Origin of the sequence: Robbsia andropogonis (assembly GCF_000970345.1) — a bacterium.
GTDB lineage: Bacteria > Pseudomonadota > Gammaproteobacteria > Burkholderiales > Burkholderiaceae > Robbsia > Robbsia andropogonis.
Genome location: NZ_LAQU01000012.1, coordinates 1 through 57,671 on the forward strand (window position 1 = coordinate 1; position 57,671 = coordinate 57,671).

38 protein-coding genes, 2 tRNA genes and 4 pseudogenes (1 of these 44 running past the window's edge) are annotated in these 57,671 nt (G+C 60.8%); 22 read left to right on the plus strand and 22 right to left on the minus strand.

Going from position 1 to position 57,671, the window contains the following annotated elements:
* A pseudogene (gene tmk / locus WM40_RS12715) lies at positions 1-129 on the minus strand (dTMP kinase); the annotation flags it as partial.
* A gap of 285 nt (positions 130-414) precedes the next feature.
* Positions 415-1,413, minus strand: a pseudogene (gene mltG, locus WM40_RS12720) (endolytic transglycosylase MltG); the annotation flags it as partial.
* 157 nt (positions 1,414-1,570) lie between these two features.
* Between mltG and ygfZ the strand changes: the two are divergent.
* Complete coding sequence (ygfZ, locus tag WM40_RS12725) at positions 1,571-2,965, plus strand: CAF17-like 4Fe-4S cluster assembly/insertion protein YgfZ (protein ID WP_024902980.1); 1,395 nt, start codon at positions 1,571-1,573, stop codon at positions 2,963-2,965.
* A gap of 49 nt (positions 2,966-3,014) precedes the next feature.
* On the opposite strand, the gene WM40_RS12730 is transcribed toward ygfZ, so the two are convergent.
* Both WM40_RS12730 and WM40_RS12735 read right to left on the minus strand, forming a co-directional pair.
* Positions 3,015-3,518, minus strand: a complete 504-nt coding sequence (locus WM40_RS12730; RefSeq protein WP_024902981.1) for a PaaI family thioesterase — start codon at positions 3,516-3,518, stop codon at positions 3,015-3,017.
* A gap of 111 nt (positions 3,519-3,629) precedes the next feature.
* The gene (locus WM40_RS12735; protein ID WP_046153064.1) at positions 3,630-3,941 is read right to left on the minus strand and encodes a Dabb family protein; all 312 of its coding nucleotides are present in this window, start codon (positions 3,939-3,941) and stop codon (positions 3,630-3,632) included.
* A gap of 105 nt (positions 3,942-4,046) precedes the next feature.
* Here WM40_RS12735 and WM40_RS12740 point away from each other — a divergent pair, with 105 nt between their 5' ends.
* Genes WM40_RS12740 through WM40_RS12760 form a run of 5 tightly spaced genes read left to right on the plus strand, consistent with a single transcriptional unit; the run spans position 4,047 to position 7,885 of the window.
* On the plus strand, positions 4,047-5,663 hold the full coding sequence (locus WM40_RS12740; protein WP_046153036.1) for a protein adenylyltransferase SelO: 1,617 nt from the start codon (positions 4,047-4,049) through the stop codon (positions 5,661-5,663).
* Between the two features lie 54 nt (positions 5,664-5,717).
* Positions 5,718-6,188 (plus strand): peptide-methionine (R)-S-oxide reductase MsrB, encoded by a 471-nt coding sequence (gene msrB, locus WM40_RS12745; protein WP_024902984.1) that lies wholly within the window; start codon positions 5,718-5,720, stop codon positions 6,186-6,188.
* A complete protein-coding gene (locus WM40_RS12750; RefSeq protein ID WP_024902985.1) occupies positions 6,185-6,712 on the plus strand; it encodes a septation protein A in 528 nt (175 codons plus the stop codon). Before msrB ends, WM40_RS12750 begins: the two co-directional genes overlap by 4 nt.
* A 7-nt stretch (positions 6,713-6,719) precedes the next feature.
* On the plus strand, positions 6,720-7,079 hold the full coding sequence (locus WM40_RS12755; protein ID WP_024902986.1) for a BolA family protein: 360 nt from the start codon (positions 6,720-6,722) through the stop codon (positions 7,077-7,079).
* Positions 7,076-7,885 (plus strand): peptidylprolyl isomerase, encoded by an 810-nt coding sequence (locus tag WM40_RS12760; protein WP_046153037.1) that lies wholly within the window; start codon positions 7,076-7,078, stop codon positions 7,883-7,885. The genes WM40_RS12755 and WM40_RS12760 overlap by 4 nt, the downstream gene beginning before the upstream one ends.
* 135 nt (positions 7,886-8,020) lie before the next feature.
* Here the strand turns inward: WM40_RS12760 and WM40_RS12765 are convergent, their stop codons facing one another.
* Together WM40_RS12765 and purL are read right to left on the minus strand one after the other, a co-directional pair.
* Complete coding sequence (locus WM40_RS12765) at positions 8,021-9,496, minus strand: hypothetical protein (protein ID WP_024902988.1); 1,476 nt, start codon at positions 9,494-9,496, stop codon at positions 8,021-8,023.
* Positions 9,497-9,892: 396 nt separating this feature from the next.
* A pseudogene (gene purL, locus WM40_RS12770) lies at positions 9,893-14,019 on the minus strand (phosphoribosylformylglycinamidine synthase).
* Between the two features lie 209 nt (positions 14,020-14,228).
* Here purL and WM40_RS12775 point away from each other — a divergent pair.
* The 4 genes from WM40_RS12775 (at position 14,229) to pgi (ending at position 19,775) form a co-directional block, all read left to right on the plus strand.
* Entirely contained in the window at positions 14,229-15,176 is a 948-nt protein-coding gene (locus WM40_RS12775; protein ID WP_157685789.1) for an FAD-dependent oxidoreductase, read from the plus strand.
* A gap of 2 nt (positions 15,177-15,178) precedes the next feature.
* Positions 15,179-15,946: an FAD-dependent oxidoreductase gene (locus WM40_RS12780; RefSeq protein WP_046153039.1), complete on the plus strand. Its 768-nt coding sequence runs from the start codon at positions 15,179-15,181 to the stop codon at positions 15,944-15,946.
* 102 nt (positions 15,947-16,048) lie between these two features.
* Positions 16,049-17,971: an NAD(P)H-hydrate dehydratase gene (locus tag WM40_RS12785; RefSeq protein ID WP_052738308.1), complete on the plus strand. Its 1,923-nt coding sequence runs from the start codon at positions 16,049-16,051 to the stop codon at positions 17,969-17,971.
* A gap of 160 nt (positions 17,972-18,131) precedes the next feature.
* On the plus strand, positions 18,132-19,775 hold the full coding sequence (gene pgi, locus WM40_RS12790) for a glucose-6-phosphate isomerase (RefSeq protein ID WP_024902993.1): 1,644 nt from the start codon (positions 18,132-18,134) through the stop codon (positions 19,773-19,775).
* Positions 19,776-19,832: 57 nt separating this feature from the next.
* Here the strand turns inward: pgi and WM40_RS12795 are convergent, their stop codons facing one another.
* A complete protein-coding gene (locus tag WM40_RS12795; RefSeq protein ID WP_024902994.1) occupies positions 19,833-20,525 on the minus strand; it encodes an ABC transporter ATP-binding protein in 693 nt (230 codons plus the stop codon).
* A gap of 100 nt (positions 20,526-20,625) precedes the next feature.
* Between WM40_RS12795 and WM40_RS12800 the strand changes: the two genes are divergently transcribed.
* Together WM40_RS12800 and WM40_RS12805 are read left to right on the plus strand one after the other, a co-directional pair.
* Positions 20,626-21,327, plus strand: a complete 702-nt coding sequence (locus tag WM40_RS12800) for an arylesterase (protein ID WP_390174000.1) — start codon at positions 20,626-20,628, stop codon at positions 21,325-21,327.
* A gap of 76 nt (positions 21,328-21,403) precedes the next feature.
* Positions 21,404-21,754 carry a hypothetical protein gene (locus WM40_RS12805; RefSeq protein ID WP_024902995.1) on the plus strand — a complete coding sequence of 117 codons (351 nt, stop codon included), beginning with the start codon at positions 21,404-21,406 and terminating at the stop codon, positions 21,752-21,754.
* A gap of 137 nt (positions 21,755-21,891) precedes the next feature.
* Here WM40_RS12805 and WM40_RS12810 read toward each other — a convergent pair whose 3' ends face one another.
* The 8 genes from WM40_RS12810 to WM40_RS12850 all read right to left on the minus strand — a co-directional run bounded on the left by WM40_RS12810 (position 21,892) and on the right by WM40_RS12850 (position 36,864).
* A complete protein-coding gene (locus tag WM40_RS12810; RefSeq protein WP_024902996.1) occupies positions 21,892-23,841 on the minus strand; it encodes a SurA N-terminal domain-containing protein in 1,950 nt (649 codons plus the stop codon).
* Positions 23,842-24,095: 254 nt separating this feature from the next.
* Positions 24,096-24,171, minus strand: a tRNA-Val gene (locus WM40_RS12815).
* Between the two features lie 127 nt (positions 24,172-24,298).
* Positions 24,299-26,158, minus strand: a complete 1,860-nt coding sequence (ilvD, locus tag WM40_RS12820; protein ID WP_046153040.1) for a dihydroxy-acid dehydratase — start codon at positions 26,156-26,158, stop codon at positions 24,299-24,301.
* A gap of 315 nt (positions 26,159-26,473) precedes the next feature.
* On the minus strand, positions 26,474-28,894 hold the full coding sequence (lon, locus tag WM40_RS12825; RefSeq protein WP_024902998.1) for an endopeptidase La: 2,421 nt from the start codon (positions 28,892-28,894) through the stop codon (positions 26,474-26,476).
* Positions 28,895-29,237: 343 nt separating this feature from the next.
* Complete coding sequence (gene clpX / locus WM40_RS12830) at positions 29,238-30,512, minus strand: ATP-dependent Clp protease ATP-binding subunit ClpX (protein WP_046153041.1); 1,275 nt, start codon at positions 30,510-30,512, stop codon at positions 29,238-29,240.
* A gap of 613 nt (positions 30,513-31,125) precedes the next feature.
* Complete coding sequence (gene clpP / locus WM40_RS12840) at positions 31,126-31,803, minus strand: ATP-dependent Clp endopeptidase proteolytic subunit ClpP (protein WP_046153042.1); 678 nt, start codon at positions 31,801-31,803, stop codon at positions 31,126-31,128.
* Between the two features lie 338 nt (positions 31,804-32,141).
* The gene (gene tig, locus WM40_RS12845; RefSeq protein ID WP_036009241.1) at positions 32,142-33,464 is read right to left on the minus strand and encodes a trigger factor; all 1,323 of its coding nucleotides are present in this window, start codon (positions 33,462-33,464) and stop codon (positions 32,142-32,144) included.
* A gap of 190 nt (positions 33,465-33,654) precedes the next feature.
* Positions 33,655-36,864, minus strand: a complete 3,210-nt coding sequence (locus WM40_RS12850; RefSeq protein ID WP_157685790.1) for a mechanosensitive ion channel domain-containing protein — start codon at positions 36,862-36,864, stop codon at positions 33,655-33,657.
* A gap of 592 nt (positions 36,865-37,456) precedes the next feature.
* Between WM40_RS12850 and WM40_RS12860 the strand changes: the two genes are divergently transcribed.
* From WM40_RS12860 to WM40_RS12880, 5 genes are all read left to right on the plus strand, one after another.
* The gene (locus WM40_RS12860) at positions 37,457-38,848 is read left to right on the plus strand and encodes a sugar porter family MFS transporter (protein WP_024903004.1); all 1,392 of its coding nucleotides are present in this window, start codon (positions 37,457-37,459) and stop codon (positions 38,846-38,848) included.
* A 176-nt stretch (positions 38,849-39,024) separates the two neighbouring features.
* Positions 39,025-39,111 (plus strand) — tRNA-Leu (locus tag WM40_RS12865).
* A 160-nt stretch (positions 39,112-39,271) separates the two neighbouring features.
* A complete protein-coding gene (locus WM40_RS12870) occupies positions 39,272-40,243 on the plus strand; it encodes a squalene/phytoene synthase family protein (RefSeq protein ID WP_046153044.1) in 972 nt (323 codons plus the stop codon).
* A 294-nt stretch (positions 40,244-40,537) separates the two neighbouring features.
* Positions 40,538-41,263 (plus strand): osmolarity response regulator transcription factor OmpR, encoded by a 726-nt coding sequence (ompR, locus tag WM40_RS12875; RefSeq protein WP_024903006.1) that lies wholly within the window; start codon positions 40,538-40,540, stop codon positions 41,261-41,263.
* 3 nt (positions 41,264-41,266) lie between these two features.
* The gene (locus tag WM40_RS12880; RefSeq protein ID WP_046153045.1) at positions 41,267-42,667 is read left to right on the plus strand and encodes an ATP-binding protein; all 1,401 of its coding nucleotides are present in this window, start codon (positions 41,267-41,269) and stop codon (positions 42,665-42,667) included.
* Positions 42,668-42,677: 10 nt separating this feature from the next.
* On the opposite strand, the gene ispF is transcribed toward WM40_RS12880, so the two are convergent.
* Positions 42,678-43,157: a 2-C-methyl-D-erythritol 2,4-cyclodiphosphate synthase gene (ispF, locus tag WM40_RS12885; protein WP_024903008.1), complete on the minus strand. Its 480-nt coding sequence runs from the start codon at positions 43,155-43,157 to the stop codon at positions 42,678-42,680.
* 13 nt (positions 43,158-43,170) lie between these two features.
* Positions 43,171-44,022, minus strand: a complete 852-nt coding sequence (gene ispD, locus WM40_RS12890) for a 2-C-methyl-D-erythritol 4-phosphate cytidylyltransferase (RefSeq protein ID WP_082102662.1) — start codon at positions 44,020-44,022, stop codon at positions 43,171-43,173.
* A 348-nt stretch (positions 44,023-44,370) separates the two neighbouring features.
* Between ispD and mfd the strand changes: the two are divergent.
* Both mfd and WM40_RS12900 read left to right on the plus strand, forming a co-directional pair.
* Positions 44,371-48,006 (plus strand): annotated as a pseudogene (gene mfd, locus WM40_RS12895) (transcription-repair coupling factor); the annotation flags it as partial.
* A gap of 145 nt (positions 48,007-48,151) precedes the next feature.
* A complete protein-coding gene (locus WM40_RS12900; RefSeq protein ID WP_024903011.1) occupies positions 48,152-49,231 on the plus strand; it encodes a threonine/serine dehydratase in 1,080 nt (359 codons plus the stop codon).
* 5 nt (positions 49,232-49,236) lie between these two features.
* Here the strand turns inward: WM40_RS12900 and WM40_RS12905 are convergent, their stop codons facing one another.
* The 4 genes from WM40_RS12905 to WM40_RS12920 all read right to left on the minus strand — a co-directional run bounded on the left by WM40_RS12905 (position 49,237) and on the right by WM40_RS12920 (position 53,436).
* A complete protein-coding gene (locus WM40_RS12905) occupies positions 49,237-50,046 on the minus strand; it encodes an ABC transporter permease subunit (protein ID WP_036009297.1) in 810 nt (269 codons plus the stop codon).
* 47 nt (positions 50,047-50,093) lie between these two features.
* Entirely contained in the window at positions 50,094-51,107 is a 1,014-nt protein-coding gene (locus WM40_RS12910) for an ABC transporter permease subunit (RefSeq protein WP_082102667.1), read from the minus strand.
* Positions 51,104-52,243, minus strand: a complete 1,140-nt coding sequence (locus WM40_RS12915) for an ABC transporter ATP-binding protein (RefSeq protein ID WP_024903014.1) — start codon at positions 52,241-52,243, stop codon at positions 51,104-51,106. The genes WM40_RS12910 and WM40_RS12915 overlap by 4 nt, the downstream gene beginning before the upstream one ends.
* A gap of 98 nt (positions 52,244-52,341) precedes the next feature.
* On the minus strand, positions 52,342-53,436 hold the full coding sequence (locus WM40_RS12920; protein WP_096349176.1) for a polyamine ABC transporter substrate-binding protein: 1,095 nt from the start codon (positions 53,434-53,436) through the stop codon (positions 52,342-52,344).
* 598 nt (positions 53,437-54,034) lie between these two features.
* Here WM40_RS12920 and WM40_RS12925 point away from each other — a divergent pair.
* The 3 genes from WM40_RS12925 to WM40_RS12935 all read left to right on the plus strand — a co-directional run bounded on the left by WM40_RS12925 (position 54,035) and on the right by WM40_RS12935 (position 57,407).
* Entirely contained in the window at positions 54,035-55,462 is a 1,428-nt protein-coding gene (locus WM40_RS12925) for an Nramp family divalent metal transporter (protein ID WP_046153072.1), read from the plus strand.
* 92 nt (positions 55,463-55,554) lie between these two features.
* Positions 55,555-57,093, plus strand: a complete 1,539-nt coding sequence (locus WM40_RS12930; RefSeq protein WP_024903017.1) for a phospholipase A — start codon at positions 55,555-55,557, stop codon at positions 57,091-57,093.
* A gap of 65 nt (positions 57,094-57,158) precedes the next feature.
* Positions 57,159-57,407 carry a DUF1289 domain-containing protein gene (locus tag WM40_RS12935; protein WP_024903018.1) on the plus strand — a complete coding sequence of 83 codons (249 nt, stop codon included), beginning with the start codon at positions 57,159-57,161 and terminating at the stop codon, positions 57,405-57,407.
* Between the two features lie 163 nt (positions 57,408-57,570).
* Here WM40_RS12935 and WM40_RS12940 read toward each other — a convergent pair whose 3' ends face one another.
* On the minus strand, positions 57,571-57,671 hold the 3' end of the coding sequence (locus tag WM40_RS12940; protein WP_046153074.1) for an ABC-F family ATPase. It continues 1,492 nt past the right edge of the window; the window shows 101 of its 1,593 coding nt (coding positions 1,493-1,593); its start codon lies beyond the right edge, outside the window; the stop codon is at positions 57,571-57,573.

Consider the following 57,671-nt stretch of genomic DNA (forward strand, 5'->3'; position numbering starts at 1 on the left):
GGTCTGAACCACGCGCCGCCCCTCACCCCTCAAGCGCGCTTCGAGCTGCGTGCGGAACCAGGACAGATGCGTGGTCTTACCTGCCCCATCGATTCCCTCGAACGTAATGAATTTTCCTGGCGCCCGCATTTACTGCCTCCCCGGTACATTGATGCGCTGTTGACTGATTTTCGACCCGGCGCTTACCACCGGGCTCGCCGCAACCGCGTTCTTCACCGCGCTGGCCGGTGGGCTTACCGCCGCACGGCCGATCGGCGCACGATGTTCCGCGTCACTTGCCGCTGCACCTGCCGCGTCGCTTGCGACACCGTCTGCCGCTTCCCCCACCGGGTTCGTCGCCGAGGCCGATGCCGGAACGGCCAGTCCATTCATCGCCGGCGCTCCGACGTCCGTGCGTCCGGCCATCCCGAGGTTGCGCTGATACAAGTTGACCGCGCGATTGTGATCGACGAGCGAATCCGAAAAGACGCTGGTGCCGTCGCCCTTCGCCACGAAGTACAACGCCTTAGAGCTGGCCGGATGCGTCGCCGCCTTTAAAGCCGCCATCCCCGGCAGCGCGATCGGCGTGGGCGGCAAGCCGCGTCGCGTGTACGTATTGTACGGGGTGTCAGTCTGCAAGTCCTTTTTGGTCAAGCGCCCGCCATACCCCGCTCCAAGGCCATAGATAACGCTCGGGTCGGTCTGCAAGGGCATGCCGATCTTCAGCCGGTTTATGAAGACGCCCGCCACTTCCGCGCGCTCCACCGCCTTGCCGGTTTCCTTCTCTACCAGCGATGCCAGCGTGAGCGCCTGATAGGGCGTTGTCAGCGACAAATCGGGGGCGCGCTCGGCCCACACCTGTGCCAGGCGCTGCTCCGCGACGTCATGGGCGCGACGATAGACGCTGATATCGCTCACACCTTTCGAGAACAAATACGTATCAGGAAAGAACATGCCTTCCGCGGCGATACCGGGTGCTCCGATCGCGGCCATCAACTGCGCGTCGCTCATACCGGCCGTATCATGGCGCAAAGCCGGATTGGCATCGATCTCGGCGCGCATATGCGCCACGGTCCAGCCCTCGATCACCGTAACCGACGACTGGTTGACGTCACCGCGCGCCAGCTTCAATAGCACTTGGTAAGGCGTGATGCCGGTCTCGAACGCGTAATTGCCCGACTTCAATGACGTCGACAGATCGAGGAAGCGCGCGATCAGCTCGAAGCCACGCGGGTTCATCGGCAATCCGTTCTGCCGCAACTGCGCGGCGACGGCGCGCAGAGACCCTCGCGCCACCGAGATATCGATTTCAGGCTGGGCAAGCCGCATGGGCGTATTTGCCCACCAATAGGCCACGGCGGCGGCTCCGGCCATGACGATGACAGCGGTTGCGATCGATCTCCGGACCCATCGACCAAAGTTTCCAAGGGACATACGTTTCCAACAGTTGTCTGGAACCCAATATAATACTGTGATTCGGTGTGACTCTCGCTACCTTCCGGACGGTGGATCGTCCGGTGGCGATCAAGGCCGCACGCCCCTCATACACGGTCGTTCCCCTACCCTGCACGGCGAGGCACCCAGCCAGATCATGTCCGATACGTCCGAACCCCTTTCCCCCACGTCGTCGACCGATGCCGCGACGGTGAATTTTCACGCATCCGCCACCACGATGCAAACCAAGGCGGCGCAGGCATCCCGCCTGGTTCCCCCCGGTGGCGGGTTCGCTCCGCTTGCGACCGATAGTCACTGGGCGGTCATCGACGCGCGCGGTGCCGATGCGCGCAGCTTCCTCCACAACCAGTTGACGAACGACGTCACGCACTTGTCACCGGCCCACGCAGCTCGGGGTGCCTTCTGCTCGCCAAAAGGACGGATGCTCGCCTCGCTACTGTATTGGCCTTTACCGCCGATAAATGCTGCCGGCGCAAACAATGCCGTGCCGACGACAGCACCGCATGCGGTCCCAAGTCCGACCCATCACGACGACCTTGCCCACTGGCCCGATATCCGGCTGCTGATCAGCGCCGACATCGCCGACGCGATTCGAAAGCGGTTGCATATGTTCGTGTTACGGGCCAAGGTAAAGCTTGTCGATCATAGCAACGACGTTGCCCTGTTCGGCCTGAGCGGTGGTCATGACGACGCGGCATTCGATGCCGCATTGTCCGCGTTACTGCTTCATAAGGGGGTCTGCGTGCCCTCGGAGCCGAATCCTCCTGACTACGCGGTCGCGTTTCCCGGGGTACGTAACGGCTCCACGCCGCTAGCCAATGTGCTGGGCACGACGGCAGGCGAGGCAACCAGCATGACCGGGGGCTCGTTGCCACTGATCCGGCAGGATAGCGACAACGGCGATACCGTCACACTGTTACGTCTGGCCGATGCGGCCGGACAACGTCGCTTTCTGCTTTGCGTGCCTGCCCCTACACGTGATGCGTGGCTGGCCGCGCTGGCCGACAGGTTCAGTACCATTGACCCGGCGCACTGGGATTGGCTGGCGATACAAGCGGCCCAGCCTGAGATCACCGCGCCGACACAGGATGCGTTCGTGCCGCAGATGGTGAATTACGAAGCGATAGGCGGCGTCAATTTTCGCAAAGGATGCTATCCAGGCCAGGAAGTGGTAGCGCGCAGCCAATATCGCGGCACCGTGAAGCGGCGCGCGACCTTGGCCCACGCCGAACAAGCGCGGGCCGGTGACGAAATCATCGACCTCCATGATCCGGTCAACCTTGGATCGGCGGAGCAATGGCAGCCATGTGGCCGCGTGGTCAATGCCGCCCCCGCGCCGGAGGGAGGCGTCGATTGCCTGATCGAACTGAAGACGGCGACGCCCGCGGACGCCGCATTGCGTGTGGTGCTTCGTGCAACGGCGGTCGACGCCTCGGCATCCGCGCCGCAACATGACGTGTCGGCAACACCGTCGACGGCAACGGCAGCCTTGACGGTCTACGGCCTACCATACGCCTTGCCGACAGCGTAAATCAAGGCGTGCGTCACGCGCGCGCATGACAACCGGTCGTTGGATCCGCTCAACTGTCAGCGGCCGACGGCGGTACATGCGTGACCTCGGCCCTGACTTTCCGGCCCAGCGGCAGCTTACGCAGATATTTAAACGTACCCAACGCCTTCGCGACCAGGCCGCCATCAGCGTCCCGTACTTCGCCTTCACAGAACGCCATGGTCGTCGAGCGGTGCAGCACACGCCCGTACGCAGTCAAGATCCCCTGTCCCGGCTGGATGAACGTCACGCTCATATCAACGGTGACCACGCCACGCGAGCGATCCACCGCCATGTCGCCTGGCGGCCGTTCGACTTCACGGGCGGCATGTCCGAGTGCGGCGTCGAGCAGCGTCATCGTGACACCACCATGCGCAATCGCCCATCGATTCATATGCCGACCTGACAGCGCCAGCACGACTTCGCTACCCGACGCGTCGGCGCGCACCGTGCGCACCCCCAATTCCCGTAGGAAAGGGTTGGCGGCGTCCGGATGAATAGCGTCGGATTCCATTGGCTGATCTGCCGTTACCATGCCCGGTCTCCCTTTCAGGGTTGCCGCGGGGTCGCTTTTCTCGCTGAAAGCGACCCTGCCATGCATCTCGTTATCGTTATGGTATTGATGGGAAGGACGACCACACGCGTTTTAGTGCGCGTAGTCGACGCATTGGCGTCCTTCCGTGACTTTGCGGACAAAGGCCACCAGCGCCTGATGCTGCGGGTGCACTTGATAAGCCTGCAGCGCGTCCGCATCGGCAAAGACGGAATATAAAACGATATCGAACGTCGAAGCCACGCCCGGCCCAGCCGGAGCGGCAATACCCACTTCGAGCTTATGGATACCTGGCACGATTGTCGCGCATGCCAGCATCAACTCGCGCATCTTCTCCAGGTTGTGCACCTTCGACGCGCCCTCGGCCTCGTCTTTCACTTTCCACATCACAATGTGTGTCAACATCAGGGCTTCCTCCTTTGTACGGCCTTCCTCGAGACCATGCGATGCGCAAGCTGGCGCACCACGTTCTAAAATAGAAATTTCCATCCGCGCGAGCCGCCATTGTTCATGAAGCCCACTTCCCCGCTGTCCGCGCTCGGCAGCACGCAACGGCCTGGCGGCGGGTTCGCATCGCTTGGCGAGCGATTCTACACCCGCTTGCCCCCGCAACCCCTCCCCATGCCTTATCTGGTTGCCGCTTCCACCGATGCGTTGCACGACCTGGCTTTGCCCGCGGACTGCGTCGATGATCATGGCCTGGTCTTGCAATTGTCCGGGCACCCACCCGGCGCTGCCCCCGGTAATACCGACGCGCGTCCATGGCCCGCAGAGATCCCGCACGCGCAGTTGCCGCTGGCGAGCGTGTACTCGGGTCATCAATTCGGGCAATGGGCCGGGCAGCTGGGCGATGGGCGTGCCTTGCTGCTGGGCGAGCTTGCCGATCGTGACGGCGTCTGGCAAGAAGTGCAACTGAAAGGCGGCGGCCTGACGCCCTACTCGCGCATGGGGGACGGTCGTGCCGTATTGCGGTCCTCGATCCGGGAGTTCCTGTGCTCGGAGGCCATGCATGCGTTGGGAATTCCCACCACACGCGCCCTGGCGGTCACGGGCTCCGCGCTGCCGGTGCGACGTGAAACGCTGGAGAGCGCCGCCGTCGTGACCCGGTTCGCACCAAGTTTTATCCGCTTTGGTCACTTCGAGCATTTCTGGTCAATAAATGACTTCGATGCACTGCGCCAGCTCGCAGACCATGTGATTGCAGCCCACTATCCGGCGCTGCGGGAGACCGAGAACCCCTATCTTGGCTTATTGGAGCAGGTGGCATCGCGCACCGCGGATTTGATGGCGCAATGGCAAAGTGTCGGGTTCTGTCACGGGGTCATGAATACGGACAACATGTCCATTATTGGACTGACGATCGATTACGGTCCCTTCGGGTTTCTCGATGGCTTCGATGCACGGCACATTTGCAATCACACGGACACCCACGGGCGCTATGCGTATCATCGCCAACCGGAAATCGGACGCTGGAACCTGTTCGCCCTGGCCCAGGCGCTGCTCCCCTTGATTGCCACGCCGGATGCCGCCAGCGCGATGCCTGAAGCCGGTACGACCGAGGCCGATGCGGCGATCGCGCTGACGAAATCCGCATTGACGCCCTACGGCGAGCAATTCAACCGATATTATCAGGCGCGTATGACCGCCAAGCTTGGCCTGTTGCAGCCCACGCCGGAAGACGGTGCGCTACTCGACAGGCTGCTGCAATTGATGGACGCCAATCACGCCGACTTCACGTTGACGTTTCGCGCACTGGCCCAGGTTTCGCAGCACGAGGAAACGCACACGGCGAACATCACGGCGAATGGCGCGCCGAAGCTTGCCGATTATTTTCTCGATCGTCCCGCCATTGATGCCTGGTTGGTCGACTATCGAGCGCGTCTGCGCCAGCAAGGGCAGGACGATGCCAGCCGCCGGGTGCGGATGTCCCGCGTCAATCCACGATACGTGCTGCGCAACCATTTAGCCGAGTTGGCCATTCGCGCGGCACAAGACGGCGATTTTTCCGAAACCCGACAACTGGCCGCCGTACTGCGTCGCCCATTTGACGAACAACCGGAGCACGCGGCCTATGCCGCGCAGCCGCCCGACTGGGCCGCTGGGCTGGAAGTCAGCTGCTCCTCCTGACCTCTCTCGGCGGCGCCGACGACTGCCGCCTGTCGCTCTTAATGGAGACAGACCATGAATGACCCGCAAAACCCGAACGTCCCTCAGAAGCCGCTTGACAGCGACGTCAGCCCTACCGCTGGAGCGCCTGGCCACGCCGGCAAACCACCCAAGACCGACGCCGAATATCGTGCGGAATTGACGCCGGTGCAATATAGCGTGGCGCGTCAGTCGGCAACGGAACGCCCTTTTACGGGCGATTACTGGGATCACTGGGAAAAAGGCACGTATTATTGCGTCTGCTGCGGCACGCCATTATTCGAGTCCTCGACCAAATTCGATGCCGGATGTGGTTGGCCTAGCTACTTCAAACCCATCAACGGCGAAGTGATTGCCGAACACACGGACCGCTCGCATGGCATGCTTCGCATCGAAGTCAAATGCAAGACATGCGATGCGCACCTGGGCCACGTGTTCGAAGACGGTCCGGCGCCGACGGGCCTGCGCTACTGCATCAACTCCGCGTCAATGACATTCGGACAATGAAATTTCTTTTCGACCTATTCCCCGTCATCCTGTTCTTCGTCGCGTTCAAGATATGGGGAATTTATACGGCGACAGCCGTGACCATCGCGGCCACCGTCTGCCAGATCGTCTGGGTGGCGGTCCGACACCGTCGTGTGGAACCGATGCTGTGGGTCAGTTTCGCGATCGTCGTCGTTTTCGGGGGCGCCACGCTGGTACTGCATGACGAGAATTTCATCAAATGGAAACCGACGGTCCTGTACTGGGCCTTTGCGGTCGCGCTGGGTATTGCACATCTGCTGAAGAAAAATCCAATTGAAGCGATGATGGGCAAACAGATGACGCTGCCCGCCGCGGTCTGGCGCCAGTTGAATCTCGCGTGGGCCATGTTTTTTGTCTTCTTGGGCATCCTGAACCTGATCATCGCGTTTCACTTCTCGACCGATACCTGGGTCAATTACAAATTGTTCGGCGGGACTGCGCTGATGATCCTCTTCGTGATCGCTCAGAGCATTTGGCTCGCCCGTTACTTGAAGAGCGAGTGAGCACATCATGATCGACACGACATCCGCTTCACCGTCTGACAGTTTGTCACACGTGGTTCCTGCGGGCGCTGCACGCCGTGACTGGATCGAGAGCCGTTTACGCGCTACGTTTACCCCCGACTGGCTCGACGTCGAGGACGACAGTGACCGCCATGCCGGGCACGCGGGAGCACGCAACCAGGACGGCAGCATTGGCGGCTCGCATTTCAACGTGACGATCGTCAGCACCGCGTTCGCCGGCAAGTCCCGGGTGACGCGCCATCGGCTGGTGTATGATGCCCTCGCTGAGGCGATCCGGGCCGGACTGCACGCGCTCGCGATCGTGGCATTCACCCCCGAAGAATACGCAAACAGGACTGATCGATGATTTTCAGCAAGACCCGCGTTGCCACGGCGGCAGCCTTTACCCTTGTTGCCGTGAGCATGCCCGCGTTCGCGCAGAACGCCGCCATCGTCAACGGCACGGCAATACCGTCTGCTCGCGTGGACGCCATGATCCAGACCTTGCCCGAAGGCAGCCAGAGCGCCTCTCCGCAATTGCGCGAACTCATTCGCGACGAGCTGATCAATCGGGAAGTGCTGATGCAGGCGGCAACGAAAGACGGCCTGACGAAGGATCCGGTGGTCCAGCAGCAAATGGCGATCGCCGCGCAAACCGTCGTGATCCGTGCCTATCTGGAGAAGTACGTCGCGACGCACCCGGCTTCGGACGCGGAATTGCACGCGCTGTACGACAGTATCGCTGCCAAGATGAAGGCGCAGAGCGCTGGCAAGGAATACCATCTGCACCATATCCTCGTGGATAACGAGCAGCAGGCAAAGGACTTGATCGCAAAGATCAAGGGCGGCGCAAATTTCGAAGACTTGGCCAAGCAATTCTCGAAAGATACGGGGTCGGCGAAGAACGGCGGCGACCTGCCGTGGTCGCCGGCAAACGCGTATGTCCCGGAATTCGCGAAGGCCGCGGAAGCCCTGAAGGACGGCCAAGTCACCGATACGCCGGTGCATACGCAATTCGGATGGCATATCATCCGCCTCGATGGAGAGCGTGATGCGCAAGCTCCCGCCCTGCCGCCGTTCGATAGCGTGAAGAGCCAGTTGGCCCAGCAAGCGCAGAAGCAGCAGATCGAGGACCTGGAATCGAAGCTACGCGGCCAGGCGAAGATCCAGTAACGGCGAGCCACATCACCCGTAACCGAACCGATCCGACGAAAATAGGCGACGGGTGAGTGGCGCAATGGCCTTCGCATGACGCGCATATTCGGCAGTCGGCCCGGCGTCTCATACCCGCTGCGGATGACCGAAATGTCATGCCGCATTTATTTCGAGCGCGTTCAGTGCCGTCTGTAGCTTCTCTGTATTGCCCAACACCCACGTCTCCCCGATCGCTACCAGATTGGACAGCAATTGCGACACTGTGGAGTCGGACCATTGCGCCGAAAGCAGCAAAGCGATGCACTGTGCCCCCACCTCGGCTTTGCTTTCTTCCAACGCTGCCATGATCACGCGGAAATGCGTCAAGAACCACTGGGCACGGTGCTCCGAGATCGTGTTATCCAGCAATAGCCTGTCGAAAAGCGGTGATATCGACAAGTAGTGATGTGTTTCAACCTGCATCGGTGCAATGCCAGATACCTTCGCAAGAGGTGCGGCCTGTTGCAGCAGGTCTGCCACGAACTGCGGTGTGCGTCGTCCGGTACGCACCCATTCGAACGGGACATTCTCTAGACTATAAGCCTCAGGTAAGACCCGTTCGGCAATTGCTATCAAACTGGATGCATAGGGCGCGATCACGGGATCAAACAGTACGGTTTCAAACCACTCCGTACGTAACGCCCTGCCGAAATGACTGGGTAATGCCGTATTGTCCAGATCATTCAAACGCTCGAGGGTCAATGCGTCGTCATGCTCACGCTCGACGATATTGCGCCAGATTTGGTACTCAAGGCGCGAGCTTTGCCTACCTCTCCTGTCTTCAGGAGCACAAAGCCAATCAAACCATCTGTTCGCATCGTGCATGGAAATGTTTCTATCTTCCAGTACACGGCGATAGCCTTCAGGCCAATTGCTATGGCCTACCAGTGCAAAATAGTCTTGTTCTTCGTCTTCCTCGTCGTTTTCAGGTTCGGAATCCGTGTCGCATTCAATCGCGGCCAAACGAAGAGCGGCATCCATCTCCTCGCGTGGAATACGATTGAAAAATAAAAAATCGCTCAGCCCCGCCACCGCGTGGGAACTCAGCAAACCATCCGCAATCCATGCGTCGATCACCTTCTGAAAAAATGCCTTTGCGGTCGCTTTATCTCCGTCTATCACTGTCGTGATGTCAACAAACGCGGCTATCGCCGCGTCCCGCTCGGCTGGAACCACCCGCCCCTGATCGTCTCGCATCTTGGCCACAGCTGCACGCAACTGTTTCATGGCATTTGACCGCTGTTCTTTCAACACCGCGATCGAGGTGCCGATCCCATTGCCCCCCAACGATGCCAACTCGGCCGCCTGGCGTTGCGGTAGCGGTGCCGCCAGCAAATAATTCGCAATCCGTTCGGTCACATGCGGTATGACATCCAATCGCTCAAGCAAGCTATCGTGCGCGCCCGCGGGCGATATGCCTGCCTCGATATTCTCTCGATACGGATTTTCTCTGTGTTGGATCGGATTTGGCAATGCGCGCAATGTCGGTTCGACGTCGTCGCGGCTATCGCTGTCGTAATCGACGAGTGCGTTGGCAAGCGCGCGGTGATCTACCGGAGCACGTCCCGTATCGTGGGAAGGTCCCGCCACAGCGGCAGCCTCCGTCCGCTGCCGCGTACGTAGCGGTGCAGTGACCGAATCGGAAAGCGAATCGCAAGAGGCCGGTGACGGGGATCTAGGACGTTTCGCTTGGGGCATTGCAGGGTCTCGCTAGTCAGGTGATGTACAAACAATCACGATCATGATATTTATTTCGTACTACCAATTTATTTACGAAATATCGAATAGAAAATCATACGGGACACGAAAATATCATTCAATACTCCCGTTTGGGTAGACCGTTTTGCCTCACTCCGCCTCAAGCGTTTCACCACGATAAAAAGACCTGTACGGCACCAAGCCCTACAGGTCTTTTTTATGCTTAATCGCCGCGACCGTTGCGCAGGAGTGCCGACATCGCGGCTACTTCGCACCTCAACGGCGGTGTTAGCCCACTCGCTTACGTGCGTTCTGGAAAATACGCATCCACGGGCTGTCGCCCTCACCAGCAGCCCATCCCTCCGGATGCCAACTCATCGTCACCGAACGGGCGACCCGTTCCGGATGCGGCATCAACACCGTGAAACGGCCATCTGCGGTAGTCACCGAAGTCAGGCCACCCGGTGAACCGTTCGGGTTCAATGGGTACTGCTCCGTCTTCTGGCCACGGTTATCGACATAGCGCAGCGCACCCAATACCTTTGCAGCATCGCCTTGCTTCGAAAAATCCGCAAACCCTTCGCCATGTGACACTGCAACAGGAATCCGCGAACCCGCCATGCCCTCAAAGAAGATCGACGGCGATTGCGTCACTTCCACCGTCGCAAACCGCGCTTCGAACTGTTCGGATTTGTTGCGTGTGAAGTTCGGCCAGTGCTCCGCACCCGGGATCATCGACGCCAGGCTAGACATCATCTGGCAGCCGTTACACACACCCAGGGCGAACGTATCCTGACGGCCGAAGAAAGCCGCGAACATGTCGGCCAGTACTGGATTGAAACGGATCGTCTTGGCCCAGCCTTCGCCAGCGCCCAGCACATCGCCGTAGGCAAAGCCGCCGCAGGCCACCGCGCCGGCAAAATCTGCCAGGGTCGCACGCCCTTCGATCAGGTCGCTCATGTGGACGTCCCGCGCCTCGAATCCGGCCCGGTCGAACGCATGCGCCATCTCAAGATGCGAGTTCACGCCCTGCTCGCGCAGAATCGCGACGCGCGGACGGGCGGCGCCAGCCTGAATGAACGGGGCGGCAACGTTTTCTGCGATGTCGAACGTCAAGACCGGCGAGATACCGGGATCCGCCACATCGGCAATCGCCTCGAGTTCCGCATCGGCACATGCCGGGTTGTCACGCAGGCGCGCGATGCGCCAGCTGACATCGGTCCAGAGGCGTTGCAAGTCCGTACGCGCGGCATGATAGACGCGCTTCGCATCGCGGTAGATCTCAATATCGCCGCGGTCGTTCAGTTTGCCGATCTGGTGACTGCACGCGGCAAGCCCCTGCTCGCGCAGGACCGCGAACACGGCATCGCGCTCGCTTGCGCGGATCTGCACCACGGCTCCCAGTTCTTCGTTGAACAAGGCGCGCAGCGTGCGGTCGTGACGCCGACCCGACGTCTGCTTCGCCCAATCCTTGGCATCGCCGAAATCGGATTCGTGATCCGGGTCCAGTGTCAACATGTCGACATTCAACGACACGCCAACGTGGCCGGCAAAGGCCATTTCCGCGACGGTCGTGAACAGGCCACCATCCGAGCGGTCGTGATACGCGAGCAACTTGCCGTCGGCGTTTAATTGCTGCACGGCGGTGAAGAAGCGCTTCAGGTCTTCACTGTCGTCCAGATCCGGTGCCTTGTCGCCCATCTGCTGCGCGACCTGGGCCAGGATGCTACCGGCCATCCGGTTCTGCGCGCGACCGATGTCGATCAAGACCAGCAACGTCTCACCCACGGTCTCGCCACGGAACGTGTCGTCCGCGCGACGCAGTTGCGGGGTCAGGTGCTGACGCACATCAGCCACCGGCGCAAAGGCCGAAACGATCAACGTCACCGGCGCCACCACTTCCTTGGCCGTCTCGCCGTCTCGCCACTGCGTGCGCATCGACAGCGAATCCTTGCCGACCGGAATCGACAGGCCGAGCGCCGGGCATAGCTCCATGCCAACGGTACGCACGGTATCGTACAACGCCGCGTCTTCGCCCGGCGTGCCGCACGCCGCCATCCAGTTCGCCGACAGCTTGATCGATGTCAAGGCATCGATCGGTGCCGCCGCAATATTCGTAATCGCCTCGCCAATCGCCATCCGGCCCGACGCCGGGGCATCGATCACCGCCAGCGGCGCGCGCTCGGCCATGGTCATGGCCTCACCCGCGAAACCACGATAGTCCATCGTGGTAATGGCGCAGTCCGCAACCGGCACCTGCCACGGGCCTACCATCTGGTCACGCGCACTCATGGCGCCCACGGTCCGGTCGCCAATGGTGATCAGGAAAGATTTGCTGGCAACCGTCGGATGCGCCAACACACCTTCCACCGCCTGCTCCAGCGTCATGTCGTCCAATACCAGCGGCGGACAGCGTCGGGCCTCCCGGCGCACGTCGCGGTGCATCCTCGGGGCCTTGCCGAACAACACATCCATCGGCATGTCCACGGCCACATCGCCATCGACCCTGGCATCAGCGCCCTGGGCGAGCTGCGTTGCCCTGGCCAGTTTCAGTACCTGCTCATCGGTTGCAATACCGACGATTGCCATCGGACAGCGCTCACGCCGGCAAATGCCTTCGAACCGTTCCGCGCTTTGCGGCGCGATGGCCAATACATACCGTTCCTGTGCCTCGTTGCTCCAGATCTCGCGCGGCGCGAGGCCGGACTCCTCAAGCTGGATCGCATCGATCGCGAAGCGGGCGCCGCGGTTGGCACCTTCCACCAATTCAGGAAACGCGTTCGACAGCCCCCCCGCACCCACATCATGAATACTCAGGATCGGATTGTCCGCGCCCAGTTGCCAGCAACTGTTGATCACTTCCTGCGCCCGACGCTGGATTTCGGGGTTGCCGCGCTGCACCGAGTCGAAGTCCAGTTCAGCCGTGTTGGCACCGGTCGCCATGGAACTCGCCGCTCCGCCGCCCATGCCAATCCGCATGCCGGGCCCCCCAATCTGAATCAGCAACGTGCCGGCGGGAAGGTCGTTCTTATGCGTATGGCTATCGTCGATATTGCCGATACCGCCGGCGATCATCACCGGCTTGTGATAGCCCCGCACGGTGCCGCCAACGTTCTGCTCATAGACGCGGAAATAACCGGCGAGATTGGGTCGGCCGAATTCATTGTTGAAGGCGGCGCCACCCAACGGACCATCGGTCATGATCTGCAACGGCGAGGCGATTCGGTCCGGGCGACCATAGCCATCATCCACCAATGCGGCATTGCCCGCGCCATCGGCGAGCGCTTGCGTGCGTTGGGCGAATGGCGTCGCGGCATCGGCTGCCGTCTCCCACGGTCGCGCGGCATCCGGCAAGCGCAAGTTCGAAACGGAAAACCGGCCATCCCGGCCTTCGGCCGCGCACCACGGCCTGTCGCGCCTTCGTCGCGGATTTCGCCGCCCGCGCCGGTGGACGCGCCCGGGAACGGCGAGATCGCCGTTGGGTGATTGTGTGTTTCCACCTTCATCAGCGTGTGCGTCAGCGCTTCGCTGGCCGCATAGACCTGGCCCTCACCGCGCGGGAACCAGCGCTGTACCGTCGTGCCCCGCATCACGGCCGCATTGTCCGAATAGGCGACGATGGTGCCTTCCGGATGCAACTTGTGCGTATTGCGGATCATGGCGAAGAGCGACAACTCCTGCGCTTCGCCATCCACCGTCCAATTCGCATTAAAGATCTTGTGGCGACAGTGTTCACTGTTGGCCTGGGCGAACATCATCAATTCGACGTCGCTAGGATTGCGGCCCAATTGCGTGAATGCGTCGACCAGATAGTCGATTTCGTCATCCGCGAGCGCCAGGCCCAGCGTCGCGTTGGCCTCTGCCAGCGCCGCGCGACCGACACCGATGACATCAACTCGCGTCAGCGGTGCGGACGGCAGTTCGTCGAACAGGCGATATGCCTGCTCGCGATCCGCCGCGATAGACTCGGTCATGCGGTCGTGCAACGCCGCGTGAACGGCGTCGAGCGAGGCGGCGTCCAGCGCCTTGCGGCCGCCGAGCAAACCGGTCTTCAGGAAAATCGTGAATTCGACGCCACGTTCGATCCGGCGCACATGTTGCAAACCACAGTTGTGCGCGATATCGGTCGCCTTGCTCGCCCATGGCGAGATCGTGCCGAAGCGCGGCAATACCAGCACCGGCAACGCAGTGCCTTTGGGCGCATCGGTGGCAACGGCCGGTTGGCCGTACTCCAGCAACGCATCCACGACGCGGACCTGTTCCGGCGTGAGCACGGCGTCACTGTGCACGAAATGCAGATAGACCGCGCTGACATCGACGATATTCGCGTCGATCGCCTTCAGCGTCGCGAGCAAACGGGTCTTGCGGAAATCGGAGAGGGCCGAAGCGCCGGGAAAGCACGAGAAATGGGCCATTGAGCGGAAATGGATGCACCGCGCGGGCGCGGCGGGAAACGAAAGGAAGACAAGGATTATACCGCGCCTGACGCCCCGGACGGCCGGGTTCTTGCTACGCTGCAACACTGGCCGGACAACGAATGTCGGACGTGCACAACTTATCTGATGGTTCGTCAGGGGCGGAGACGTTATCATGGCGCCCCGGTGGCCAAGGGAAAAATCTTGAAATGAAGCAATTCGACCTGATCGTGATTGGGGCCGGCATCGGCGGCATGGCCGTCGCGATGCGGGCCATCGAGGCCGGCATGCGCGTCGCCGTCATCGACGAACATGCGACCGTCGGCGAAGGTGCGTCCTTTTTCCACAGCGGGGTCGCGTTGCCCTCTCCGCTGGACCCATGGTATGGGCCGGATGCGCCGATGCCGACGCCCGGCGGCGTGCCGTGGCGCCGCGCCGCGCGCGAACGGGCCAGCAATGCACTGCGCCACGCGAGACTGGCACCGTGGGAAGCGCTGATCGCGCAATCCGCGGCACGGCTCGATACGCTGGCGCAGGTCCACGGTATCGAACACGAGCGACGTGACGGCGCGCTGTACGTCTGGCGTAACGCGGTGGAATTCGAGCGGGCCCAGGCGTTGCTCGTGGATTGGCCGAAGAACGACGCGCCTCCCGGGGCACGGAACACGACCTCACACGCCACGCCAAGCGATATCGGCGGCGATGACGCGGTCGATCATGTCGCCACCGATGCTCAACACGCGCGCACCGGGAAGTCAGCCCAGGCGCTTGCCGATGTTGACCTAGAAGGCAATGGCGCGCCCGGCAACACACCACCAGGAACCGCGCCGCGTTTCGACCTCCACGGCCATGCCCCACGCGTGCTGGACGCGCAAGCCTGCCGGGCCGCCGAGCCGGCACTGGAGCATGCCGAAGCGCTGGCAGGCGGCATCGCGTTCGACACACTGTCCAGCGGCAACGCCGCGGTGATGGCGAAGCGACTCAAGCAATTGCTGGACGCCGCCGAGGTAACGTTTTCCTTGCGCGGCAGGCCCTTCGCGTCGAGGTTCACAACGATGGCGTCGATGTGTCCATCCGCCCCGCCCAACAAGCCGGGGGGGCGTTCTCAGGCGTACAGGCCCGCGGCTTCACCGCGCCGTCCACCACTTCTATCTTAGGAGTGGATGCCCGACAATCGGATGCGGCGCGACATGTCGAACAGGTCCATGCATCGCACGTGGTCATCGCCGCCGGCGCGGGCAGTGCGAAATTGCTCGGCACCGCCGGCGTCCCATTGCCGCTGCAGCGCGTCACGCGCACGGTGTTGACCGGTACGGTCCTGCGCGAGGACTACGCGCCGCGGCGCTTGCTGATAGATGCCGAAAACAGCGTGGCCATCGTGCGCTTCGATCGCCGCGTGCGCGTCAGCGCCTGCCTCCGAGGACCGGCCACCACCACGATCGGGAAGGTCAAGAACAAAGCGGCCGCTCTCCCTCCCGGCCCGGCTAAAAAAGCCCTGCAAGCGATGCCGGCCCAGCTCCATGCCTGGCGCGACACGCTCGTGCCGGGCGCCGCACGGTTCGATGCCGGCGTCGGCGAGTCCGTGGCACTCGTCGGCGCGGACGGCCTGCCGGTGATCGGCACGCTGAAGACCCGCCGTGGCGAAAACCGCCTGCATGTGGTCCTGAGCGGTGCGCATCGAGGCTGGGGGTTGGCATTTGGCGCGGCCGATCTGCTTTTCGCGCAATGGCCATCCGGCCCGCATGCCGCGATGGGTAGCATGCGCGACGACAACCGCACACAAGCCATCGAAGCGAATGCCCACCCTGTGACGGAAGAGGGCATGGCGGGCGATGGCGGAGCCGCATGGGTCGCCGCCACCGCGGCGGATCGCTTCGACCCGAGTACGCGCATGGCGCTATCCCCCGCGCGCTTCGGTCACGGTTGACGCAGCAGGGGCATCCGCATAAGGCGTGACCGGACACACCTCCGTCGTGGACACCGCCCATCCGGTGTAAGGTGAGAAGATCGTTCACCATTGATTGCCACCATGTCCGCCGGTCCCGTTGCTCCCACGCCGCTCACGCACAACGATCGTCGCGCGGCGACGCCTCCTGACGACGCTGGCGGTCCGGCGAACACGCAAGGCTGGTTTCCAATCGACACGCACCGCCTGGCGTGGCCGCTCGCGACGGTCGCGGACCTCCGCACCGTGGAAGCACGCGTCATGCAAAGCGCGGGATCGCATGTCTTGATGGAACGGGCCGGTGCCGCGACGGCAGACTTCCTGCTGCATCAACGCCGCACCAGGCGCCGCCCCGGCAGCGACGACGACCATATCGCCGCAACCGGGACACCCGGTGCTGGCTCTCCCGGCACCGACGATCACGACTTGGCATCGACACCGATCTGGTTTTTCGCAGGGCCGGGAAACAACGGCGGCGATGCGCTGGTGGCGGCCACGCGGCTGCATCGTCTGGGCGTACCTGTGCGCGTCACACTTCCGGCGCCCCCCACCCATGGCGATGCACTCTGGGCGTACACCGAGGCGCGCCGCGACGCGGTGCCAATCCAGCAGGACGCTCCCGACGATACGCAATGCACCGCGCTTCGCGAAGGCGGATGGTGCGTCGATGGTTTGTTCGGCATCGGCCTCAACCGTCCGGTAAGCGCGCCGTACGACCAATATATAAAGCTGATCAATGCACTAGGCGAACACGGCACGCACGTGTTGGCGCTGGACATCCCGAGCGGCCTGGACGCGATGACCGGCCAGTGCGTATCGCCCGCGTCGGACAATGATTGCGCGGTGTATGCCACCCATACGCTGAGTTTCATTGGCGCCACGCCCGGCCTCTTCACCGGGAAGGGACGTGACCACACCGGCGCCTTGTTTCTATCACCGCTGTCCTTGCCGGATTTCATCGTGCGGGCGCCATCGACGCTTGCCACGCCATCCGCCTACCCTTTCATCGATGCAACCTCCGCGCAAGACGCACGCGTCAGAAGCAATAGCCAGCCAGTTGCGCCGCTGCAATTGAACGCGCCATCGCTATTCATGCATTGCTTCAGGAAGCGTCGACCGTCCTCGCACAAAGGCACATTCGGCAGCGTCGCGATTATCGGCGGCGATACGGGCACCTGCGGTGCGGCCATCCTTTGCGCCCGCGCTGCGCTTTATGCGGGCGCGGGACGCGTACACACGGCATTGATCGGCGAAGGTGCGCCGCCGTACGATCCTCCACATCCTGAAATCATGCTGCGTCGCATCGACGCCATCGCGCTCGACACGATGGATGCGCTGAGCATCGGTCCCGGCCTTGGTACGTCGGCGCGTGCGGGCGACATCGTCAAACGCGTTTTGCATGACGTGGTGGGGGAGGATTGCCGGGCGTTGCTGGATGCCGATGCGTTGAACGTGATCGCCCGCGATGCGGCGCTCTGCGCCGCGGTGGCAGCCGCCGGCAAGTGGCTTGTCATGACACCTCATCCAGGAGAAGCAGCGCGGCTGCTCGATATCGGTACGCGGGACGTCGAGCAAGATCGACTCGCCGCGGCCCGTGCGCTGGTTGAACGGTTCCGCTGCACGATCGTCTTGAAAGGTTCCGGCACATTGATTGCCGCGCCGTCCTTGGCGGCAGCCACCGCTTCCGGCACGGCCACGGCCACGTCATGCGGCGATATACCGGAGAGCGTCGTTTCCGTGGACATCGTGCTGAATACCACTGGCAATACCGGCCTGGCCACCGGCGGTAGCGGCGATGTGTTGAGCGGCGTAATCGGCGCGCTGCTCGCGCAGGGCCTGCCACCGAAAGAGGCGGCATTAACTGGCGTGTACCTGCATGGCCTTGCCGCCGAGACACTGGCGGCCCACGGTGACGGTCCCGCAGGGCTGACAGCGGGAGAGCTGGCACCGATGATCCGTCGACTGCTGAATACCCATCTGCGTGAACACGGCTTGATCGTTGGTTGAACCCGCTGCCCGGCGTACTTTGGCATCGCGATTTATACTTGACCGATAGTGTTGAAACGGCACCCCTGGCAACCGCGCACCCTATCGCGCCTTCGCGCCTGAACCTGACAGACGGCACCCGGGCGCACGTGTTTGCTCACCACAACAATGAGACAAACTTATGACATCACATTCGCCAAAGACCGCTTCCGTGCCGGTACTTCCCAGTTGGGCCGCGCTCCGTGCGCATTACGATCAGATTCGTGACGCCCGGTTGCGCGAATGGTTCGATCCGGCGCAGGACCATGCGCCCACGCGTGCCGAGCGCTACACATTCGACGGCGGCGGTCTATCGATCGATTTCTCCAAAAACCGCATTACCGACGAGACATTGAAACTGCTGACGCAGTTGGCACGCGACGCAGGGGTCGAAGCACGTCGCGATGCCGTATTCAAGGGCGACATTGCAAACCCGACCGAAGGACGTCAGGTATTGCATACCGCATTGCGGGCGACAGACCCGGCATCGCCGTATTTCGCGCAAGTGCAAGCCGAACGCAAGAAAATGGCGGCGTTCGCCGAGAAAGTACGGGGCGGCGAATGGCGCGGGTATAGCGGCAAGCCGATCCGGCACATCGTGAATATCGGGATCGGCGGTTCGGATCTCGGGCCGAAGATGGTTTGCCATGCGCTACATCATCTCGCGGATCCAGAGATCACGACGCACTTCGTATCGAACGTAGATGGCGCGGATCTGCAACGCGTGGTTGATCAAATCGATCCTGAAACGACGTTGGCCATTATCGTCTCGAAAACATTCACGACGCTGGAGACGATGACCAACGCACGCTCGCTGCGCCAATGGTTCGTACAAAACGGCTGCCCCGAGGACAAGTTGCATCATCACTTCGTTGGCGTCTCGGCAAATTCGAACGAAGTGGTCAAGTTCGGTATCGCTCGCGACAACGTCTTCGAAATGTGGGACTGGGTCGGTGGACGCTACTCCCTGTGGAGCGCGGTTGGCCTGTCGATCATGCTATCGGTTGGTCCGACACATTTCGATGCCTTGTTGGCTGGCGCGGCCGAAATGGACCAGCACTTCCGCGATACGCCACTGGAACGCAACCTCCCGGTGTTGATGGCCTTGATCGGCATCTGGTATCGCGATATCTTCGAATCGCAAAGCGTCTTGGTCGCCCCCTATTCCGAAGCGTTACACTACCTGCCTTCCTACTTGCAGCAGTTGGAGATGGAAAGCAATGGCAAGTCGGCGCGACTGGATGGCGATCCGGTGCGTGAACCCACTGCCGCGGTGATCTGGGGTGAGCCGGGAACGAATGGACAGCACGCGTTCTTCCAGATGCTGCACCAAGGCCCCACGCTGATACCGATTGATTTTATCGCTGTGCTGACGCCGGAACATCGCTTCGTCGACCATCATGCAAAATTGCTGGCCAACTGCTTTGCACAAAGCGAGGCATTGATGCTCGGCCGCACGCTGGAAGAAGCGCGCAAGATCGCCGGCCCGGACAACCCGGATCTGGCGCCGCACCTCGCCTTCCCCGGCAACCGTCCAAGCACGACGATCATTCTGGATGCATTGACGCCGCATGCTCTCGGTGCCCTGATTGCGCTCTACGAACAAAAGGTGCTCGTACAAGGCACCATCTGGAATATCAATTCGTTCGATCAATACGGCGTCGAGCTTGGCAAGGTGTTAGGCAAGGTCGTCGAGGCTGACCTCGAAGGCAAGAGCAACGGTCAACACGACTCGTCGACCAGCGCATTGATCGCGCGTGCGCGTGCGGCCCTTCAAGCAAACTAAAATACGCCATCGTCGCTACCGATATCACGCGCGATGTGGCCGGTAAAGCGGTCCCCGCTAGGCCGCGAGCAACTTGCCGGCGCGCATCGTGAGGATACGATCGCAGCGCCGTGCCAGTTGCAAGTCATGCGTGACGAGAACCAGCGTCGCGCCCTGGTTCCGGTTCATGTCGAACATCAGCGCGCTGACAGCCTCGCCCGTTGCCGCATCAAGACTCCCCGTGGGTTCGTCCGCGAAAAGCACTGATGGTGTGGTCACGAACGCGCGCGCCAGTGCTACCCGCTGTTGTTCGCCGCCCGACAAAACACGAGGATAGTGCGCGATACGCCCTCCCAGCCCCACCTGGTCAAGTAATGCCCTTGCTTGTTCACGTGCTTGCCGACGGGACACGTCACCCCGCAATTCAAGCGGTAGCATGACATTTTCAAGTGCGGTCAAATGCGGCATCAGTTGGAATGCCTGAAATACGAAACCCACACCTCGTGCGCGAACCGCCGCACGTGCATCCTCGTCGAGAGCGCCCAGTTCTTGACCAAGTAGACGGATGGTGCCGGCGCTGGCCGTATCCAACCCGGCAAGCAAGCCCAGCAACGTCGATTTTCCTGAACCTGACTCGCCGACGATCGCCACTGTTTCGCCTGCATCGACGTACATATCGATATCATCCAATATGGACAATTCACCGGATGCATCCACCACGCGCTTGCTGACGCCCTCCACTGCTATGACCCGACCCGATTCTTTCCGCATGGATTCCTGCATAAGTGCCCGCTTGTTTTCCCGCATGAAAACCCGCTTGAAGGTGGTCAGTAGACACTTGTCGACGGCGATCATGCGCCGACGGTCTGTCATGCCCGCCCCCGCTACCGTGATGGGCCTGGCACTCGCGCTTGCCTGTGGCATCACCACGCCATCGCTTTATGCGGGAGGCGCGCCACAATCCCGGATGGAACGCAAGCCCGGCGCAGAGGCAACCGTCCCACCGGAGGCCGCCTCCCAGACCATTCTAGTCTTGGGCGACAGTCTCTCCGCAGGCTACGGCCTGGCACCGAACACAGGCTGGGTGGCACTATTGCAGCAACGCCTTGCCGATAAGCCGTTGGGTAAAAATCATTATACCGTTGTCAATAGCAGCATCAGCGGGGACACAACGAGCGGCGGGCGAACCAGGCTGCCGAGCGCATTGTCGCGCACGCATCCTGCTGTTGTCATCGTCGAACTGGGCGCGAACGACGCGTTGCGAGGACTGCCAATGTCAGTGACGCGCGCAAACCTAGAGGCGATCATTGAAGCAAGCCAGGCGGCCGGTGCACGCGTCGTACTGGTCGGCATGCAAATTCCACCGAATTACGGACCGGTGTACACGCAAGCATTTTCTTCCCTCTTCCCAATGCTGGCAAAGCAGTATCACACCTCGCTGGTCCCATTCTTGCTTGAAGGTATCGCCGACAAACCGGAGATGTTCCAGGCGGATCAAATACATCCCCTGGCAAAAGCGCAACCGGTATTACTTGAAAACGTGTGGGCACCGCTGTCTCCGCTGTTGAAATGACCCGCTTTGGTGGGCGGAAGGCGCGGCGCCCGGTCACGATTGGCACGCTTTGGCACAACTACAAGGAGATGAAGACGTGAAATTTATACCGACCCTCATGGCAGCAGGTGCACTGGTCGCACTGGGCGCATGCGCAACCCATCAACCTACCATCAGCTCAGTAGGCAAGAGCGCGAAACCGCCGCAAGCCGTGGCACAGTGCATTGCACAAGGCTGGGCCGATAAGACCCAAACACCCATCGTCTCGCAAACGGCGATTGCCAATGATTTCGGCGTCGACGTACTGGTTCCCGGCCAACCACCGGGGGGGGACGCCGCCGTGGTTCGCCAGGCACCTGGTGGCCAGGGTACATGGGTTGGCTATCGCTCGACAACCAACGCGGCACCTGACCCATCCGTTACCGCAGCAATTAGTAGCTGCCTCTGATTTTCGGATTGCAACACAACGCATAGCCGACACCCGGTCGGCGGCAATCAAAAAACCATTGCTGCATCACCGATTCGCGGCCCTGCACATGCCGCGAATGGTAATAAGCAATGGTTTTTTTACGTCCTCGTGGCCGCTCAGTTTCCTGAGCCGCCATCCTGCTGCTGCGATATGTCACCGGACAGATCGTAGATCTTGACAGATGCACGCTTGCGTAACGCTGTGAGATAGGCGTCGTTTTCGGCTTGTCCTTCCATCTGGGAAAGCTGCGCTTCGATCTGCGTCACCTGCGCGGGGTCGGCGGCGGCACCGCTGCTTACCTTCGTGATTTCATAGATGGCATAGCCGCCATCTGGCACATCCACACCCACGAACACCGGCAGTTTGCTGGCGTCCGCCTTGAACACCTCGCTCAACACTGGCTGCGATAAACCCTGCGGGTTCGAACGTGTCACGGACGTCACTGGCGAAAAACCCGCGGTGCTCACGCTGTTTGGCGACTTGCGCAATGCCTCAAGCTTCGCGGCACCGTCCTTGCGCGCGAGCAACGATGCCTGCTCGTCGACCACCTTGTTGCGTGCCGCTTCCCGCACTTGATCGAACGGTTGCAACGCCGCTGCCTGATACGACGTTACCCGCGCCGATACCATCGTATTATTGCCAAGGTCGATCGCCGCCGTATTGTGCTTGCTCTTCAACGCGTCGTCGCTGAATACGGCTGCCAGCAGCTTGGGATTATTCGCCGGATCCGCTGCATTCGCATTCGGTGCCGGACGACGTGTCACCGTGGCTGTCTTGATTGCAAGGCCGTACTTGTCCGCGGCGGGCTTCAGACTATCCGCTTGCTCATAGACAGCATTCGAGAAGCCCTCTGTGTCGGCCGCGTACTTGTCCGTGCCAGCCTGTGCTTGCAGCGTCCGGACAATCGCGTCGCGTACGTCCGCCAGCGGTCGCGTGACCGTCGGCTTCGTATCGGTGACTTCGATGATGTGATACCCGAAATCCGATTGCACCAGATCGCTGATCTGTCCCTTTTGCAGGGCGAAAGCGGCGTCGGCAAAGGGCTTCACCATCATCGAATGATCGAAGAATCCGAGGTCCCCGCCCTTGTCGGCCGAGCCGGGATCCTCGGACTCTTTCTTGGCAATGGCCGCGAACCGGTCAGGATGCGCCTTCACTTCCTTCAGCACCTCCAGCGCATGCGCCTTCGCTTTCGCCCGCACGTCGGCACTGGCGTCCTTCGGCACGGCAATCAGGATATGACTCGCACGAACCTGGCCTTCGGATTGGTACTGTTTCAGATTGGCCTGGTAATACTTTTGAATGTCCGCATCACTCGGTACCGATGCCGCGGACAACGCCTGGGCGCTCAGCACGACGTATTCGATCCGCGCTTGTTCGGGCGTCGTGAAGTCCGCATGGTGGGCATCGTAGTAGGCTTTGATGTCCGCCTCGCTTGGCTGGGCCTGCGCTCGGTAATCCGCCGCTCGCAGGACGAGGCCTCGCACATCACGCTGCTGCGTGATCATGGCGTTCAGTGATTGCGCCAACGCCGCGGGAATGAATGCGGTATTGACGATGTTCTGTGCGATCTGCTGGCTTGCAAGCTGGAAACGCTGCATCTCATCGAGCTGCGGACCGCTGAGGCCTTGTGCCGCCAACAGTTGCGCATAAGCCTGCTGGTCGAAACTGCCGTCGGGGCGTTTCAAGGAGGCGATCGCCGGAATGCTCATGATCGACTGACGCACGGCGTTGTCACTGGCCGTGAGGTTCAAGTCGCGCGTGTTCTGTGCGACCAGTTGCTGCCGGATCATGTTATCAAGGATCGAGCGGCGCATTGCCGGGGTATCGAACGTCGATGCATCGTAGCTTGCACCCAGCATCTGCTGCGCCCGCTGGTTCTGGTCGCGCACCGCGGCATCGAATTGTTGTCGCGTGATGATGTCGCCATTGACCTTGGCCGCGTTGGCGCTGTCGTCCCACATGCCACGGAAACCCTGGATACCTACCAGGCCCAGACCAGGTACGACGAACAGCGCCAAGATGATCATCATCAGGCGGCGATGGCTACGGATGAAATCTAACATGCTTACCGAACCAGGAGGAAAGACCGAATATTACCTCAGGCGGCCTGCGCAGTCGTCGCGCGGGCCAACAAAACGAGGAATCCGCCGGCATATATCCTTCTGCCAGGCGCTAAAAACAAAAACCCGCAGAGCAAATGCCGTGCGGGTAGTCTTTTCTGCAGGCAGTGCGCCCACACAGAATGCACCGGGGAAAAATCTCATCTTTTCACGCGGCTGCGACGCTAGTTGCAATCGCGGCATCGCCGGCTCGAACGTGGTGGGTGCTGAGGGGCTCGAACCCCCGACCTACGCCTTGTAAGGGCGCCGCTCTACCAACTGAGCTAAGCACCCGTTCGAATGATTCGCAGCGAAGACCAAAATTATCGTCGTAATGAACTGTCACTGTCAAGCAAAATACGCACGAATCAACACCGGACATCCAAGGCAACCGCCGCACAGGCAACGGACCGTCGGCGACTCAATCATCCAGCAGCGATACGTCACGTACGGCGCCCTTGTCCGCTGACATCACCAGTTTGGCGTAGGCCTTCAATGCCGAGGAAACCTTGCGCGGGCGCGGATTGGCAGGCTTCCAGCCCTTGGCGTTTTGTTCGACCCGACGCTCAGCGAGTACCTCGTCGGACAGCAATACATCGATTGTGCGATTCGGAATGTCGATGCGGATACGATCACCATCGCGAACGAGACCGATTGCACCACCTGCTGCCGCTTCCGGCGAGCAATGCCCGATCGACAGACCGGACGTCCCACCGGAAAACCGGCCATCCGTCAGTAGCGCACATGCCTTGCCCAGACCCTTTGACTTGATATAGCTCGTGGGATAAAGCATTTCCTGCATCCCCGGACCGCCCTTCGGACCTTCATATCGGACGATCACGACATCCCCCGCCTGCACCTTGCCCGCAAGGATGTTCTCCACTGCTTCGTCCTGCGATTCCGTGACGTGCGCGGTCCCTTCGAACACCAGGATGCTTTCGTCCACGCCAGCCGTCTTCACGACACAGCCGTCACGGGCGATGTTGCCGGTCAGGACGGCGAGCCCGCCCTCCTTGGAGAACGCGTGTTCATATGAACGGATGCAACCCTCGGCGCGATCCAGGTCCAGGCTCGGCCAACGCGTGTTCTGGCTGAACGCCACCTGCGATGGGACACCTGCCGGACCCGCCATGTAAAACGTGCGAACCGCTTCATCCTTGCTCCGGACGATGTCCCACTGGTCGAGTGCATCTTTCAACGTGGGCGTATGCACCGTTGGCACATCGGTGTGCAGTTTGCCTGCACGATCGAGTTCGCCCAGAATCGCCATGATGCCGCCGGCACGATGTACATCCTCGATATGATACTTGTTGGTATTTGGCGCGACCTTGCACAATTGCGGCACGATGCGTGACATCCGGTCGATATCGGCCATCGTGAAGTCGATCTCCGCTTCGCGGGCAATGGCCAGCAAATGCAGGATCGTGTTCGTCGAGCCGCCCATCGCGATATCCAACGTCATCGCATTTTCGAATGCCTTGAAACCCACCGAGCGTGGCAGCACGCGCGTATCTTCCTGCTCATAATACCGACGCGCCAGACCGACGATGCCCTGGCCTGCCCGCTTGAACAGTTGCTCACGGTCCGCATGCGTCGCGACAACAGTGCCGTTCCCCGGCAGCGACAAGCCCAACGCCTCGGTCAGGCAATTCATCGAGTTCGCGGTGAACATGCCCGAACACGAACCGCACGTCGGGCACGCGGAGCGCTCGACTTCCGCGACGTCCGCGTCCGAATACGATGTGTCCGCGGCAATCACCATTGCATCGACCAAGTCGAGCTTCTTGAACTCCATCGTCTTGGTAACCGGATTCGCCAGGCGCGTCTTTCCCGCTTCCATCGGCCCCCCCGAAACGAAGATGACCGGAATGTTTAGCCGCATGGCGGCCATCAACATGCCTGGGGTGATCTTGTCGCAATTGGAAATGCATACCATCGCATCCGCGCAATGGGCATTGACCATGTATTCAACAGAGTCGGCGATGATGTCGCGGCTCGGCAGTGAATACAGCATGCCATCGTGTCCCATCGCGATGCCATCATCAACGGCGATCGTGTTGAATTCCTTGGCGACACCGCCAGCGGATTCGATCTCGCGTGCAACGAGTTGGCCCAAGTCCTTCAGATGGACGTGACCCGGGACGAATTGCGTAAACGAGTTGACTACCGCAATGATCGGCTTGGAGAAATCCTCGTCTTTCATGCCGGTGGCACGCCACAGCGAGCGTGCCCCGGCCATGTTGCGGCCGGCGGTAGAAGTTTTAGAACGGTATGCGGGCATGATAGGGACAGATAAAAATCGCGAAAAGGAACCGGGCCTTGGGATGCGGCCCCTTGTGCGCCCTTGCGAACAACCTCTTGAGCCGCACCATGGGCAAACCTCCTGATTATACTCCCCCGCTCTCAGGGACGCGCCTGGCCGCCATCAACTGCTGAACAGCCATGCATCCATACTTGTGCGGGTAACGACCACCGCGTGGGCAAAAAAAAACCGCGATCTCTCTTCGAAATCGCGGTTTTCATGCGGCAAGCGCCCTACTCGATACAACACGCTTTGATGCAGGAGGCGGCACGCCCTAAGGCCCGCCGGCCAGCATCAATGCTTCACAACACCGCTGGTGGGGCGCGGCTCCGCCGCGGCTTCCGCTACGGGTACTTCTTTCGGCTCTTCATCCGGCAGCGCGTCAGGCACCCGTTCCAACGCCATTTCCAGCACCTTGTCGATCCAGCGGACTGGTACGATCTCGATGTTGTTCTTCACGTTGTCCGGAATGTCCGCCAGGTCCTTGACGTTGTCTTCCGGAATCAGCACCAGCTTGATACCGCCACGATGCGCCGCCAGCAGCTTTTCCTTCAAGCCGCCGATCGGCAATACTTCGCCACGCAACGTGATTTCACCGGTCATCGCCACATCCGCGCGAACCGGAATGCCAGTCAGTACAGACACCATGGCCGTCGTCATCGCCGCGCCGGCGGACGGACCATCCTTAGGCGTCGCCCCTTCCGGCACGTGGATATGCATGTCACGCTTCTCGAACGCGTCGTCTCGTACCCCCAGCTTGCGAGCACGGCTACGCACGACCGACCGCGCGGCTTCCACGGATTCCTTCATCACGTCGCCAAGCGAACCCGTCCGAATAACCGCGCCCTTGCCAGGCATCGTCGCCGCTTCGATGGTCAGCAAGTCGCCGCCCACTTCCGTCCACGCAAGACCCGTCACCTGACCGACTTGGTTTTCCTTTGCTGCCAGGCCAAAATCCACCTTGCGCACGCCCAGGAACGTGTCGAGATTCGTGCTATTGACGGTGACCGATTTCTCGTCCTTCTTTAGCAGCAGCAACTTCACGACCTTACGGCAAATCTTCGAGACTTCACGTTCGAGCGACCGTACGCCCGCTTCACGCGTGTAGTAACGAATGATGTCGCGAACCGCACTCTCCTCGACAACGATCTCGCCTTCCCTGAGACCATTGTTCTTTTTCTGCTTCGGCAGCAAGTAACGCTGCGCGATGCTGACCTTCTCGTCCTCCGTATAACCGGACAAGCGGATCACTTCCATCCGATCCAGCAACGGCGGCGGAATGTTCAGAGAGTTCGAGGTCGCAACGAACATCACATCGGACAGATCGAAATCCACCTCAACATAGTGATCCGCAAACGTATGATTCTGTTCCGGGTCAAGCACTTCCAACAACGCTGACGACGGATCACCGCGGAAATCCATGCCCATCTTGTCGACTTCGTCGAGCAGGAACAGCGGATTACGCACAGCCACCTTCGACAGGCTTTGAAGGATCTTGCCCGGCATCGAGCCAATATATGTCCGGCGATGCCCACGGATCTCGGCCTCATCGCGCACGCCGCCCAATGCCATGCGGACAAACTTGCGGTTTGTTGCTCGCGCAATGGACTGGCCGAGCGATGTCTTACCAACACCCGGCGGCCCGACCAGACAAAGAATCGGGGCTTTTACCTTATCTACCCGTTGCTGGACCGCCAGATATTCCAGAATGCGTTCCTTGACCTTCTCAAGACCGTAATGATCTTCGTCCAATACCTTTTCGGCATTCGCCAGGTCGTTGTTGACCTTGCTCTTCTTGCGCCATGGCAAGCCTACCAGAATGTCGATGTAATTGCGCACCACCGTCGCTTCCGCCGACATCGGTGACATCAGCTTCAGCTTCTTCAACTCCGCATCGGCTTTCTTCTTGGCTTCCTTCGGCATCTTGGCATTGACGATGCGCTTCTCGAGTTCTTCGAGATCCGCCCCTTCCTCGCCTTCTCCGAGTTCCTTCTGAATCGCCTTGACCTGCTCGTTCAGGTAGTACTCGCGCTGGCTCTTCTCCATCTGACGCTTCACACGTCCACGGATACGCTTTTCCACCTGCAGAATGTCGATTTCCGACTCGAGCTGCCCAAGCAGGTGCTCAAGTCGCTCGATGACGGGCATCATCTCCAGCACATTCTGCTTTTGGTCCAGCTTGAGCGGTAGATGCGCGGCGATTGTATCCGCCAAGCGACCCGCGTCGTCAATGCCTGACAGCGAGGTCAGAATCTCCGGCGGGATTTTCTTGTTCAGTTTGACGTATTGATCGAATTGGGAAACGATCGCGCGGCGCAGCGCTTCCGTTTCGGCGCTATCGGCACGATCCGGGTCGAGCGGCAGCGCTTCGCAAGTGAATTGCGTTTCTTCTTCTTCGATCGATATCGTCTTCGCGCGCTGAATACCTTCCACCAGCACCTTGACGGTGCCATCGGGCAGTTTCAGCATTTGCAGGATGTTGGCAACACACCCTACCTCATGCAGATCTTTTGCAGTCGGTTCGTCCTTGGCCGCGGCTTTCTGAGCAACAAGCATGATGTGCTTGCCGCCTTCCATCGCGGACTCAAGGGCCTTGATCGATTTCGGACGCCCAACGAACAGCGGAATTACCATGTGCGGAAACACCACCACGTCCCGCAGCGGGAGCAGCGGCAGGCGGGTGGGTTCCGACGGGAGGAGTTGGGTTCCTGACATTTTCATTTCCCCATGAATGGAATCGGGTTTGAACCTAGTTGGGGTCGTTTGCGACCGCTTTCAAGAGCATCCTGCCCGGAAACCGGGAAGGCGTACCATTGTCAAGCGATCGCGGGAACGCAACGGGACAAAGAACGAAGATGCCGGTTAGGACGACGGGGCACATTTTTACGACAATCCGCACCATCGAGAGGTTGACGATAAGAACACGTAAAACAATTCGCCGGAGACCGGCCATGACGACAAGTCATACATCATATTGCCGGAGGCGCGCTGGTCGGCCGCTGGTGCACACCATCCAACACCATGAGTGACCATCCGCCGACCGGGCCGCGATCCAGGATCAGTTTGATCCCGAGACGCGTGGCGTTTCTTCATAAATCAACAGCGGCTTTCCGTCACCTTCGATGACATTCGCATCGATGATGACTTTTGAGACACCCTCGTACGTCGGCAACTCGTACATCGTGTCCAGTAACGCCTGCTCCAGGATAGACCGCAAACCGCGTGCCCCGGACTTGCGCCGAATCGATTTGCGCGCAATGGCATGCAGCGCATCGGGACGCAATTCGAGCTCGACGCGCTCCATCGCGAACAGCTTCTGATACTGTTTGACCACCGCATTCTTCGGCTCGATCAAAATCCGGATGAGTGCTTCCTCGTTCAGCGATCCAAGCGTCGCTACCACAGGCAAACGGCCGATCAGCTCTGGAATCAATCCAAACTTGATCAGGTCCTCGGGTTCGACTTCCTGGAGCACCTCGCCAGAGTCCCGCTCGAGCGCGGTCTTTACCGCCGCACCAAAACCAATGCCGGTCTTTTCGGTGCGGTCGACAATCACTTTTTCCAAGCCATCGAACGCACCGCCGCACACGAAAAGAATATTCGTCGTGTCTACCTGGATGAAATCCTGGTTAGGATGCTTGCGCCCCCCTTGGGGTGGCACCGAGGCCATGGTGCCCTCGACCAATTTCAACAATGCCTGCTGCACGCCTTCCCCCGATACATCACGGGTAATGGACGGATTGGCCGACTTGCGGCTGATCTTGTCGATTTCGTCGATGTAGACAATGCCGCGCTGTGCCTTCTCGACTTCATAATTGCAGTTCTGCAGCAACTTCTGAATGATGTTTTCGACATCCTCGCCAACATATCCAGCTTCTGTCAGCGTAGTCGCATCGGCGATCACAAACGGCACGTCAAGCAGTCGCGCCAATGTCTGTGCGAGCAATGTCTTTCCCGAACCGGTTGGTCCGATCAGCAGGATGTTACTCTTGGAGAGTTCGACGTCGTTACCGCCCGGCGCGAGATGCTTCAGGCGTTTGTAGTGGTTGTGCACCGCCACCGCCAGGATCTTCTTGGCACGCTCCTGACCGATCACATACTGATCGAGGATCGTCCTGATCTCCTGCGGCGCCGGCAGTCCGGACTTCGCACTGTTGGATTCGTCTCCCGCACCGCTCGCCTCATCGCGAATGATCTCGTTGCAGAGATCGATACATTCGTCGCAAATGAACACCGAGGGGCCCGCGATCAGCTTCTTGACCTCGTGCTGGCTTTTGCCGCAAAACGAACAGTACAGCAGCTTTTCGCCGCTCGTTACCTTCTTGTCCGCCATAAGTATTCATGCCTCCGGACATGTTGACTTCATCATACGCCGATTCATCGGAAGCGGTAGGAAATGCGCATTCCGCGCCCCTCTACACGAACCATCCGGTCGAATAGGGATGCACCACCCGCCGGCCCTCGGCGACAATCCGACGTGGGCACAAGCCCTTCTCGCTATCGACAAATCGTTGATTCATCGCTTATTTCTCGCGCCGCAATGGTCAGGCGCCGAGCAACGAAGACCGCCACGCCTGTCATGATCGCGTGCTACGCCATGAGAACGCGACATCCGCGGCCGAGCGAAATGCATCTGGAAAACAACGCAAACAGATGCATTTTTGCGACTGACACGGCGAAAAACCCCATTCCTGGCAGTTTCAATCGCGAATGCGATGGTACCTGTACACCGCGCCGCCACGACGTTGGCTGGATCGAAACGTACTGACAGGGATAGGATTAAAACGCGAAACCAGGCGCGCGGCTTCCGCCGCCCCCTGGCGCGTCCCATCCTTTACCGTGTCGAGATCGATCGCAATAAGGGCAGCCCAATCCGGTAAATGCTACCGACTTAGCGCCCGTCATCCCGACCCCCCCCCCGCCGGATGACGTACCCGTGAGCAACATCAGGGCCGCTTCGCCAACACCTCATCGATAAGGCCATAATCTTTCGCGGACTCACTGGACATGAAGTTATCGCGATCGGTATCGCTGGCGATCCGCTCGATTGGCTGGCCTGTGTGATGCGAAAGCAGCGCGTTCAGGCGCTCCTTCAAGTACAGGATTTCGCGCGCCTGAATCTCGATGTCGGACGCCTGCCCGCGCGCACCACCCAGCGGCTGGTGAATCATCACGCGTGCATTGGGCAGCGCACGACGCATGCCCTTCTCACCGGCAGCCAACAGGAAGGCGCCCATGCTCGCTGCAAGGCCCATGCATAGCGTGGATACCTTCGGCTTGATGAATTGCATCGTGTCGTATATTGCCATCCCGGCAGACACCGAACCGCCTGGACTATTGATATATAGCGAGATTTCCTTGTCGGGATTCTCGCTTTCCAGAAACAGCATCTGCGCCACGACAACATTGGCCGTCTGATCGTTCACTTCGCCCACCAGGAAGATGACGCGTTCCTTTAGCAGACGGGAATAAATGTCATACGCGCGTTCACCGCGACCGCTGGTCTCCACCACCATCGGCACCAGGCCGAGTGCCTTCGGTTCCAGGTCGGAAGCCGCGCGGGCGCCGTCAATTGCGGCGGAACCCCACTGCGCGGGATACTGCCAATTTTCGCGAAACGTCATGCGATCGATCCTTTGCGAGTATGTCTAGCAGGAATGAAACGTCTGAACCGGTGTCTCCGCATCGAAGCGCACCGACGCGCATTGTCATCGTCACCCGCCCACGACAACAACCCGCGCACGTTCACCGGAGCGTACGGCCTTGCCGCCATGATACGCGGCTCGGACCATTCTTTCCTATATGGGGCCGTGCCCCGCACTTCACAATAGCCACGCGGCGCGATACATTGCCGCCACGCGGCATAGCGCACCGTACAAACGACAAAGGCGCGCCGCGGAAATCCGTGGTGCGCCCCCGCCGTGCGCTCATGCAACGTCGCTAGGGTCAGTGAGATCCCCGATCAGGCCGTTGCGCCCAGCTTTTCAAAAGGCACTTCCTCGTCCGTCACCTTTGCTCGCGACGTCACGAATTCAACGACGTTATTCTCGACAACATACGCTTCCATTTCGGACAACCGTTGTTGATTCGAGTAATACCAACGCACGACTTCCTTCGGATCTTCGTAGCTCTTCGCGAACTCTTCCACTTCCTTTCGGATCTGGTCCGGCTTTGCCTTCAAGTCGTTGGCTGCTACCAGCTCGGCCAGGATCAGACCCAGTTTGACGCGGCGCTCCGCCTGCTCGCGGAACATTTCCGCCGGAATCGGTGCATCCTTCGCGTTCGGCACGCCCCGTTGCTCCAGGTCCTGCCGCGCCAGTTCCACCAAGCGTTGCTGATCTTGTTCCACCAGCGCCTTCGGCACTTCCAGGTCCGTCGCCAGCTTCAACAACGCATCCATCACGCTGTTCTTCAACTCCGCCTGGGCACGACGCTTCGCTTCGCGCTCAAGATTATCCTTTACTTCCGTGCGCATCTTGTCGATGTCGCCGTCGGCCACACCCAGCGTCTTGGCGAACTCTCCGTCAAGCTCCGGCAACTGCGGCAGTTCGATCTGCTTGATCGTGACGGTGAACTGCGCGGTCTTACCGGCAACATCCTTACCGTGGTAGTCCTCTGGAAAGGCCAGGTCGAACTCGCGCGACTCACCGACACCCAAACCAATCGATGCCTTCTCGAATTCCGGCAGCATCCGGCCTTCACCCAGCGTGAAGACGAAATCTTCCGCCGAACCTCCGGCGAATGCCTCACCGTCGATCTTGCCGACGAAATCGACCGTCACCCGGTCTCCGTCCGCCGCCTTCTCGCCTTCGCCGCGCGGCGCGAACGTCACGCGCTGCTTGCGCAGGATATCCAGCGTGCGCGTCACTTCGTCATCACCGATATTGGTGACGGTGCGCTTCACTTCCGCCGTGGCAACGTCACCAAGCGTGATCTCGGGGTAGACCTCGAATGTCGCGTCAAACGCGATAGCGGCTTCGTCTGCGCCCTCGGCGGACACCTTCGGCTCGAAACGCGGTTGACCCGCAACCTTGAGTTTTTCGGCCTGCTGCACCTCGAAGAAAGCGCTGCCGACCTTGTCGCTCAGCACTTCCGCCTGGACTTGACCACCATATTGCGATGCAACCACCTTCATTGGCGCCTTGCCGGGGCGAAAGCCCGGCATGCGGAAGGTTTTCGCGATTTGACGCAGACGACCGTCAACCTCTTGCTGCACCGCATCGCGCGGCACCGAGATCGTGACGCGCCGTTCGAGCTTGCCGAGCGTTTCTACAACGTTTGCCATGGATTCCGATCCGTTCTCTTAAATTCTCGCCCGGGCGGTAGCGCCGCCTAACTCGCGCGGCCTTTCCGATGCCAAGATCCGCTAGGACCTGGATATCGCTGGAAAAACCGTTTGCATCACACCACGCAAAACGGCGTGGCGCGCGCCCAGGGCTTGTGCATTGAGCGTTAAAGCGCTCTATTCTAGCAAACTATTCCGCCGCTTCCGACGATTTCGCGGGCCGCCCGGGCATCCGCGGTCCCACATCGCCTTGCCGGCCATGCGCGCCACTGTCGCCAGAAGCATCGGCCCAGTAATTGATGCGCGGGTTGGCGATCTCAATGCCGAGTTCGCGGAAACGCTCGTAGATGCGTTTGTTAAACGCACGCTGCACGCCCCAGCGACCTCTGTCGAGACAGCGGAATTGGCCTGCCACGGTAACCGATGCGCCGTCGACCGCGTCGACACCCCAGATCTCCAGATCGTTGATGATCAGGTCCTTGAAATCCGGGTCCTCGCGCATGGCCGCACCCATTTTCTTCAGTTCGGCAATGACGCGGTCAACATCGGTATCGTAGGCACAACTCACGCGAACAGCCGCGTTGCCCAACCCTCGATTTACATTGTTCACCGTGGAGACCGAACTGAACGGCACGATGTATAAAGACCCGTCGCTACCCCGCAGGCGCACGGTCCGAATCGACAAGTTCTCGACGTTGCCGGAGACACCGGCCACCGTCACATAGTCGCCTACCTGCATGGCATTTTCCATCAGCAGGAAAATCCCGGTGATGAAATCCTGCACCAGCTTCTGCGAGCCAAATCCGAGCGCCACGCCGATGATGCTGGCCCCCGCGAGCAATGGCGTGGTGTTGATGCCAATCTCATTCAACGCGGTGAGCCCAACGATCAGGAGAATACAGATGAACAGGCTCGTGCGGAGCATTGGCAGCAACGTACGCAGGCGCGCCGCGCGAACCGTGTCGCCACGATCATGCCAACGTTTCAGGCGCCGCTCCACCCCGATATTCGCGGACTCCCACACAAAGACGGCGATAAGCGCCGCGATGCCGATCGTCAGCATCGCCGATGTCAGGTTGCGTCCAACGGTACCCCGCGTAAACCACGCAATCGCGTCATACCCCCACGCCTGGAGCAACGTGACACCCGCGCACACGATCAGTAACGCCGTCACGACCGCCCGGATGATGGGGTAATAGCGATTCGTGAGTTTGGCGCTGGCGCTGACCTCCTCCTCCTCATCCCGCGCCTCGCGGCGGAATAGACGCCCCAACCCACCCAACAACACGATTGCCAGCAAGCGGGCACCCACGATGATGCCCACCGTCGTGCCGATAAAATGCACGAGTTTCTGAAAACCGTCCTCCACGCCCAGCGCAAAGACCACCCAGACCGTGATGACGACAAAACACCCGAAAATAGGCCACACGTCCGCCAGCCAACGCCGGACGCCGGCAACCGATCCCTTGGCATCCCTGGCTCCCGCGATCGCACGGCCGGCGGCGTCACGCGTTCGCAAGATCAGCACCACGATGCACGTGTGAACGATCAGCGAAACCAGCTTCATGAATGCGATCTGGCCCTGATGACTTGCACCAAACGCCGCCCCCGCTTTCACCAGCGCGACACCGAACGCCGCGACGACGATGACGGCCCGCACCCAGCGTTCAACAACTTCGGCGGTATCTCGCGTCACATCGAGCAACCGCATGCCCCTGGCGTCCGCAGCGAACAAGAGCCGGATCACGATCATGGTGACGCGCGTCGTTAGATACGCATCGATGAAAGCGTCGGTCATATCGTCGATGCGTGCGCTGTCGACGTCGACCCAGCGCAGCATCAGTCCCGCGGCGAAGAAGAACAGCAACGGCGGCAGCAACTCGACGAGCAGCATCGCTATCGCGAACGGGGCATGTCGCAGCGTGCTCCAGTGCCGCGCGGATTCGGCGGCCGCCTTGCGCGCCGCCTCGATCATCTGGGGATCATCCTTGTCATCACCACCATCACGCTGCGCTTTCCCCGACTTGCCGGCATGATCCTCGTCGTCATCCGTGCGCACGGGTACGCCATCGCCGGCATCCACCGGCACCGCTTCGATGCGCTCCTCTCCGTCAACAACGGTCAGCACGAGGGCGACGTCAGTGGGCACGCCTTTCGTTGCGCCCTCTGCCGCGGGAACAGCGCCCGCCTGCGTGGCCTTCGTCGCGACGGCCCCGACCTTGTCGCGATCGATGGGCAACGTCGTATGCGCATCATCAGTGGACGGCGTGCCGCCGCTTTTGGCGGCATCGTCCCCGCGTTCCCGGCTGGCTGCCTCCGCGGCGGCCTGCGCCAGCCTTTCGTCACGGGCCTCCTGGATCTCACGCTTGCGCGCCGCCATTTCACGCGCGCGCTCCCGTGAGATTGCACGAAGCTCTACCGCATCGGCCTGACGCACGAGCGCCGCCCGCGGCCGCTTCAACGCAAAGCGCAACCCCCACTCCAATGCCAGGCCCACGACGAAAACGGCGCCGAGCGCCTCCAGACTTTGCCAGCCAAGGGATTGTCCGCGCGAGGTGCTGAACGTTGCGGCCAGCCATGCCAGGAATGCCGGAAAAGTCACGACCGACTGTGCGACTTTTTGGATCTGATCGCTCATCCCGTCCGCCCAATGCGCCACTAGGCGCAGCAACTGCGCAATCAGGCCATTTGCCTCGAGTGGTGCGCTGGCGGATGCCGCCGATGCCGCCGACGCCGAGGAGGTTGCCACCGCGCTCGTCGCCGCTGCGGCCGGTGCTGATGACGTGGATGCAACCGGTTGCGGGGCGACGGGTGCAACAACCGAGGCCGCATGCGGGGCAGAGGTGGCTGCGCCACTTGCCGCATTGGCGCCCAGGGCGGGTGCGGCCGGCGACACCGCCGCGATGGCCTGTAGCGTATGCACCGCTTCTTCCCGCTCACGACTGTCTTGCAGCACCCGCAGCGCACGCTGCGCCGTCGCGGGGGATACATCACTCGCGGTGAGAATCGGGCGCGCCGAGGCGGCACTCGACGCCTGCGTATCCGACGCCGCTGGTGGCACGCCGCTGGCCGCCAGCGCACTGCCGTGCGCATCGACCGTATCCGTTGGCATTGCCGTGCCGGACGCCGGTGCCGACGGCGTGGCGGTTGACATGAATGGATCATGACGCGCGCTCGCGGCAGACGCAGCGGCGCTGGACATGCCCTGCGCGTTGACTGGCGATGTCGACAGACCCAACGCGAAGAGCGCGGTGATCGACAGCATCGCCATGCGGGAGCACACGCTCCCAAAGGCATGGCGACCCAGGCCCGGAGAATCATGAGGCAAGGCGATATCGGCATCTGCGGCGCGCATGCAAGGCGTCACGATGGATGCGGAAGACAAAAAACGTATAGACATCGGATGTCGCGTAAGACGCGGTGCGCAAGCACCGCGATGGTCCGTGGACAGAGCAATGAGAACCGAACCCGCCTTCTTAAATCGATGGCGACAACCCCACAGCATCGATCGAGACAGGCACATCACTCATTGATCCTCTAATCTTATTGTTACAGCTTTTCCCACCCTCGCGGCGATTGCCGTTTTGCAAGACATATTCCGAAACGTCTGAACCGCTTGATCGCCACTTTTTTACAAAAGAAGACAGAAATACACCGTTGCACCGGAAACGCCTAATAAAACGCACATCAATTTTATGCGATTGCATGGAAAAGCAGTGTTGGCAACCATCCCGGAAGATTGGCAACCTCGGATTTCGTCAGCGTAATTTGTACTGCTCGGACGAACCCTGCGCGCATTTTGTTTCGGTTCATGGCAAGATTGGCGTACAAATTGCTTGATGAGACCGGTAGTTCTGGCAAACTCCCGGTCGCGAGCCAATCGCGATCCAGGCATTTGCTGGAACGCATAAAAACACGCGGCGTGCGGGTTGCCGCAGGATCAACACAGCGCGGCATGCCGGCTTAAGGCCGGATGCCGCAGGAGACAGCATTTGAATACATTATCGGCAACGGCGCCTAACGCTTCGCGCGCCAAAGTCATTTTTACGTGTGTGATGGCCGCTCTCGCCGGCCTTCTTTTCGGCCTGGACATTGGCGTAATCTCAGGTGCCTTGCCGTTTATCGCGAAGACCTATGAGATTTCCGACAAGATGCAGGAGTGGATTGTCAGCTCCATGATGTTCGGCGCCGCCGTTGGGGCCGTGCTGGCGAGCTACCTCTCCTGGCAACTGGGCCGAAAGTACTCGCTGGTACTGGGCGCCATCCTTTTTGTCGGGGGCTCGCTGATTTGTGGCTTTGCTTGGTCGCCTACGGCGCTGATCTTCGGGCGGATCATACTAGGCCTGGCAGTGGGTATCGCGTCATTCACCGCACCGCTATACCTGTCCGAGATCGCACCCCACTCGGTGCGCGGCGCGATGATTTCGCTGTATCAGTTGATGATCACGGTGGGTATTCTTGCCGCGTTCATTTCGAACACGGCGCTATCGGCTACCGGTAACTGGCGCTGGATGCTAGGCGTGATCGCGTTCCCTGCGGCATTGCTCCTGTTGGGCGTGCTCGTGTTGCCACGCAGCCCCCGTTGGTTGATGATGCGCGGGCGCGAACAGGAAGCGTTCGACGTGCTGCTGCAATTGCGCCCCGACCGTGAAACGGCGCAGCAGGAAGTGAATGAAATCAAGGAGCAATTGCGTGTCAAACAGGAAGGATTTTCCTTGCTGAAGGCCAATCCGAACTTCCGTCGCTCGATCGGGCTGGGCATCTTGCTGCAAGTCATGCAACAGTTGACCGGCATCAACGTGGTCATGTACTACGCACCGCGTATTTTCGGCTTGGCGGGCTACGATAGCGCCCACGATCAATTGATGGGCACGGTGCTGGTCGGCGCGGTCAACGTCGCTGCCACCTTTATCGCAATCGGCCTGGTCGATCGCTGGGGCCGCAAGCCGATCCTCTACACGGGCTTTGTCGTCATGGCGGCGGGCATGGGCACGCTGAGTCTGTTGCTGCACCTCGGCGTGCATACGCCGGCACAACAAATGACGGCGGCCGCAACCCTGCTGATCTTCATCATCGGCTTCGCCATGTCGGCAGGTCCGCTGATCTGGATCCTCTGTTCGGAAATCCAACCGACCAAGGGCCGTGATTTCGGGATTGGCATCTCCACGTTCACCAACTGGATCGCCAACATGGCAGCCGGCGCAACGTTCCTGACGTTTATCAACGACTATGGTGCACCAGCGACATTTGCCGGTTACGCCGTCATGAATGCGATCTTCATCCTTCTCACGATTTTCCTGGTGCCGGAAACGAAAGGGGTATCGCTCGAACATATCGAACGCAACTTGTTCGCGGGCAAGGCTCTGCGCAACCTCGGCCGCTAATCCGCGCGCAATCGAGACGATGCGAATGCGCCCCTCCCGTATCGATGGGGACGGCCGCCTTCCCTGCGGGACGGAGGGCTCTGGCGGCCGGACAAAATGATTAGCTGCCCAGCCGCCGCTCTGGTATACTCGCCGGCTGTTCATGGAGCGTCTGGCGATGCGACATGAACAAGCGTGCGAGGATGGCGAAATTGGTAGACGCACCAGGTTTAGGTCCTGACGCCAGCAATGGTGTGCGGGTTCGAGTCCCGCTCCTCGCACCATAAATTTGCATCAGCGCAATTACTTGCGCTGACGATGGGTTGAAGGCGTACTACAGCGTTAGTATGTCTTCGACCCATTTTTGCTTTTATTCGCCATCAAGCTGGGCCCTCTCCATGCCTGTTGCCTCTCGATAGCCGGAAAAATTCAGTCTCTTCCCGCGTGAATCCAATCGATTATTGTCAGCAGCAAGCGGCCCCTCCAGGCTCTCCCGCGTACTATGCGCTACGCTACGCGTCCCTGTCGCAACGGCCACTATTCATGCCGTTGTTCACGCTACGCCAGGAATGGGAGGACACGGTAACGCAGGCGAGTGATCCATCGATCGCTCAAGCCAAGCTCGCCTGGTGGGCACAGGAAATAGCGACAGCCGCCAGCGCCGATCCAGGCCGGCCGCCTACCCATCCTGCCACGCAGGCCCTGGCAACCGCGCCCGGTGGCTGGCTGCCACGACTGGCGCCGCTGCTGATCGCCGTTATCGACGCCCATCGCGAGGATGTGGAAAAGGCGCGCTATCTGGATTTTGCGGCCTTGCAACGCCACTTCCGGGAAAGCAGTGGACGCATCGCCGGCATACTGGCGTATTGCAGCGATGCCGCCAACGGCGAGCCCGATCGTCAGCATACGCCCACGCTATCGAATACCGGCCGTGCACCGCGACTCGATACGTCGATAATGCAAGGCCCGGACACGTCCAGTAGCAGCGCACCGGCCTTGACCGATGCCGACCTGCCGGAATGGGCGATCGCATTGGGCGCTGCCACCCGGCTTGCGAACGTGATCACGTTGATTGGCGATCATGCACGGCATGGGCGTATTTATTTGCCAGTTGATGACATGCAAACGCATCAGGTCCCGGCCTCGGACGTCCTCAACCGACGCTATACACCGGCCATGTTGGCGCTGCTCCTGGAACAAGCAAATCGCGCCCGGGACGGGTTGCTTGCTGCTCGTGCAGCCGCGCCTGCCATTCCACGGCAACGCAGGCGACACCACAGGGTTCTACTTGCCGAAGCAGCGATGGCGCAGCGTTTGCTTGACGAGGTTCTGCGCGATGGCGTACAAGTTTTACATCAGCGCATTGCGCTGACACCCGTGCGCAATCTCCTCGCGTCCTGGTGGGGCTCCAGGTAAGGCCGGTCGCACGCATCCACGCGACCGCTCACTGGGGAGACTCGCATCGCTGTTTGCCGCAAGCGCGCCAGGCAAGAGTCGTGACACAATGTCGGAGGGATGTTCGCTAACGTTCGGGCCGGCGTAAGGGGTTACGCAACACGCCTTTCGGGGCGCGGTCCGGGTGATGGTCATCCAACGCATGGCGCGGGAAAGGCTGACGGCCTCCGGCGCCATTGGTAAATCACGTAACGCTTTGTAAATCCGTTCATTTTGCAAATCGTACACGCGGCAAAACCGCGATAAGATGACGACATGGAAAATAAAAGCCCATCAAAAATACTTGTCGTCGATGACGATCCCCGTCTTCGCGACCTGCTGCGCCGCTACCTCGGGGAACAAGGCTTCAACGTCTACGTGGCGGAAAATGCCCCGTCGATGAACAAGCTTTGGGTTCGCGAGCGATTCGATCTACTCGTTCTGGATCTGATGCTTCCCGGCGAAGACGGCCTGTCCATCTGCCGCCGTCTGCGTGGCGGAAATGACCGTACGCCCATCATCATGTTGACCGCGAAAGGCGAAGACGTCGATCGTATCGTCGGCTTGGAAATGGGTGCGGACGATTATCTGCCAAAGCCGTTCAATCCGCGCGAGCTGGTGGCCCGTATCCACGCGGTGCTGCGCCGCCGCGCGCCGGCCGAACTACCGGGCGCACCGTCGGAAACCACCGAGGTATTCGAATTCGGCGAATTCTCGCTGAATCTGGCTACCCGCACGCTTACGAAGGCCGGACAGGAAATCCCGCTAACGACGGGTGAATTTTCAGTGCTGAAGGTATTTGCCCGCCATCCACGCCAACCTTTGTCACGCGAAAAACTGATGGAACTGGCGCGCGGCCGCGAATACGAGGTCTTTGATCGTAGCCTGGACGTGCAAATCTCCCGTTTGCGCAAGTTGGTCGAACCCGATCCTAGCAGTCCGCGTTTTATCCAAACGGTCTGGGGCCTGGGGTACGTCTTCATCCCCGACGGAGCAGCGTAAGTCTTGGTCAGAATCGATCGGCGTCTGCTGTCGCTGGCTTTCGGCGGTCTGTTCTGGCGCACGTTCCTGCTGATCGCGCTCCTGATTACCGTTAGCCTGACCGCCTGGTTCCAGAGCTTCCGCGTGATCGAACGCGAGCCACGTGCGCAGCGCGTGGCGCTCCAACTCGTCTCCATCGTCAAACTGACTCGTACCGCGTTGCTGTATTCGGATCCGGACTTGCGTCGCGCGTTGCTGCAAGACCTGGAAAGCAATGAAGGGGTGCGGGTCTATCCGCGCGAAACGGCTGACCGATTCACGCGGCAGCCCGACGATCCCGTCAATCGGCTGATCGAACTCGAACTGCGCAAACGCCTCGGCGACGACACCGCCATTGCGTCGTCGGTCAACGGGATCCCCGGGGTATGGATCAGTTTCAAGATCGACGATGACGATTATTGGGTGTCCCTGAATCGAGACCAACTCGACAACGCCTCGGGACTCCAATGGCTAGGATGGGGGGTGTTCGCCTTGGCGCTGTCGCTCTTCGGCGCCGCGTTCATTACAAGTCTTGTCAATCGTCCTTTTGCCCGCCTCGCACGCGCCGCACGGAAAGTCGGTTCGGGACAGATGCCGGAACCGCTACCGGAACGGGGCCTCGGCGTGGCCGCCGATACCAATCGCAGCTTCAACCAGATGGTGCGGGACCTCGAACAATTGGAGACGGATCGCGCGCTGATGCTCGCAGGCATTTCGCACGATCTGCGTACTCCGCTCGCGCGACTGCGTCTTGAGACCGAGATGAGCCCCGCCGACGAGGCGACCAAGGACGCCATGGTCGATGACATCGAGCAGATGGACCGCATCATTGGTCGCTTCCTCGATTATGCTCGCCCCGGCCAGCGTGGCATGGAGCGTTTCGACCTTACCGGCATGTGCCGCGACATCGCCGCGCGGCTCGGTAGCGATGACCAGGTGATACTCGAAGCTCTTGAACTGGTGGAGGACGTGGTCGTCGAGGCCGAGCCGACCGATATGCGAAGAATCGTCGACAACCTCGTCGAGAATGCAAAGAAATATGGTCGAAGTGAGGACGGTAAAACCCATGTATCGCTACGGCTGGCCGCGACCGCCGACGACCGGGCGATACTGACCGTGGCCGATGCTGGCGCCGGCATTCCGGAAGCACAACTGCCGCTGATCACCCGCCCGTTCTATCGCGTGGATGAAGCACGGACCAAGGCGGACGGCACCGGACTCGGCATGGCCATCGTGCAACGCCTGGTGACGCGGCACCGCGGGATGATGCGCCTTGCCAATCGCGACCCCGGGCCAGGGCTGGAAATCACGCTGGTCTTCCCCATCGTGCATCAGGCTGGCAGCCCTGCAGGAGGGCTTGCGACCAGCGGCGATGCGTTAGCCTGATCCAGGCGCGTCAGTCCTGCAGCAGCAACACGGCCGCTTGCGCCGCAATGCCTTCGGTGCGACCCAATGCACCGAGTTTTTCGTTGGTTTTCGCCTTGACGTTGATAGCGTCCACCGCAATGCCCAGATCCTCCGCGATCGTCTTCCGGATTTCCGGCATGTAGGTCGCCAACTTTGGTTGCTGGGCAATGACGGTGCTGTCCACGTTCTCGATGCGCCATCCGCGCGCTGTCACGCGTGTCACGGCCTCGCGCAGCAGCACGCGGCTGTCAGCGCCCTTGAATGCCACCGCCGTGTCTGGGAAATGGGTGCCGATATCGCCAAGGCCGGCGGCGCCGAACAGGGCGTCCGTGATGGCGTGCAGCAAAACGTCCGCATCTGAATGGCCCAGCAAGCCGCGATCATAGGCAATCCGGACGCCACCAATGATCAATGGACGATCCGGCACCAACGCGTGGATGTCATACCCCTGTCCTACTCGAATCTTCATCTGCTCTTCCTGACTAGGAGGACTGCCTGGCCTGCAAAAACGCTTCGGCCAAGGCGAAATCCTCCGGATAGGTAACTTTGAAATTGCGCATATGACCCCGAACGAGCTGCGGAGCATAGCCGGCCGCTTCAATTGCACTGGCCTCGTCCGTCACCACGCGGCCGGTCGTGTTCGCCGCGTCAAGCGCGTCACGCAATAAACCGAGACGGAACATCTGCGGCGTTTGCGCGAGCCAGAGTCCGTCGCGCGGCTCGGTATGGGCGATACGCACCTGGCCCGGCACGTCGTTCGCGCCACCCGTGCCAGCCGCTTCCACGATGAGACGTTCACGTTTCAGGGTATCCGCAAGGGGCAATGCGACGATGCCCCCGACCGAATCACCGCTGACGGCGGCAATCAACGTCCGGATCAGTGCCGGGGTCACGCCGGGACGCGCGGCATCGTGCACCAATACCCAGTCATGCGGCTGGGCACCGAAATCAGACTGTAGCACCGTCAAGCCATTGCGTACGGTGGCATGCCTGCTGTCTCCGCCGCATCGCCTGATCGCGTAGCGCAACCCTTCGAAACGACGCGGATCGAAGGCGGTATCATCCGGCGACAGCGCAATCAACGTCTGCGCAAACTCGGCGCACGCGTCGAATGCCGCCAACGCGTGATACAGCATGTTGCGTCCCGCCACGCTGCGATATTGTTTGGGCAGGCCGCCGCCCGCCCGCGTGCCGGTACCGGCGCACGGAATCAACGCAAAGAGCCGGGCATGCGCAGCACGCCCCTGGGTGCCGCGGCCGCCCGTTGCCGCCACGATCGTGGGCGATGCGTCGGAATCGGCGTTGCCGCCATCAAATACCGGAGGTTCAACCATCTTGTCCGTTGTCTAGGAATACAGAACCTGCTGCCTCTCATCGCTGTATTCGTCCATCCCGATCTTCCAACCGGGCGGATAGAAAAACTCGAGAAACGCCAGCAACGCCGACGGATTCTATAATAATGTTCTTCGCACCGGTGCAACGTGTCGCGCGGCCCCTGCCGCACGACACGCCACACCCTCCGGCGCGCCGAACGGAACACTATGCAAGATACGTCTAAATCCTCCCAGCGAGGCGCACGCGCACGCGCAGGCACCCCCACGTCGAACGCCAATCCATCGGCCGACCCAGCCGCAATCCCGGATCCCCAGGCGCAGGCCGCCGCCGCAAGTGCCTTTGCGGCGATGACCGCGGCCGGATCGCCGGTCCCATTGGTCAAGGCAGGCAAGCGCTATGCCGTCAGCACGCCGCCCGGCTCTTCCGATGCGCTGTTGATCGCACGCTACTTCGCCGCCTACGCGCCGCACCGGTTGTCGGGTGAGACGGCAAATGGGCGCGCTACTGTACAAACCGGCGCTGACGCAAACGCACCGGGCACGCTCGCCGTTGTTTGCGCGAATGCGCTCGATGCGCAGCGACTGGCGACGGAATTGCCGTATTTTGCACCGGGCTTGCGCATCCGCATGCTGCCGGACTGGGAAACACTGCCCTACGACTCGTTCTCGCCACACCAGGATCTGATCTCGGAACGACTGGCGACGCTGCACGAGTTGAGCGCAATCGGCGAGCGCCGTTGCGACATCGTCATCATCCCGGCCACCACCGCGACCTACAGGATGCCACCGGCCTCGTTCCTGGCCGCCTACACGTTCGCCTTCAAGCAGGGGGCCCAGCTCGACGAGGCCCGCCTGAAGGCACAATTGACGCTGGCCAGCTATGAGCACGTCAGCCAGGTGATGCGGCCCGGCGAATACTGCGTACGAGGCAGCCTCATCGACCTCTTTCCGATGGGCTCGCCGCTGCCCTACCGGATCGACCTGTTTGACGATGAAGTCGAATCGATCCGCGCCTTCGATCCGGACTCGCAGCGCAGCCTGTACCCGGTTCCCGATGTGCGGTTACTGCCCGGCCGGGAATTTCCCTTCGACGAAACGGCACGGACGGCCTTCAGGCGCCGTTGGCGGGAGGTGTTCGAAGGGGACCCGAGTCGTTCGACGATTTATCGTGATATCGGCAATGGCGTACCGCCCGGCGGCATCGAGTACTACCTGCCGCTGTTTTTCGATGAAACCGCCACGTTCCTGGATTACCTGCCGGCGAACGCGCACTTGATCATGCTCGGCGATATCGAAGCAGCCATCACCCGCTTCAGCAACGACACGCGCCAGCGCTTCGGCTTCCTGGGGCACGATCGCGACCGGCCGCTGCTGCCGCCGGAACGCCTGTTTCTCTCTGCCGAGGATTTCTTCACGCGGGCCAGGCCCTTTGCACGGCTGGCGCTGACACGTCCCCGTGGCGACACCGACGCCGCGACGACGACTGCCCCGGCGCACACCACGGCATCCGACGCGCCGGATGCCGCACATGCCGATACGGACGCCGCCGCCGGTACACCCGGACACGCTTTCGCGACCGCGCTGCCACTGCTTGCCGTCGACCGCCATGCGGACGATCCCGTCAGCGCGTTGCGTGCCTTCGTGTCGAAGCCGGGACGACACGTGTTCCTCGCGGCGGAATCCGCGGGCCGGCGCGAGACGATCGTGCAAATGCTCAACGACGCCGGCCTTAAGCCGGTCCTGCTCGATGACTTTGCCGCTTTCCTCGGGGGACTTCCGGCAACGAAGAACGCCGCGGCGAAACAGGCGACGACCTTCGCGCTGGGCATTGCTCCGCTCGCGTCCGGTTTCACATTGCCGGACGAACGGATCGCCCTGATCACCGAAACGGAACTATACGGACAGATCGCGCGCCGTGCCGGCCGTCGACGCCAGGAGCAGGCCAGTTCGGTCGACTCGATGGTGCGGGATCTGTCGGAACTCAAGATCGGCGATCCGGTTGTCCACAGCCAGCACGGCATTGGCCGTTATCACGGCTTGGTCACAATGGACATGGGAGAAGGCGAGACCGAATTCCTGCATCTTGAATACAACGGCGCCAGCAAACTCTACGTGCCGGTTTCGCAACTTCACGTGATCTCGCGCTATAGCGGTGCGGACCCTGAGACCGCGCCGCTTCATGCGCTGGGTTCAGGCCAATGGGAAAAGGCCAAGCGCCGTGCGGCGCAGCAAATCCGCGATACCGCGGCCGAGTTGCTCAACCTGTATGCACGGCGCGCGATGCGTCAAGGCCATGCGTTCGATCTATCGCCGCGCGACTACGAGGCGTTCGCGGAAACCTTCGGCTTCGAAGAAACCCCGGACCAGGCCGCCGCGATTGCCGCGGTGATCGCCGATATGACAAGCGGCCGGCCGATGGACCGGCTGGTCTGCGGCGACGTCGGGTTCGGCAAGACCGAAGTTGCGTTACGTGCCGCCTTTATCGCGGTCATGGGCGGCAAACAGGTCGCCCTGCTCTGCCCGACGACACTACTCGCCGAGCAGCACGCGCAGACCTTCTCGGACCGATTCTCGCAATGGCCGATCCGTATCGCCGAATTGTCACGCTTTCGCACCGGCAAGGAAACAACGGCGGCACTGCAGGCAATGGCCGACGGTACCGTCGACATCGTCATCGGTACCCACAAGCTACTCTCTGGCGACGCGAAATTCAAACGCCTCGGTCTGGTGCTGATCGACGAAGAACATCGTTTCGGCGTGCGGCAGAAGGAGCAATTGAAGGCGCTGCGCGCGGAAGTCGACATGCTGGCATTGACCGCCACGCCGATTCCGAGAACGCTGGGCATGGCGCTGGAGGGGCTGCGGGACTTCTCGGTCATTGCAACGGCGCCGCAAAAGCGGCTGGCGATCAAGACCTTCGTGCGTCGCGAGGAAGACAGCGTGATTCGCGAAGCCATGCTGCGTGAACTGAAGCGCGGCGGCCAGGTCTACTTCCTGCATAACGAGGTCGAAACGATCGACGCACGGCGCGAAATGCTCGAGGCGCTGGTCCCGGAAGCGCGCATCGTCGTCGCCCACGGCCAGATGCATGAACGCGAACTCGAACGCGTCATGCGAGACTTCACGGGCCGGCGCTATAACGTGTTGCTCTGCACAACGATCATCGAAACCGGGATCGACGTGCCGAGTGCCAACACGATCCTGATCCATCGCGCGGACCGCTTCGGATTGGCACAGTTGCACCAGTTGCGCGGCCGCGTCGGGCGTTCGCACCATCAAGCGTATGCGTACCTGCTGGTACGGGATGTCGACGGCTTGACCACGCAGGCAACGCGTCGACTGGAAGCGATTCAGCAGATGGAGGAGTTGGGATCGGGTTTCTATCTGGCCATGCACGATCTGGAAATCCGGGGCGCAGGCGAGGTATTGGGCGACAAGCAGTCCGGCGACATCACCGAGATCGGTTTCCAGCTCTATACGGAAATGCTGGCCGATGCGGTCAACGCATTGAAGGCCGGCCGCGAACCCGACTTGATATCGCCGTTGGCGGCCACGACCGAAATAAACTTGCATGTACCGGCAATTCTGCCTTCCGACTATTGCACCGATGTGCAAGAACGTTTGTCACTGTACAAACGTCTGGCAAACTGCGAGACTGCAACGGCCGTGGATACGGTCCATGAAGAGTTGATCGATCGCTTCGGTAAGCTGCCGCCGCAGGCGCAGGCGCTGGTCGAAATTCATCGATTGCGACTGGAGGCGCGACCGTTGGGCATCGCGAAAATCGATGCCTCGGAGGTCGCCATCGCACTGCAGTTCATTCCGAATCCACCGATCGATGGAATGCGGATCATCACGATGGTCCAGAAGAACCGCCATATCAAATTGGCGGGTCAAGACAAGCTGAGAATCGAAGCCAGCAGTCCGGACCTCGCAGTCCGTGTGGGGACGATCAAGGAAACGCTGCGCGCGCTGGGCGCACCAGTGCCACCCTCGCACATTGCGGGCGGCACGACGGCCGGCGGCACCGCCGACTGGCCTCGCGCCGGTGGGTCGGTTGCTGCGCAGGGAAAGGGAAACGCGCCACGGGACCCCGCGCGCAAGCGCCAGGTCGAACGGGGCTAACCGGATGAACGACAAGACGATGGCCTATCCGTCGAATACATCAGGACTTCAGGGACTTCCGACCTTCTCTGCGAGCAGTGCCGCCACGGCCGATATCGTGGCTGGCATTCCGGTTCCCACCCTCGACGATATTGCCGCCGAGCACATGGCGCTTGCGCCCTGGGTTACCCGCACGCCCCATTTCGAGAAAAACGACTTCATCTCGCTGGAAGACACGCAACTCCATTTCAAACTCGAGTTGTTGCAATATGCAGGGACCTTCAAGACCCGCGCCGCCTATTCGAACATGCTGGCGTTGAGTCATACGCAGCGCAGCATGGGCGTCACATGCGCCAGCGCCGGCAATCATGCCGTGGCGGTCGCCTACGCGGCAATGCGGTTGGGAATCAGCGCGAAGATCGTCGTCACCAACGGTGCGATCCGTTCGCGGACCGCGCTGGCGGAACACTACGGCGCCGACGTCGTCGTTGTCCGCAGCGCCAACGCGGCACTCGATGAAGTCGAGCGCATCGTCGCGGAGGAAGGCCGAACTTTCCTGTCGCCCTTTCACGGCTATCGCACCGTACTCGGCACCGCGACGCTCGGCTATGAATGGGCCACGCAAGCATCGAAGCTGGATGCCGTGATCGTTCCCATCGGTGGCGGATTGGCGGCCGGGATGTCCATCGCGTTCCGACTCACTAATCCCGACTGCCGTGTCTTTGGCGTGGAGCCGCGCGATGCCGATGCCCTAGCCCGCAGCATCATGACCGGCGAACCGGTGCGTACGGGTACGCGCGCGTCGTTCGACGAGCGCCTCGCGCCAAACGACGTCGGGCAATATAGCTATGAATTGTGTCGACGCTATCTGGATCGCGTCGTCACCGTCACCGATGCCGAACTGGGCGATGCGATGTTGCGCTTGTTCGACCAGTTGAAAATGGCGGTGGAACCGAGTAGCGCGGCACCGCTCGCGGCCCTGCTCGGACCGTTGCGGCGCGAGTTGGCCGGCAAGCGTGTGGGTATCGTGCTCAGCGGCAGCAATACCGATCCTGACGTCTATTCGCAGCAATTGCTGCGTGCCTATGCTGAGCGCAGCCTTTGATCAAGTCAAGCAACTGGCGTGCGCCCCTCACGGGCGCGTTGACGGCGCAGGGTCAGATGGTTGGCCATCACCACGCCAATTGTCACCACGCTGATAAATAGCGTCGCCAACGCATTCATTTCCGGATTCAGACCCAGACGCACGCGCGAAAACACGATCAACGGCAACGTTGTCGATCCCGGCCCGGAAAGAAACGCGGACAACACAACGTCATCGAATGACAACGTGAATGCCAGGAGCCAGCCCGCCACCAACGCCTGTGACAGCATCGGCAGCGTGATCGTGAAAAACACCCGCAACGGCGTGGCGCCAAGGTCGAGCGCCGCTTCCTCGATCGACGGGTTCAACTCTCGCACACGCGATTGGACGATGACGGCCACGTAGGACATGCACATCATCACATGGCCGATCCATATGGTGAAAAAGCCTCTTTCCGCGGGCCAGCCGATGTACTTGGCGACTTCGACGAACAGCAACAGCAGCGAAATGCCCTGAATCACTTCGGGAATTACCAACGGCGCGTTCAACATACCGCTATAAAGCGTCAATCCACGAAAGCGGCCCATCCGCGCCAACACGAAACCGGCCCAGGTGCCGATGGCGACCGACATGAAGGCGGTTGCCACCGCGATCTTCAGCGATAGCCAAAACGCCGAGATCAGTTCGTCATCGTGGAACAACGCGCCGTACCAGCGTAGCGAGAAATGCGTCCAGACGGTGCCCAGCTCCGATGCGGTGAACGAATAGACGATCAGCGAGATGATCGGTACATACAGGAACACAAAACCGACACCCAGCGACAGACCTCGGACCATCGACCATTTCGGCCTGGCCGACGCGCTGGCGGACAAAGATGCGCGACTCATCGGCTCTGCGCCTCCTTGTTTTGTGAATATTGGAACAACGCCATCGGTACCAGCAGCAGGATTACCATGGCGCAAGTGACCGCAGAGGCCATCGGCCAGTCGGCGTTGCTGAAAAACTCGTCCCACATGACACGCCCGATCATGAGCGTATCGGCGCCGCCCAACAAGCCAGGGATCACATACTCGCCGACCGACGGGATGAAGACCAACATGCAGCCGGCGATGATGCCGTTACGCGACAGTGGTACCGTGATCTGCCAGAACGCCTGCCAGGGTTTCGCCCCGAGATCATAGGCCGCTTCCAACACCGATCGATCCATCTTCACGAGGTGCGCGTACAGGGGCATGACGAGAAATGGCAGATACGAATACACCATGCCGATATAGACGCCCCAGGTCGTGTGATACAACGCGATGGGCGAATGCACTAGACCCGTGGACATCAGGAATTGGTTCAGCAGGCCATTGTTTTTCAAAATACCGATCCACGCGTAGACGCGAATCAGGAAAGACGTCCAGAACGGCAGCATCACCGCCATCAAGTACAAATTGCGCCGACCCGGGTCTGAACGGGCGATTTGATACGCCATCGGATAGCCGATCAACAGGCAGAAGAACGTCGAGATGGCGGCGATTTTCAGCGAACTGACATAGGTCGCGAAATATAACGAGTCCGTCAGCAAGAAAGCATAGTGCCCCAGCTGCAAGCTCACCCGCAGCATGCCGTCGGCAAAGTCAACTAACTGCGTGTAGGGCGGGATGCCCATTTCCTGGTCCGCGAAACTGATCTTGATGACCAGCAGGAACGGAATGAAGAAGAAGAGCATCAGCCACAGGAACGGCACCGCAATGACGGCGGAGCGACCGACATGCGCGCGACGCGCAAGCCGCGCCAGAAGGCCATTACCCTGGCCGGCATTCCCGCCGCTGCCCGGCTGCCCCTGGGCACCACCTTCGACACCACCGCGCGCATGCCGGTCGCCGGTCGATCCGGGTTGCAATGTACTCATGATGTCAGCACGACGCCGGCATCGGCGCCCCAGCTCAGATAGACCGTCTCGCCAATCTCCGGCACGCCGAGACGCGCCAGCGTCAGACTGGAGACATTCGCCACCACGACCATGTCCGACGGCAACCGGACATGGCACATCGTATAAGCACCCATATAAGCAGTCTGCTCCACCGTGCCGATAGTCCAGTTATGTGGTGCCGCTGGCGCCTCGCGACCGACTTCCACGCGTTCGGGGCGCACCGATACCGCAACCGCCATGCCTTCCGGTCCCGTGATGCCGTGCGAAATCAGGATCGGTCTCGACACCGCGGGTGCGTGCACGAGCACGTGATCCGACGCGTCCTCGATAACCTGGCCTTCGAACAAGTTCGTCGAGCCAATGAACTGCGCGGAAAACCGTGAGTTCGGGAATTCGTACACTTCACTCGGCGGCCCGACCTGGACGATTTCGCCCTCGCTCATGACCGCGACACGATCGGCCATGGTCATCGCCTCTTCCTGGTCATGCGTCACCATGATGCACGTCACCCCCACCGCTTCGAGAATCTCGATCAGTTCCAACTGCGTGCGTTGACGAATCTGCTTGTCCAGCGCCGACATCGGCTCGTCCAGCAACAACAATTTCGGCTGCTTCACCAGGCTACGCGCCAATGCAACACGCTGCTGCTGGCCACCCGACAACTGATGCGGTTTGCGGTTCGCGTACTTCCCCATCTGCACCAGTTCGAGCACGCGTGAAACCCGCTCACGCAATTCGCCGCCCCGCACGCCCTCCTGCTTCAATCCATAAGCAACGTTGCCGCTGACCGTCATATGGGGAAACAAGGCGTAGGACTGGAACATCATGTTGACCGGCCGCTTGTACGGCGGCAACGTGGTGATGTCCTGACCGTCTATCAGAATGCGGCCCGCGGTGGGAGCCTCGAAGCCCGCCAGCATGCGTAACAGCGTCGACTTGCCGCAACCGGAGCTGCCGAGCAGCGCGAAGATTTCCTTGCGTGCGATCGACAGCGCGACATGCTTGACGGCCGTCGTATCGCCGAATTGCTTCACGACATCGACGATCTGAATAAACCCTTCGTCCGACGCCGTACGCGCGGCGGCGCGCGACGATGCGTCACGTGCTCTACTCATTACTGGATACTCACTTCACACTCTTGAATAAGGAAAAGGGTGAGGCCACCAACGGCGCCTCACCCCGTACCGGGCCCTCACCCTGCCACTCGGGCCGATCAATGACCCGTTTTCAGTTCGGTCCACAGCCGCGTCTGCAGGCGCAGGATCGCCGGCGGCAACGGCTTCATCAGGAACAACGTCTTCACGACATCAGGCGGAGGATAAATCGCCGGATCTTCGGCAACCGCCTTGCTGACATACTTCCGCGCTTCCATGTTGGCGCTCGGATAGTAGACGGTATCGGTGATGGCCGCGTGCACTTGCGGCGTCTCGATATAGTTGATCCATTTCAGCGCTGCCTCCTTGTTCTTCGCATCCTTCGGAATGGCCATGACGTCGAAGAACACCGGGGCACCGCCCTTCGGAATGAAGTACTGGATCTTGAACGGTTTCTTCGCCTCTTCCGCGCGGTGACGGGCGATGGTGATATCGCCGGACCAGCCCAGCGTGAAGCACACGTCGCCGCCAACCATATCGTTAATGTAGCCCGACGAACTGAATTGGGTGATGTACGGTCGAACCGTCTTCAGCAACGCCAGGGCCTTCTGATAATCCTCCGGCTTCGTGCTGTCGGTCGGCAGGTTCAGGTAGTGCAAGGCCGCGGCAAACACCTGGTCTGGGGCATCCAGCACCGATACGCCGCACTGCTTCAGCTTCGACAGATTTTCCGGTTTGAAAAAAACATCCCAGCTATCGAGGTCTACCTTGTCACCCAGCAATTGCCTGGCCTTCGTAACGTTGTAGCCGAGGCCCGTCGTGCCGTACGCCCACGGCACGACGTACTTGTTGCCGGGGTCCGCACCCGCGACAAGCTTCATCAGGGCCGGATCGAGATATTTCAAATTCGGGAGCTGCGACTTGTCCAGCGGCGTGAACATCCCCGCCGCGATCTGGCGGCCGGCGTAATTGCTCGTGGGCGTGACAATGTCATAGCCGGAATTGCCGGTCAGCATCTTCGCCTGCAACGTGTCATTGCTGTCGTAATTGTCATAACGAACCTTGATACCCGTCTGCTTCTCGAAGTTCGAAACCGTGTCCTTGGCAATATAGTCAGACCAGTTGTAGACATTCAATGTCGTCTGCGCATGCGCCTCCAGGGCCATCCCCAGTCCCGCGATGGCCACCACGGAACCGAGCACGCCGGCGATCATGCCGCGCACGGCAGAACGCCGTTGCGATTGGACATGGACAGGTGCCACCGACCGCTGTTTTCTCATTTTGCTTCCTCCGCGAATACCCCGCATGTTGACGCGGAGTAAAGTACCTGAAACGGTGACAAAATCAAGCTTTGTGCGCAAACCGAACACCGGCGGGTTTCGACGGTATCGCGCAACACACCATCATCCTTCCAACCGAAAAAGCGAAAGCTATCATTATTTCGGACATGAACAAAAAGAAATCGCTTTTAGCTGACGAAGCACTTTCAGTCCGATGTCCGTACCGCCGCTGTTGCGCAACGGCACGGTTGTTGCTGCTGCACCGCGGTGACGCTTCAATATTCTACAAATGCGAATAGGAATCGTTATCATAAAGAAAAATTTACTTGTAAATGATTTATGGCGTCGTCACACCTGCCGCAAATCGATGAATAACGTTCTGAACGTTTAACCTAGCCTGTCCTTGGAGCACCTGCCTATGAATCATGACGTCGTCAACGAGCCTGCCTCCGGCGCGCGTGCTATCTGTGTATTGGGCCACGCGGGCGCGGCCGGATGCGTTGACGATGCGAACGTCGAAGGACAACCCGCGATGGACGGCACCGACTCAACGGCGCATTCACACGCCGGATCGGGTGTTACGGCGGTTCCCACGCGTTGGATACGGTTCGTCGGCGCGGGTGCGATGATAGCGGTGGGCTACATGGACCCGGGTAATTGGGCGACTGACCTGGCTGCCGGCGCGCAGTTCGGCTACACATTGCTCAGTGTCGTGCTGCTGGCCAGCGTGGCGGCCATGTTGCTGCAATGGACCGCCTCGCGCGTTGGCCTGGTTACTGGCCGTGATCTTGCGCAGCTTTGCCGCGAGCGCTTCGGGCCACGCACCGCGCGATACCTGTGGATCACCAGCGAAGTCGCGATCATTGCCTGCGATGTCGCGGAAGTGGTCGGGAGCGCCGTGGCGTTGCAACTCCTGTTGGGCGTATCGCTGACGGTAGGCGTCGTCTTGTGCGCCGTCGGCACCATTGCCTTGCTGGGCCTCAAGCGATTTGGTTCTCGCGCGATCGAGATCGTAGTGACGGCGCTGATCCTTTTTGTCGGCGCGTCGTTCGCGGCACAACTGGCGGTGGCGCATCCGGACTGGCACGCCGTTGCGCAAGGCCTGGTGCCCACGGCAGACCTGGTTCGCCATGCAGGCATGCTCTGGCTTGCCGCCGGTATTCTCGGCGCCACCGTCATGCCGCACAACTTGTATCTCCATTCAGCGCTGGTCAAGCACTACGCGCATGCTGACCATGGCGTCGGGCACGTGGCCACTGCCTGCGCCAGGGAGCAAGACACCGCGCGGCGTAACCGTGTGACCGGGATTTTCATCCGCGGCTATCGTGCGGCCATGACAGGCGAGGCGCTGCCACGCGAGCCTATATCCCCAGGGGCACCGGCGTTGATCGATCGTGCGCTGCGGACCGTCGGTTTTGATACCTTCGCGTCCTTGACGTTCGCTTTTCTGATCAATGCCGCGCTGCTGATACTAGCGGCATCGGTATTCCATGCAGCCGGTTGGACCCAGGTCGATGACCTCGGTGACGCCCACCGACTGCTATCTCCCCTGGTTGGCAACGGGTGGTCGGCAACGTTGTTCGCCTCCGCCTTGCTCGCCTGCGGCTTGAACTCGACTGTCACGGGCACCCTCGCCGGCCAGGTCGTCATGGAAGGATTCATGCGATGGCGGCTGCGTGACTGGCAGCGCACCTTGCTGACCCGCGCGTTGGCACTAGGTCCGGCATTATGGGCGGTGGCATGGTTCGGCCCTCAAGGATCAAATAGATTGCTGGTAGCCAGTCAGGTCGTCCTGTCGATGCAATTGCCGCTGGCCGTGATCCCCCTCATGATCTTCGCGCAGAACCGTCAATTGATGGGCCAATGGGCCGTGCGTGGTATCCGTGGCTGGGTAAACTGGGCCATCACGGCGGCAATCCTGATGTTGAACGGCATGCTAATCCTCCAGTTTCTGCAGTAAATTCGCGCGAAATCGGATTGCAAGCAAGCAGGGATTCCGCACGGTATAGTCGATGAGAACTTTCTGAATACGCATCCTTCGCCCTGCCAGCCATGCCACTACCTGCTTCGTCGCACGCTACCGTGCCTTCCGGCATCGTCGTCCGCTTTCTGGACGATCTCGTATCCAACGTTTCGGACGTGCAAACGCACCCGAAAGCGGCGCGGCGTCTTGTGAAGCCGACGTCACCGGCCATGCCGATCTTGGCGCCGATCCGTATCTCGCCACTGCTGACGAAGATGCTCGGAGGCACCGTGCTACTGGCCGCGGCCGCTGGAACCGCGCGTGCGGATGTGACCGTTGTCTCCCCCCCGACCGTCGTCCCAGCGTCGCTGCCGATGCGCGTGACGCTGTTATTCGCCGAAGATACGGAAAATCGTGCAAATCCAACCAATGGCGCGAGGCGCAACAGCGTGCGGTACACCGTACCGTCCACGCTGAAAGTGGCGCTCACCAGCGGAGACTTGCCCCCACAAACTTTGACACTGACCCGCGATCCGAAAGCGCCGGAATTCCTGTCGTTGCGGCCGGGGCAGTTCCGACGCATTTCCTACAGCGCCCCCTGGCCGACCGATGCTCGCGGCACAGTCCGCGTACAGGTGGCGGACTTCAATGCATCGCCCGCCCTGGTCACACTTGATCGAGGCAAACAGCAAAATCTGACGATTGCCGCCAACCAGGCAGCAAGCGCGATCGGACCGGGTGCCGCCGAAGGCAGCGAGCGCGCACATGGTGCGGAGCATGGTCCAGCCGCGACACTGCCGAACGCCACTCCGGGTACGGCAGCATCGCCAACAACCACGACGGCAACCGGCGCGGTACCGGCAAGTGATGCGTCGATCGGTCAGCAACAGGCCGCCATTGCGGCAACGAACCCGGAGAGCCGTCTGTCTTTTTATGAACCGATGTATATCGGCGTAGGCCGGAATGGCCATACCACCGCACGCTTCCAGTTGAGCTTCAAATACCGGATCGTCAAGCCGGCCGATCCCCGTTCGCGCAGCCTCGTCGACAACCTGTACTTCGGCTATACACAGGTCTCAATATGGGATTTGAGTGCGAATTCGAAGCCGTTCCGCGACACCAGCTACAAGCCATCGATTTTCTACTATCTACCGGATACGGGCCTGCGTGGCCGCTGGTTCGATTCGCTCGGCTTCCAGGCGGGGCTCGAACACGAATCGAACGGCCAGGCCGGCAACGACTCGCGCAGCATCAACATTGCCTACGTGCAGCCGATCGTTCATTTCTCGATGCCGTGGTCGACCCAGTTGACGTTGGCGCCGAAGATTTACTATTACCTGCAGAAGAGCGAAAACTCGGACATCGCGAAGTACCGCGGCTACACCGACTTCCAGATCCGGTACGGCCGTCCGGACGGGCTGGAATTGTTCACGACGCTGCGCAAGGGCAATCATGCGCTGTACGGCAGTATCGACGCGCAACTGACCTATCCGGCACAGCGCCTGTTCGGCGGTGCCTTCGGCGGCTATGTATGGGTGGGGTATTTCAACGGGTATGGACAGAGCTTGCTGGATTACAATAACCGCCAGCACTGGAACGTTCGCGTGGGCTACAGCATTTATCGGTGACACGGTAAAGGCGCACGGGGCGTGACCATCGTATTTTCACCTCGATGTATGTCTGATTCACCGTAATGACCCTGAAAACCGACGCAACGACCGTCTCTGCCTCCGACCTTCATGACACACCGGACAGTCCGTGCATCGGCGTTTGCTCAACGTTGTTCGACGACGTCTGCAAGGGCTGCGGCCGGACCGCGGTCGAGGTCAGCAACTGGGTGTTCCTCAGCGATGAAGAGAAACGTGCGGTCTGGCACCGCATCAACGCCGAGGGTACCGCGCTGCGCTTTACGCGTCATACGCCCCCCAAATCCGGCACATGAGCACAGGTTCCTGAATAAACGCGCGCGCATCGCATGGTGATGAAAAAAACCTCCCGGTAGCGTGACATATGCGTCCCGGACGTGGGTCCGGGCGTCGATACGGCACCGTCAGGAGGCATTTCTCCCCACGTCGCCCGGTCAGCGGGCAACGCGCAGGACGACTTCAATGGATACCCTGCGACTGCAGGTATTCCTCATAGGTACCGTGGTAATCGACAACTTCGCCGTTCGGGCGGATTTCGATGATCCGCTGCGCCAGGCCGC

Excerpts from the sequence above, each read along its gene's own strand:
- ygfZ (WP_024902980.1), top strand. The coding sequence starts at position 1,571 with ATGTCCGATACGTCCGAACCCCTTTCCCCCACGTCGTCGACCGATGCC.
- WM40_RS12730 (WP_024902981.1), bottom strand. The coding sequence starts at position 3,518 with ATGGTAACGGCAGATCAGCCAATGGAATCCGACGCTATTCATCCGGAC.
- WM40_RS12735 (WP_046153064.1), bottom strand. The coding sequence starts at position 3,941 with ATGTTGACACACATTGTGATGTGGAAAGTGAAAGACGAGGCCGAGGGC.
- WM40_RS12740 (WP_046153036.1), top strand. The coding sequence starts at position 4,047 with ATGAAGCCCACTTCCCCGCTGTCCGCGCTCGGCAGCACGCAACGGCCT.
- msrB (WP_024902984.1), top strand. The coding sequence starts at position 5,718 with ATGAATGACCCGCAAAACCCGAACGTCCCTCAGAAGCCGCTTGACAGC.
- WM40_RS12750 (WP_024902985.1), top strand. The coding sequence starts at position 6,185 with ATGAAATTTCTTTTCGACCTATTCCCCGTCATCCTGTTCTTCGTCGCG.
- WM40_RS12755 (WP_024902986.1), top strand. The coding sequence starts at position 6,720 with ATGATCGACACGACATCCGCTTCACCGTCTGACAGTTTGTCACACGTG.
- WM40_RS12760 (WP_046153037.1), top strand. The coding sequence starts at position 7,076 with ATGATTTTCAGCAAGACCCGCGTTGCCACGGCGGCAGCCTTTACCCTT.
- WM40_RS12775 (WP_157685789.1), top strand. The coding sequence starts at position 14,229 with ATGAAGCAATTCGACCTGATCGTGATTGGGGCCGGCATCGGCGGCATG.
- WM40_RS12785 (WP_052738308.1), top strand. The coding sequence starts at position 16,049 with ATGTCCGCCGGTCCCGTTGCTCCCACGCCGCTCACGCACAACGATCGT.
- pgi (WP_024902993.1), top strand. The coding sequence starts at position 18,132 with ATGACATCACATTCGCCAAAGACCGCTTCCGTGCCGGTACTTCCCAGT.
- WM40_RS12795 (WP_024902994.1), bottom strand. The coding sequence starts at position 20,525 with ATGCGGAAAGAATCGGGTCGGGTCATAGCAGTGGAGGGCGTCAGCAAG.
- WM40_RS12800 (WP_390174000.1), top strand. The coding sequence starts at position 20,626 with ATGCCCGCCCCCGCTACCGTGATGGGCCTGGCACTCGCGCTTGCCTGT.
- WM40_RS12810 (WP_024902996.1), bottom strand. The coding sequence starts at position 23,841 with ATGTTAGATTTCATCCGTAGCCATCGCCGCCTGATGATGATCATCTTG.
- ilvD (WP_046153040.1), bottom strand. The coding sequence starts at position 26,158 with ATGCCCGCATACCGTTCTAAAACTTCTACCGCCGGCCGCAACATGGCC.
- lon (WP_024902998.1), bottom strand. The coding sequence starts at position 28,894 with ATGTCAGGAACCCAACTCCTCCCGTCGGAACCCACCCGCCTGCCGCTG.
- clpX (WP_046153041.1), bottom strand. The coding sequence starts at position 30,512 with ATGGCGGACAAGAAGGTAACGAGCGGCGAAAAGCTGCTGTACTGTTCG.
- clpP (WP_046153042.1), bottom strand. The coding sequence starts at position 31,803 with ATGACGTTTCGCGAAAATTGGCAGTATCCCGCGCAGTGGGGTTCCGCC.
- tig (WP_036009241.1), bottom strand. The coding sequence starts at position 33,464 with ATGGCAAACGTTGTAGAAACGCTCGGCAAGCTCGAACGGCGCGTCACG.
- WM40_RS12850 (WP_157685790.1), bottom strand. The coding sequence starts at position 36,864 with ATGTCTATACGTTTTTTGTCTTCCGCATCCATCGTGACGCCTTGCATG.
- ompR (WP_024903006.1), top strand. The coding sequence starts at position 40,538 with ATGGAAAATAAAAGCCCATCAAAAATACTTGTCGTCGATGACGATCCC.
- ispF (WP_024903008.1), bottom strand. The coding sequence starts at position 43,157 with ATGAAGATTCGAGTAGGACAGGGGTATGACATCCACGCGTTGGTGCCG.
- ispD (WP_082102662.1), bottom strand. The coding sequence starts at position 44,022 with ATGGTTGAACCTCCGGTATTTGATGGCGGCAACGCCGATTCCGACGCA.
- WM40_RS12900 (WP_024903011.1), top strand. The coding sequence starts at position 48,152 with ATGAACGACAAGACGATGGCCTATCCGTCGAATACATCAGGACTTCAG.
- WM40_RS12905 (WP_036009297.1), bottom strand. The coding sequence starts at position 50,046 with ATGGTCCGAGGTCTGTCGCTGGGTGTCGGTTTTGTGTTCCTGTATGTA.
- WM40_RS12910 (WP_082102667.1), bottom strand. The coding sequence starts at position 51,107 with ATGAGTACATTGCAACCCGGATCGACCGGCGACCGGCATGCGCGCGGT.
- WM40_RS12915 (WP_024903014.1), bottom strand. The coding sequence starts at position 52,243 with ATGAGTAGAGCACGTGACGCATCGTCGCGCGCCGCCGCGCGTACGGCG.
- WM40_RS12920 (WP_096349176.1), bottom strand. The coding sequence starts at position 53,436 with ATGATCGCCGGCGTGCTCGGTTCCGTGGTGGCCATCGCGGGACTGGGG.
- WM40_RS12925 (WP_046153072.1), top strand. The coding sequence starts at position 54,035 with ATGGACGGCACCGACTCAACGGCGCATTCACACGCCGGATCGGGTGTT.
- WM40_RS12930 (WP_024903017.1), top strand. The coding sequence starts at position 55,555 with ATGCCACTACCTGCTTCGTCGCACGCTACCGTGCCTTCCGGCATCGTC.
- WM40_RS12935 (WP_024903018.1), top strand. The coding sequence starts at position 57,159 with ATGACCCTGAAAACCGACGCAACGACCGTCTCTGCCTCCGACCTTCAT.